Genomic DNA, 54818 nt, shown 5'->3' with positions numbered 1-54818 from the left:
GAGGATGGGGACACCGAGAACCTTGCGGGTGATTTCGCGGCCCATGAAGAAATTGGCGACGACGTCGACATTGGTGCAGAGCGACAGGTCCTGGTAGACGGTCTCGATGCCGGCAGCCTTGGCCTCGGCCGGCGTTTTCGCCAGGAATTCCTTGCCCTCGAACAGCATGCGGCCGGAGCTCGGCTCGAGGCCGCCGGCGATGATCTTGACCAGTGTCGACTTGCCGGCGCCGTTGTCGCCGAGCAGCGCCACGACTTCGCCCTTGCCGATCGAGAAGCTGATGCCCCTCAGCGCATGAATGGCGCCGTAATTCTTGGTGACGTTTTCGAGTACCAGCAGCGGTTCGGTCATGCCGCCACTCCCTTGCTGTGCATGAGGTCTGACCGGCGCTCGCGCTCGGCAATGAACATCTGGCCGAAGCGCGGCGACAGCACGCCCGAAACGGCCAATGCAGCAGCGCCCCGCAGCACCGAATGCTTGCCGCCGGTCGCCACGGTCACGCGCGGTGTCTTGCGGTCGCGCCGCGCCGAGACCGAATTGGGAAGCTGTCCCGCCGCGCCGACCAGCTTTTCCAGCAGCTCGGTGGGCGCAAGCCCGCCGAGGATGACGGTTTCGGGGTCGAACACATTCTCGATGGTGACGATGGCGTTGCGGAAGATCGGCGCGATCTCGGCCACCCAGGCGGCGTCGCTGACGTTGCGGCGGCGACGTGCTTCGAGCGAGAGATACCGTTCGAGGCAGCCGCTGTTGCCGCATGGACAAGGTTCGCCGCCGGGAACGGCAGGGATGTGTCCGATTTCGCCGGCATTGCCCCAGGCGCCGCGCATCACCGCGCCGTCATGGACGATGACGCCGCCGAGGCCGACGCCGAAATAGAGGTAGTAGTATTCGGAATAACCGGAGCCGAGACCGTAAAGCCGTTCGCCCATGGCCGCCGCCGCCATGTCGGTCTCGAAGAAGGCCGGCAGCCCGGTCGACGCCGCCAGCCGTTCCGGCAGCGCGACATCCTTCCAGCCGGCCATGGTCGTCGGGCCGACGAAGCTCATCGATTCCACGCCGAACGGCCCGGGCAGTGCCATGCCGATGCCAAGCACGCGGCCGCCGGGCCGCAGCGCGGTCAATTCCGGCACCATCGCGCCGATCAGCTCGAAGGCATGGTCGGGCGTGGCATGCGGCGCCTCGCGGTGTGTGCTCTCGATGACATCGCCGCTGAGGTTGATCAGCGCCGCGTCGATGCCCATCGGGGTGAGGTGGACCCCGACGGCATAGCCGCCCTCGGGGTTGATCCTGAGCGTCGCCGGCGGCAATCCGCGGCCGCGCGGCTCTTCGCGCAGCGACAACAGATAGCCATGCTCTTCGAGCTCGCGAACGATGGTCGATACGGTCTGGACGGTGAGGCCGACCCGGCTGGCAATGTCGCCGCGAGCTATGGGACCGTGAAGGCGGATGGACTCCAGCACGATGCGCCGGTTGTAAGGCCGCCCGAACTCCTGATTGGTTCCCCGCAGTGCCATGTCCCGCGCCCTTTAGGAAGGCTAAGACTTGCACAGGCAATTTATTCAGTCAAATGGAATTCAAAAATAATTCGGAATGGTTCCCAGACGCGGTGCAGGACCTGTCCCATGCGCCGCGCTGGCCGATTGCAGCCGGGCTGAAACCACCGCAATGGTGAATGACGTCAGGCGGGCGCGGGGCTCGCCCGACCAGTGATCCAGCAGGAAAACCGATGATCGAATTTCCTTTTGCGCGCGATGAGTACCAGCGGCGGCTCAAGAAGATCCGCGCCGAGATGGCGGCGCGTCGGCTGGAACTGCTGGTCGTCAACGATGTCGCCAACCAGCATTACATCACCGGCTATGACGGCTGGTCGTTCTACACGCCGCAGGTCGTGCTTGTCCCGATCGAAAACGAGGCCGAGCCGGTCTGGATCGGCCGCGCCATGGATGCGGCAGGCGGCTTGCTGACGGCCTGGATGAAGCCGGAGAATGTGGTCGGCTTCCCCGAGGACCACGTGCAGCGCGCTGATCGCCATCCGATGGACTGGATAGCGGCCTGCATCGTCGCCAAGGGCTGGGGCGCGAGACATATCGGCATCGAGCTCGAAGCTTATTATTTCTCGCCGAAGGCGCATGCCCGGCTGGTCGCTGGCCTGCCCAATGCGAAATGGCACGACGCCGACCTCCTGGTGAACTGGATCCGCGCCGTGAAATCCGCGCCGGAAATCGCCTACCTGCGCAAGGCGTCGACCTTGGCTGAAGCAGCTGTCGCGCGGGCCTTCGAAGTCATCGCGCCAGGCGTGCGCGAATGCGATGCGATTGCCGCGATCCAGGCGGCGCAGATTGCCGGCAGTCCAGACTTCGCCGGCGACATCACGGCACTCCCGCCGACGATCCTCGGCGGCGAGAATGCATCGGCTCCGCACATCATGTGGAGCGACCGGAGGTTCGGCAAGGACGAGACGATCGCGCTCGAACTCGCCGGCGTTTGCCGCCGATATGCCGCAGGCCTCGCCCGAACGATGCAGCTCGGCAAGACGCCGGCCCGTGTCTCCGACACCGCAAAGGCGGTGATCGAAGGCATGGATGCGGTGCTCGACGCGGTCAGGCCGGGGACCACAGCCGAAGCGGTCGAGGCCGCATGGCGCAAGGTTATCCAGCGCTACGGGCTGAAGAAGGAATCGCGCATCGGCTACTCCATCGGCGTCGCTTATCCCCCGGATTGGGGCGAGCACACGATCAGCCTGCGGCCCGGCGACAAGACCGCGCTGCAACCCGGCAACGTCCTGCACTCCATTCTTGGCATGTGGATGGATGGCTGGGGCATCGAGATCAGCGAGACCATTCTGGTGACCGAGACCGGCCATGAGACGCTGACCAAATTCCCGCGAGACATCCATGTCAAATCCTGACCGGTCGGCAGCACCGGGCGGTGCCGCGCCCCCGCATCGATGCCGGAATTCTCGATCGGATGGTCGAGATCCGCCGTCATCTGCACCGCCATCCCGAATTATCGAACCGCAAGATTGGGACGGGAGCTTATCTCAGGCCGATGCTGGCCGGGCAGGGGATATCAGACATCCGCGACGTCGCCCGCTACGGCCTGGCCGTCGATATTGTCGGCTCCGGGAGGCCGTCAATCGCAATGTGGCGATAAGGTGATGCATGCCTGCGGCCCAGCGGGCAGGGCGCGGCGAAGTTGGGCAGCAACCAGCCTGGCTTGACCTTACAAATACTGTTCGACCTTCTTGCCGACGGTCAGGAAGAGCAGCGGGTCGATGGCTTCGCCATTGTGGCGGACCTCGTAGTGCAGGTGCGGGCCGGTCGAGCGGCCGCTGCTGCCAGTCTTGCCGATGATGTCGCCGGCCGCGAGTTTTTGGCCGACGGCAACGTCGATCTCGCTCAGATGGCCGTAGCGCGTGGCAAAGCCGTTGCCGTGATCGACCTCGACCATGCGGCCATAGCCGCCGTTCCAGCCGGCCTTGGTAACGATTCCGGCCGCCGTGACCTTGGCTGCCATGCCGACCGGCGCGCGGAAATCCATGCCCGAGTGCAGGGCAGCGGTGCCGAGGATGGGGTCAGTGCGCACGCCGAACGGGCTGGTGACGGAGTGGCCCGGCGCCGGGTTGGCGAGCGGCAGCCGCCGCGCCTCTTTCTTCAACTGGTCGAGCGTATCCAGCGCCTCGTCCAGTTCCTTGACCTTGCTGTCGAACATCATCGAGCTGTCAAGCGGGATCAGCGGTCCGCCGACATCGCTTTCGTTTTTGCCGAAATCGCTGTCGACCGGCAGACCGGCCGCTTCCAGCGCCTGGGTGATGGCATCGGCGTTCTTGCAGGCGTTGTCGGCCAGGGTTTCGATGCGGGTGAGTTGCTGGCTCTCGATAGCCTTCAGTGAATCATTGATCGAGACGAACAATTTGTCGGCGCGGTCCGCAGCCGTTTCGCTGGGCAGCGGATCGGAACGTGTCGACCACAGCGAGAATGGCCTGGTGTCGCCCGAACCAAGGCTGGCGACCGAATAGGCGAGTGGCTCGCCGCCAGTCAGTTCGGCATGTTCGTCGGGTTTTGTTGTCGCTGCGGCATCAGCGGTTGGCGGCGTCCCGACTTCGTTTTCGGCCCGCTCGAGAATCGGGCCGAGGCGGCCATGGCGCTGGCTGAGCTGGCTCTGCCGCTCGATCAATTCGCTGACCTTGGTTTCCATCAGTTTTTGGTCGAGAAGCTGGCGGCTGGTGATGCGGTCGACCTGCGCGCGCAATGCGGAAATGCGATCTTCATAGGCCTGCTGCATGCGCGCCTGCCGGGCCGTGGTGGCGCCGATCAGATCGTCGCGCAGTACGAGATAGGAGGTCGCCAAGAGATAGCCGATGGCGATCGCCGCCAGTGCCGAGCCGAGAAAGGCGACGAGCCACGGCCGGATGGTGAAATGCCGTATTTCATTGCCCCGCGCAATGATGACCGTATGCGGCTCCTTGCGCCTGCCGAAGACCGCTGACTGACCGGTTAGGTTCACGGGACCAAGCTTTCGTTACGACACCAACGAAGCCCGATTACACATTATTAGGGTTAACAAAGTTTTGCCGTTCGCGGGCGCGCTAGTGGCCAACGGTGTCAGCCACCCGCATATGTCTTATGCCCCAATGCACTGCGCGGCGTTGGCCAGATCGGTGGCGCCTCAGAGCGCGCGGACCGCCTCCAGCACTGCTTCGGCATGGCCTTTCACCCGGACCTTGCGCCAGATCCCGGCGATCCGCCCGTCCTTGCCGATCAGGAACGTCGCCCGCTCGACGCCCATATAGTTGCGGCCATACATCGTCTTCTCGACCCATAGATTGTAGGCCTCGATCACCTTGCGCTCCTCGTCGGCAACCAGGTCGACGGTGAGATCGTATTTCGTTTTGAACTTGTCGTGCTTCTTCACGCTGTCCGGCGACAGGCCGATCACCACGGCGCCGGCCTTTTCGAACTCCGGCTTCAGCTGCGAAAAGCTGATCGCCTCATTGGTACAACTTGTGGTGTCGTCCTGCGGATAGAAATAAAGTACAACAGGCTTCCCCCGCATCGAGGCAAGGCTGAGTGAGCCGCCGCCGTCGCGCGGAAGATCGAATTGCGGCGCAACGTCGCCAATGTCGAGATCAGCCATATCGATGCCCTTGTTTGAGGTTACGCGGCCATAAATCAAAGAGATAGAGCATGATGTCTGGACAAACGGAAACCGTTTGTCCGAGAAAACCGCCTCACACTTTTCGGCATCATGCTCTAGCCTGCGTCGTTATAGTGTCGGGCGGGGATTCGTCCACGATCGAATTCGCACAACGGAAAATTGCGTGGATCAGGAAGAACCGCAGCACGAGAAAATCCGGTTCAGGCGTGACGAGATCACCGACCTGGGGGCTTTCCCGTCCGCTTGCCGCGTGCCGCCGCTCGGCAAGGCACGGATCGGCCGCGGCTTTCGCATCCTTGCCCGGCTGTTTGCCGGCATTGGAGCCCTTGTGCTGCTGGCAGCGGCCGCCGTCTACGTCATCGGCGCCACCGGCATCGGCAGCGAACGGCTGCGGTTGGAAGCCGAAACGGCGATCGAGAAACTGGCCGGTTTCGACGTCAAAGTCGCCGTCGGTCCTGCCAGCCTGACACTTGACGGATCGAGCTTCATTGCGCTGCAGGTCAAGGATGTCAGCGTCGAGACGGCCGACGGCAAGCCGATGGCCGATGCCGGGCGCGTCCGCTTCGGCATCCGGTTGATCCCGCTGCTTTCGGGCGAGGTTCGGCTGACCAGCGCCAGGATTTCCGACGCCCATATCGTCACCGCGGCAATGCCGTCGGGTGGTGACTGGACAGCGCGCCTGCGCAATCAAGACGGTCTCATCGATCCGGAAAAACTGGCCGCCGCCGTCTTCAGTGACGTCAATCGTGCACTCGATGCCGTGCGCGAGGATTCGATGCGCCGCATCGATCTTAGAAATGTCGCGTTCGAGCTGCCCGAGGCCGGATCGGTCAAGCTGGTAACGATCGCCAACGCGACGGTGCTGCAGTCAGGCCCCGGCAGCATGGAGTTCTCGTCCGAGGCGGATGTCGATGGCCGCGCGCTCACCGTCACGGCCACCGCCACCCGCGATACGAGCTCGATGCGCGTCACCGCCTTGAACGCCGCCATCGACATGGCGGATGTCGCGGAGACCACGCCAGCGGCCGGCGGGCGAACCGGCGCTATGGCTTTGAAGCTCACGGGATCCGAAGGCTCGGGCGAGACCGATTCGCGGCTGACGGGCTCGCTGTCGCTAACCGGCTCGGTGCTCGACCTCGGCACACGCGGGCTGTTGCCGGCCGATGTCGATGTCGACGCCGCCCTTGTCTCCGGCTCCAACAAGATCGATGTCGGCAGGCTGGTTCTAAAGACCGGGCGCTCGGCGTTCAATTTCGCCGGCTCGATCGGGCCAAAGCCGTCGACCGGCGCGGCCGGCGAGGAGCCTTCCTATCGTTACGACCTGACCAGCGACGGCTCGACGCTGGCGCCTTCGGAATCGCCCGAGCCGGCGCTGAATTTCTTCGCCCGCATCGCCGGCGTCTATCAGATCAAGAGCCGCAAGCTTGTCGCCGACCAGATCGGCATCAGGTCGGGATCGGGGAGCGAAGTGCTGGGAACCGCTGCGGTTTCCTTCATCGACAACGGACCGCCGGGTATCTCGGTGTCGCTCAACGTCCACGACATGGCGGTCTCGCACGTCAAGCAATTGTGGCCCTGGTTCTCGGCCAAGAACGCGCGGCTGTGGGTGCTGCAGAACCTGTTTGGCGGCCGCGTCGTCGATGCCAGCCTGCAGTTCCAGGTCGTGCCGGGGCGTCTCGGCAACGGCGTGCCGCTTTCGGCCGACGAGGTGTTCGGCCGCTTCCAGGTCGAGGGCTCGCGTTTCGACACCGCCGGCCGCATCCCGCCGATACGCGATGCCGTCGGCGTCGTTTCCTTCCACGGCAACGATGTCGACGTCGCGCTGTCGTCGGGCAGCGTCTATATGCCGAGCGGCCGCACCGTGGCGGCAAGCAATGGCACACTGTCGGTAAAGGCGGCAAACCACCCGCCGGTGATCGGCGCGCTCGACATCGACGTCGCCGGCGAGGCGCCGGCCATCGCCGAACTTGCCTCCTACGAACCGATCAACGCCATGCGCCATGTCGGCATCTTGCCGGACGACCTGTCGGGCACGGTGACCGGCCACGTCAAGGCCGACATTCCGTTGCAATCCGGCGTCGACACGTCGAAGCTCGATTGGCTGGTATCGCTCGACTACAAGGACCTGTCGCTCGCCAAGCCGTTCGAAGGCCAGATGGTGACCGATGCCGACGGCTCGATCGAAGTCGGGCCCGGCAAGGCGGTGATCTCTGCCAAGGCGCGGCTGAACGGCATTCCAGCCGAGCTCGATCTGGTTGAGCCGCTCAGGGATGGCGGGCCGCCGCGCAGCCGCAAGGTGGCGCTTGTGCTCGACGACAAGACGCGCGCCATCGCCATGCCTGGCCTGTCGCCGCTGATTTCCGGCACCATCAAGGTGGCAATCGACAAGAGCGGCGAAGGCGGCAGCCAGAACGTCGACGTTGACCTGACGAGCGCCAGGCTGGACATTCCCTGGGCAGGCTGGAGCAAGGGGCCGGGCATTGCCGCCAATGCCACTTTTACCATGAGCAAGTCCGGCGATACCACGACGCTGTCTGACTTCGACCTCGACGGAAAGAGCTTTTCGGTCGAAGGCGATGTCGTCCTGGTCAAGGGCGCGCTGTCTTCGGCCCGCTTCAGCAAAGTCGCCTTGAACCGGGGCGACGATGTCGCCGTGACGGTGAAGCGGTCGGGCAAGGGCTTCGCAGTCGATGTCAGCGGCAACGCGCTCGATGCCCGCTCGCTGATCAAGCAGTTCACCTCCGATGTCGATACCGCCACCAAAACCACCGGCACGGACGCGGTTTCGGTTAGCGCCGACGTCAATTCGCTAAGCGGGTTCCATGACGAGGTCCTGTCCAATTTGAAGCTCGACTACAGTGCCGCCGGCTCCAGGGTGAACAGGCTCAAGGTCAGCGCCGCGGCAAGTTCCGGCGCCGCCATCACCATCAGCAATACGGCAGGCAATGGTGCTCGCGCGCTCACCATGAAGTCGGCCGACGCAGGCGCCATATTGCGCTTCCTCAACATCTACGAGCATATGGAAGGCGGATCGATCACGCTGGCGCTCAGCGGCGCAGCCGACGGCCCGATGCGGGGACAGGTCGATTCGAGCAACTTCTTCATCGTCAATGAACCGAAGCTTGCGTCCATCGTATCGACTACGCCAGCCGGCGACAGCCGCAGCCTGAACGAAGCGGTCAAGGGCAAGATCGACACTTCGCGGGTAAAGTTCGAGCGCGGCTTTACCGAGATCGACAAGGGGTCGGGCTATTTGAAATTGGCGAATGGCGTGCTGCGCGGCCCGCGCATCGGCACCACCTTCCAAGGCACGCTCTACGACCAGAACAACAATATGGACATGACCGGAACCTTCATGCCGGCCTATGGCCTCAACCGCATCTTCGGCGAGTTGCCGTTGGTCGGCGTTCTGCTCGGCAACGGCCGCGACCGAGGCCTGATCGGCGTCACCTACCGACTTAAGGGCAACGCCAACAAGCCGGTGCTGGACATCAACCCGCTATCGGTAATCGCGCCGGGCATTTTCCGGTCGATCTTCGAGTATCGCTGAGGATCCCAGAAGATGGCTCAGGCAGGCCGCACAAGCACGTGCTTTTTCTTGCCCACTGAAAGCTTTGCGACGTTTTCCGGACTCAAATCCTGAGGCGTCACCATCCGCCGGTCGTCCGCCACCGGCTGGTCGTTGAGGCGCACGGCGCCGCCCTGGATATGCCGGCGCGCCTCGCCGTTCGACCCGGCAAGGCCCGCGGTGACCAGCAGCGACAGGATGCCGATGCCAGCTTCCAGCGCTGCGCCATCCACCTCGACGCTCGGCAGGGTTTCGGCCGTCACGCCTTCCTCGAACGTCTTGCGCGCGGTTTCCTCGGCCGCGAGCGCCGCCTCGCGGCCGTGCACGATGGCCGTGGTTTCTGTGGCCAGCACCTTCTTGGCCTCGTTGATCTCCGAGCCGCCAAGGGCGGCCAACCGCGCGATCTCCGAAAGCGGCAGCCGGGTGAAGATCTTCAGGAAGCGCTCGACGTCGGCATCCTCGGTGTTGCGCCAGTATTGCCAGAAATCATAGGGCGAGAAGAGGTCGCCGTTCAGCCACACCGCGCCCTTGGCCGATTTGCCCATCTTGGCGCCCGACGATGTCGTCAGCAGCGGCGTGGTCAGCGCATAAAGCTGCGGCGTGCCCATGCGGTGGCCGAGATCGACGCCGTTGATGATGTTGCCCCACTGGTCCGAACCGCCCATCTGCAGCCGGCAGTCGTGGCGGCGGCTGAGCTCGACGAAATCATAGCCTTGCAGGATCATGTAGTTGAATTCGAGGAAGGACAGCGACTGTTCGCGCTCGAGCCGCAGCCTGACGCTGTCGAAGGTCAGCATCCGGTTGACCGAAAAGTGGCGGCCGACATCGCGCAGGAACTCGACATAGTTGAGCTTCATCAGCCAGTCGGCATTGTTGACCATGATGGCGTCGTTGCCAGTGTCGCCGAAGCGCAGGATGCGGCCAAAAATTCGCTTGATGCCCTCGATGTTGGTGGCGATCGCCTCGGGCGTCAAAAGGCTGCGCTGGTCGTCACGGAAGGACGGGTCGCCGATCATCGAGGTGCCGCCGCCCATCAGTGCGATCGGCCGGTGGCCGGTCTCCTGCATCCAGTAGAGCATGGTCGCCGATATCAGATTGCCGATGTGCAGGCTGGTCGCCGTGGCGTCGTAGCCGACATAGGCGGTCACGGTTTCCTTCGCGAAAAGTTGATCCAGCCCGGTCTCATCCGAAATCTGGTGGATGAAGCCGCGCTCGCTCATGACGCGCAGGAAATCGGACTTGAAGGCGGGCATTGTTTCTTCCTGAAAGCGCCGGGTCCGAACGGCCCGGCATGGCCTGAACGCGGGCGTTTAGCATCCAAGCGCGTCAAGCAAAAGTGGTTTCCGATTTTGCGCCGGCATGGACAGCCTATTCTGCACTGCCGCGCATGCTTGCTTCATCCTGTCGGCTGGCGTAATGAGGCGCCGCGCCAACGGGTTCGATCCGCTGGAACGGCACCGCACGGCATCCACCGAATGCCATATCTTGTGACAGAGCCCGACGCGATATGCCGGACGCATTGATATCCATCGTCATTCCCTGCCGCAACGAGGCGGCGAACCTGCCGCTGCTGATCGACGAGATCGAGGCGGCGATGACCGGGCGCGACTTCGAAATCATCGTTGTCAATGACGGTTCGACTGACGACACCGCTTCGGTGCTTGCCGCTGAAGCCGCCAAACGTCCGTTTCCGCTTCGGCAGCTTCGGCACGAAAAATCCGCCGGCCAGTCGCTTTCGGTGCGCTCGGGCGCCTGGGCGGCGCGCGGCTCGATAATCGCCACCATCGACGGCGACGGCCAGAACGACCCGCAATATATCCCCGTGCTGGTCGATGCGCTGCGTCGGGCAGGGCCCGATTTCGGCGCCGCGCAGGGGCAGCGGTTGAAGCGCCGCGACAGCAAGATCAAGCAATTGGCATCGCGTTTCGCCAACTGGCTGCGCGGCGCGATCCTGCATGACGACACCCGCGACACCGGCTGCGGCCTGAAGGCGATCCACACCGATATCCTGCGCAAACTGCCCTTCTTCGACGGCACGCATCGTTTCGTTCCGGCCCTGGTCATCCAGGAAGGCTACCGCGTCGTCCATTGCGACGTCGTCGACCGCTCGCGCCGCCACGGCAAGTCGAATTACGGCATCTTCGATCGCGGCCTGCAGGGCGCGCTCGATCTCGCCGGCGTCTGGTGGCTTCGGCGCCGGCGCCGCAGAATGCCAAAGGTAGAGGAAATCACGCATGGCTAACGTGTTTCAGGAATTGGCGACCTGGCTGCACCAGGTTTTCGTCAAGCAGTTCGACGCCTGGGTTCTGCTCGGCTTCGTTGCCCAGTTCTTCTTCACCATGCGCTTCCTGGTGCAGTGGATCGCTTCGGAAAAGGCCAAGCGCAGCGTCGTGCCGATCGCTTTCTGGTTCTTCTCGCTGTTCGGCGGCGGGCTGCTGCTCGTCTACGCCATCCAGCGTGAGGATCCGGTGTTCATCGCCGGCCAGGCCATGGGCATGGTGATCTATGTCAGAAATTTATGGCTCATCGCCAATGAGCGCAAGGCGGCGATGACCAAGGTCGACTGAGCCACCAGTCCCGCCAAATTCAGTCTGTCCGGTGTCGAAATGAGCAGGAACTACATCTTTCTCTTCCTGTTCAGCCTGATGATGACGGCGTCGGGACTGGCCTCTTTGCCGCCGCTCGACCGCGACGAGCCGCGCTTCGTCCAGGCGACCAAGCAGATGACGGAGACCGGCGACTATGTCGACATCCGCTTCCAGGACGCGTCGCGCTACCAAAAGCCGATCGGCATCTACTGGCTGCAATCGGCGGCGGTGACGCTGAGCGGCCAGGGGGCACAGGCGCCGATCTGGATTTACCGGCTGGTCTCGGCGCTGGGCATCGCCATCGCCGTCGTCGCAATCGCCTGGACCGGGGCCAATCTGTTCGGCGCCAATGCCGGTCTTGCCGCCGGCCTGGTCATGGCGGCGATTTTCGCCACCGCCTTCGAAGGCCGCGACGCCAAGACCGACGCGATGCTGCTTGCCTGCTGCGTTCTGGCGCAAGGCGCGCTGGCGCAGATTTATCTGGCATCGCGCCGCGACGAGCCGGTCGCCGGCCATCTGCCGTGGATTTTCTGGGCGGCGCAGGGGGCGGCGATCCTCATCAAGGGGCCGATTGCACCGCTGCTGTCGGCGCTGACGGTGCTCACGCTGGTTGCCTTCGAGCGCGATTGGTGCTGGCTGGCAAAGCTGAAAGCGGCGCGAGGGCTGGCTCTGGTTCTGCTCATCGTGCTGCCCTGGCTCGCCCTTATCAGCTGGAAGAGCAACGGCGCCTTCCTGCAGCAGGCCGTCGGCAAGGATATGCTCGGCAAGGTCGCGCAAGGCGAGGAGTCGCACGGCGTTCCGCCGGGCTTCTACGTGCTGACCTATTGCCTGTTCATGTGGCCGTTCGGCCTTGTGGCGCTCGGCGCCGGACTGCAGGCGCTCAACCGATTGCGCGACGATCCGCGCCTGCGTTTCTGCCTCGCCTGGTACATTCCGTTCTGGCTGGTCTTCGAATTGATCCCGACGAAACTGCCGCATTATCTGCTGCCGGCCTATCCCGGCATGGCCCTGCTCATCGGCTGGCTTGTGACGCTGACACCGCAAGAGGCAAATGCGCCGCTCAGGCGCTGGCAGACATGGCTGTGGTGGGCGACCGCATTCGGCACCGTCCTGGTGACAGTCGGTCTCGCCGTGCTTTGCGTCGGTGCGCCGATCTATCTCATGAAGACATTTTTATGGTGGAGCGTTCCGGCCGCCGCGGCAGCATTGGGCGCCGGCTACCTCGCTGTTTCGCGCCAGAAGCTGGTGCCGCTGGTCCGCATCGGCGGGGCTGCGGTTTGCGCCGGTATAACCTACGCCCTGCTGTTCGGTGTCATCGTGCCGTCACTGAAACCGATTTGGATGAGCCGGGAAATCGAGGCTGCGGTTCGCGCCGATCGTCCCTGTGAGATGAGCGTGCTCGCCTCCGCGCAATATCACGAACCGAGCCTGGTATTTCTGGTGGGCACAAAGACGGTACTGACCGATGTCGATGGGGTTGCGCAACATCTGCTTGGCGATCCGGCCTGCGCTTTGGGCCTGGCGCCGGTCGGCGATGAAAAACGGCTGGATGACCTGCTGGCAGGGCAAGGCAAGAAGGCCAGCCGCGTCGCTGAAATCGACGGCATCAACTATTCGTCAGGTGATAAATTGTCGCTCGGCCTGTACCGTGTGGCGAACTGATATCTCTTCGATGATCGCTTCGAGCTCCGCATGTTGACGAAGTCGCCATCACCGGCGCGTGCCGCTATGCCTGCCATGCTCCGGCAGTCTGTCGATAATTTCCGCGATACTTTCGGGATTGTACGGCATCGCCTGGCGACGCGCCCGGCGCGCTACCCGAAAATCCTGTGGTCGGTCTGGGTCGTGGCCTGGCTTTTGCTGACGATCGCGGTGTCGCTCCGGTTCGACCATCTTGCGGGCACCATGGCGAGGCAGTGGGCTTCAGGCTCGACCAATGTCTTCCGCATCGCCGAGTTTTTTACCTTCTTCGGCCTAGGCGGCTGGTATCTTGTCCCGTCGGTACTGGTGCTGATTGCTGCGAATCTGACGGATTGGCGCAGCCTTTCCCGGCGCGCGCGGATGACCTTCTACAACTGGACCTGCTTTGCTTTCATGGTGCTGGGTTCGATCGCACTCTCGGCCATGGTCGTCAACGTGCTGAAATATGGCGTGGGCAGAGCCAGGCCAATGAATTTCGACAAGCTCGGCGATCTGTCGCTGCATCCTTTTTCCATGGAGGCGCGCTTTGCCAGCTTCCCATCCGGCCATGCCACGACCATGGGTGTCATTTTCGGCATTGCGCTGCTGTTGTTGCCCCAGCGCAGATGGGTGCTGCTGGCTGCAACCTTGTCGGTCGCATCGACCCGAATCTTTATCGGCGCGCACTATCCGAGCGACACTGTCGCCGGATTCGGCCTTGGCTGTGCTGTTGCCATCGTCTGCGCGATGGTGCTTGGCCGGCTGGGATGTATCTTCCGCTACACGGCGTCGGGGTTGCCGGTGGCAAAAACTACGTTCCGCCTATTCCGTCGGGCTCGCAAACCAAACCAAAACGATGCGCCGAGACAGACGAATTTCCGCATTGGAGCAGCGCCGGCAGGCAACTGAATTGCTGACGCCTTTGGAACCATCTAAGACCACCCCAGCTAGCTGTCGATGCCACCCCAGCTCCGCACCAGCCGAGCCATGTCGGGCGCGCCGGCGGCGTCCTTCTCCAGCCCTTCGGCGACACCGACGCGGTCGGCGACAGGCCGGTTCTGGCTGACTTTCCACTTGCCGCTGATTTCGGCGATCTCGATCTCAAGCCCGACAATGCCCTTGATTTGCGACTGGATGAAGGTCGGCGGCGCATCGGTCACCGCCCAGGGTGCCTCGCGGGCGCCTTCCTGCGACAGCGTCAGCTCGGTGATCTGCTGTGCGATCCAGGCGGAATCCTCGATCACTCTGACGGTTCCTCGCACCTGGACAATGGCGTAGTTCCAGGTCGGCACGACCTTGCCGGTCTCGCGCTTGGTCTCGTACCAGGACGGCGTCACATAGGCGTCGGCGCCCTGGAAGACGACCAGCACCGGCGATGTCGGATTGTCGGCCAGCTGACGCCATTGCGGGTTGGCCCTGGCCAGATGGGCGCGCAGCCGGCCATTCGGCCCAACCTCTGCATCAAGCAGGAAAGGAATGGCATTGGCGACCGGGCCATCGGTGCCGTTGGAGATCAGCAACCCCAGCGGATGCGTCCGGATCAGCCCGTGCAGGACGTCCGGCCGCGTTTCCTGGAAATGGGGAGGCTGGTACATGATCGGTCATGCCTTCTTGCGCTGGCTGAACCGGCATTGTGCACCGTTCAGCCGAGCCGCGCCACATGTCAGGCTGGCTTCACCGTTTGGATCAGCCGAAATGGCATTGTCGCGCCCATGATGGGCACGACTGTGACGGCATCGGACCGGGAGTTTTTGTTTTGACGCAATTCCGGACGGAAAACCCGTTTACACTTTTCCTGGAATTGCTCTTAGCGCAGCCGCTTCGGCCGCGGATCGGACAATTCGCCGGCCAGCCGTCGGTCGAGATAGTCGGCGCATTCCTCGAGCAGCAGATCGGCGTCGTTGGCGAAGAAGTGGTTGGCGCCTGGCAAGGTCTTCTGCGTGATGGTGATGCCCTTTTGCGTGTGCAGCTTGTCGACCAGGCCCTGCACATCCTTGGGCGGCGCCACCTTGTCGGCATCGCCATGGATGATCAGACCCGATGACGGGCAGGGCGCCAGGAACGAGAAATCATAGGTGTTGGGCTGCGGCGCGATCGAGATGAAGCCCTCGATCTCGGGCCGGCGCATCAGAAGCTGCATGCCGATCCAGGAGCCGAAGGAATAACCGGCCACCCAGCAGCTCTTGGAATCCGGATGCAGCGACTGCACCCAGTCGAGCGCTGCGGCGGCATCCGACAATTCGCCGGTGCCGTGGTCGAATTCGCCCTGGCTGCGGCCGATGCCGCGGAAGTTGAAGCGAAGCGTGGTGAAATCGCGCTTCTGGAACATGTAGAAGAGGTCATAGACGATCTTGTTGTTCATCGTGCCGCCGAATTGCGGGTGCGGATGCAACACGATGGCAATCGGCGCGCTCTTCTCCTTGGAAGGCTGGTAGCGGCCCTCCAGGCGGCCGGCCGGACCGGTGAAAATGACCTCAGGCATGAAATACTCCAAATGGCATACGAATGCGCGGCGCCCGGAACAATTCTTACTCCAGCCCCAGCCCTTCCGGGCCTTGACGCAGGGCAAGCGTCTTCTTAGAAGCTAGTTTAGAATTGTTCAAAACTGGATAGCCAGCCGTGACGGCCCGGCCATCCTCGCCGCAAGCCGCGTAAATAGGACGTCTTGCCTTGCAATTTCAAGGAAATAACGCGCTATCCTTGCGGAAAGGGTCTTGACGGGATCGATTGGGTGAAAATGGCCGCAGCACGCGCCTATCTCGACTACAATGCCAGCGCGCCGCTCATTGCCGAGGCGCGCGAGGCGATGATTGCCGCGCTCGATCTCGTCGCCAATCCGTCGTCGGTGCATGCCGAGGGGCGCGCGGCGCGGCGCCTGATCGACACTGCCCGGCGCGATGTGGCAGCACTTGTCGGCGCCAAGGCCGAGCATGTCGTCTTCACCTCGGGCGCGACGGAAGCCGCATCGACGCTGCTGACGCCGGATTGGCAGATGGGCCGTGGCACGGTGCGCATGAGCCGGCTCTATGTGTGCGAGGCCGACCACCCTTGCCTGTTGAACGGCGGCCGCTTCCCGGCAACACAGGTTTCGCGGATCGGCGTCGACGCCGATGGTATTGCCGACCTCGCTCAGCTGACAGCCGCTCTGGCCGCGCATGAGAAGGCCGAAGGCCTGCCGTTGGTCGCGATCCATGCCGCCAACAACGAGACCGGCGTCATCCAGCCGATCGAGGCAATCGCTGCAATCGTCAAGGCGGCGGGCGGCATTCTGGTGGTCGACGCGGTGCAGGCTGCGGGCCGTGGTCCCATCGATATGTCAGCGGCTTACGCCGACTATTTGATTCTGTCTTCGCACAAGATCGGCGGCCCCAAGGGTGTCGGCGCCGTCGTTGCGGCAGCCGATCTGATGATGCCGAAGCCGCTGATCAATGGCGGCGGCCAGGAAAAGGGCCATCGCGGCGGCACCGAAAACCTGGCGGCCATCGCCGGCTTTGGCGCCGCGGCGCGGCAGGCTTTGGCTGGACTGAAAGACGTCGAAGCGATCGCGCAACGCCGCGGCGAGGTCGAGAAAACACTCAAAACACTGGTGCCGGACGCAGAAATCTTCGGAACCGGCGCGCCAAGGCTTGCCAATACGACATTCTTCGCTATTCCCGGCATCAAGGCCGAGACGGCGCAGATCGCTTTCGATCTGGCTGGCGTTGCGCTGTCGGCGGGATCGGCCTGTTCGTCGGGCAAGGTCGGGCCGAGCCATGTGCTGAAAGCCATGGGTTACGGCGACAGCCTGGGCGCTTTGCGCGTGTCCATCGGCCACGCAACGAGTGCCGGGGATATCGAACTGTTCCGTGCTGCGCTGGCCGGTATTGCCCAGCGCCGGGCGGGCAGGGAACAAGCCGCCTGAGGCGGCGACAAAGAATTCAGGCCTCGCGGCCTGGTAGAGCCGTGCGTTTGCAAGTGGCCGGGTGAATTCCCGGCCGAGACGCACTATATGAAACTTACGCCGCCTTCGGCGCCTCATGGGCAGCCCTCGGCGATGCCATAGTTTGAAAACTGTCGGGCCTTGACCCCGGCGTGGATGGAGAACGCTTATGCCTGCTGTGCAGGACACGATCGATCGGGTCCGAAAGATCGACGTCGACCAGTACAAATACGGATTCCAGACAGAGATCGCGATGGACAAGGCCCCCAAGGGCCTGAGCGAAGACATTATTCGCTTCATCTCGGCCAAGAAGGATGAACCGTCCTGGATGCTGGAATGGCGTCTGGAAGCCTATCGGCGCTGGCTGACGCTGGAAGAGCCGACCTGGGCGCGCGTCCATTATCCGAAGATCGACTTTCAGGACCTCTATTACTACGCGGCGCCCAAGAGCACGCCCGGCCCGACCTCGCTGAGCGACGTCGATCCCGAGCTGTTGAAGGTCTACGAGAAGCTCGGCATTCCGCTGCGGGAACAAGAAATCCTCGCTGGCGTGCAGAAGACCGACGCGTCCGATCTCGAGGAGCCCAGCGACAACGTCTACAAATCGGGCCGTGTCGCGGTGGACGCGGTGTTCGATTCCGTTTCCGTCGTCACCACGTTCAAGAAGGAACTGGCGCAGGCCGGCGTCATCTTCTGCTCGATCTCGGAGGCCATCCGCGAGCATCCGGAGCTGGTCCAGAAATATCTCGGCTCGGTCGTGCCGACATCCGACAATTTCTACGCCACGCTGAATTCGGCTGTCTTCACCGACGGCTCGTTCGTCTTCGTGCCCAAGGGCGTGCGCTGCCCGATGGAGCTGTCGACCTATTTCCGCATGAACGAGAAGAACACCGGCCAGTTCGAGCGCACGCTGATCATCGCCGAGGAGGGGGCTTACGTCTCCTATCTCGAAGGCTGCACGGCGCCGCAGCGCGACGAGAACCAGCTGCATGCCGCCGTCGTCGAACTGGTGGCGCTCGACGATGCCGAGATCAAATATTCTACGGTGCAGAACTGGTACCCCGGCGATGCCGAGGGCAAGGGCGGCATCTACAATTTCGTCACCAAGCGCGGCGACTGCCGCGGCGACCGTTCGAAGATCTCGTGGACGCAGGTCGAGACCGGTTCGGCGATCACCTGGAAATATCCCAGCTGCATCCTGCGCGGCGACGATTCCTCCGGCGAGTTCTATTCGATCGCCGTGTCGAACGGCTACCAGCAGGTCGATAGCGGCACCAAGATGATCCATCTCGGCAAGAACACGTCGAGCCGCATCATCTCCAAGGGCATCGCCGCCGGCTTCTCGCAGAACACCTATCGCGGCCAGGTCTCGGCGCACCGCAAGGCGACCAACGCCCGCAATTTCACCAATTGCGATAGTCTCCTGATCGGCGACCAGTGCGGCGCGCACACCGTGCCCTACATGGAAGCCAAGAATTCGACGGCGCAGTTCGAGCATGAGGCGACGACGTCGAAGATTTCGGAGGACCAGAAATTCTACGTCATGCAGCGCGGCATCCCCGAGGAAGAGGCGATCGCGCTGATCGTCAACGGCTTCGTCAAGGATGTCATCCAGCAGCTGCCGATGGAGTTCGCGGTCGAAGCGCAGAAGCTTATCGGCATCAGCCTTGAGGGCTCGGTCGGCTGACCGGACAATATATATCCAGGAAAGAAAAAATGCTTGAGATCAAGAACCTGCATGCCCGCATCGTCGATGACGGCACCGAGATCATCCGCGGCCTGAACCTGACGGTGAAAAACGGCGAGGTCGCTGCCATCATGGGTCCGAACGGCTCGGGCAAATCGACGCTGTCCTACATCCTCGCCGGCCGTGAGGACTATGAGGTCACCGAAGGCGACATCCTCTATAACGGCCAGTCGATCCTCGAAATGGATCCGGCCGAGCGCGCCACCGCGGGCATCTTCCTCGCCTTCCAGTATCCGATGGAGATACCTGGCGTCGCGACCATGGAATTCCTGAAAGTGGCGATGAACGAGCAGCGCAAGGCGCGCGGCGAGGAGCCGCTGAAGATCCCGGAATTTTTGAAGCGGGTGAAAGAGGCGGCAGCCTCGCTCTCGATGGACATGGCGATGCTGAAGCGGCCGCTCAATGTCGGCTTTTCCGGCGGCGAGAAGAAGCGGGCCGAGATCCTGCAGATGAAGCTGCTGGAGCCAAAGCTCTGCGTGCTCGACGAGACCGATTCAGGCCTAGACATCGATGCGCTGAAGATCGTCTCGGACGGCGTCAACGCGCTGCGTTCGCCCGACCGTGCCATCATCGTCATCACCCACTACCAGCGCCTGCTCGAGCACATCGTGCCCGATAGCGTGCACGTCCTATACAAGGGCCAGGTGATCAAGTCCGGCGACAAGTCGCTGGCGCTCGATCTCGAAGCCAATGGCTATGCCGGCGTGATCGGCGAAGCCGCGTGAGACGCCAGAAGGCCATTTTATGCTGAAAGGCGGGGCAAAACTGATGAATATGCATACACAACCCCAGCGCACGCAGGCCGAAACGGCGTTGATCGACGCTTTCGGCGAGCGTCTGTCGTTGCTGCCGGGTGACGGCGCGGTGATGCTGAAGCGCGACGACGCCATCGAGGCGATCAAGCACGGGCTGCCGACGCGGCGCATCGAATCCTGGCATTACACTGACCTGCGCCGGCTGTTGACCGCGGTGCCGGCATTCGATCCGACGGCCGCCGCCAAAACGCTAACGCCCATCGTCGAAGGTTCCGCCGTGCTGGCGGTTCTGAACGGCGTCTCGAGTGCGAAATTCCCCGCGATCGAGGGCGTGACGATCCAGCGCCTGTCGGAAAAGCTGACCGACGGCTCGATTGCACCCGGCCTCGAGCCCTATGGCAGCGATGACGCCATCGGCGCGCTGAACACTGCTTTCGTCGCCGACGGCTATTTCGTCGACATCGCCGATGGCGCAGCACTGGAAAAGCCGATCGAATTGCAGAACCTGCAAGCCGGCGGACAGACCCATGTGCGCTTTCCCGTGCGTGTCGGCGCCGGCGCCAAGGCTGCGATCGTCGAGCGTCAGGCGGGCGAGGGCGCGGCTCTGGCCAGTTCCGTCAGCCAGCTGGTGTTGGGCGAGGGCGCCGAGGTGACCTGGCTGATCATCCAGGAACAGCCGGAAACGGCCACCCATCTGGCGCAGTTCAAGGCGCATCTCGGCAAGAATTCGAAACTGACACTGTTTTTCATGAATGCCGGCGGCAAGCTTGTGCGCCAGGAGATCGTGGTGAAGACCACGGGCGAAGGCGCCGACTTCAAATTGCGCGGCATCAACCTGCTCGCCGGCGACACCCACACCGACGTGACCATGGTGCTCGACCATGCCGTGCCGCATACGACATCGACGGAAGTGATCCGCAATGTCGTGACCGGCAAGGCGCGCGGCGTCTTCCAGGGCCGCATCAACGTCCACCAATACGCGCAGAAGACCAACGCCAAGATGGCCTGCAACACGCTGCTTTTGTCGGATGATGGCGAGTTCTCGACCAAGCCGGAGCTGGAAATCTTCGCCGACGACGTCATCTGCGGCCACGGCGCGACCGTTACCGAGATCGACCACAACCATCTGTTCTACCTGATGGCTCGCGGCATCGACGAGAAGAGCGCCCGTGGCCTGCTGGTCAAGGCGTTCGTCGCCGAAGTGATCGAGGAACTGGACGACGAAACCATCGTCGAGGCCCTGGAAACAAGGCTGGACGACTGGTTCGTGGCGCATGGGTAGCGCCTCCCCTTCTCCCCTTGTGGGTCCGAAGGACGGGCGAGGCAAGTGACACGCCCCGGGCGGTGGCCGAGCGAAGCTCGGTCGGGTGAGGGGTGCGTGACGAAGTGAGGCGGTGCCTCAAGAGAGCTTGTAATGGACCAGAAGATCGAAACAACCCCATACGACGTCGAGGCGATCCGCCGCGACTTCCCGATCCTGTCGCGCGAAGTCTACGGCAAACCGCTGGTCTATCTCGACAATGGCGCCTCGGCGCAGAAGCCGCAGGTGGTGCTGGATACGATCCAGCACGCCTATTCCCAGGAATACGCCAACGTGCATCGCGGCCTGCATTTCCTGTCGAATGCCGCAACCGACGCTTATGAGAAGGCACGCGAGACGGTGCGCCGTTTCCTCAATGCGCCAAGCACCGACAACATCGTCTTCACCTCGAACACGACCGCGGCGATCAACACCGTGGCTTACGGCTATGGCATGCCCAATATCGGCGCGGGCGACGAGATCGTGCTGTCGATCATGGAGCACCACTCCAACATCGTGCCGTGGCATTTCATCCGGGAGCGGCAGGGCGCCAAGCTGGTCTGGGTGCCGGTCGACGATCTCGGCATCTTCCACATCGAGGAATTCGAAAAGCGGCTGACCGACAAGACCAAGCTCGTCGCCATCACGCATATGTCGAACGCGCTGGGCACGGTAACCCCGATCAAGGAGATCGTGCGCATCGCGCATTCGCGTGGAATTCCCGTACTTGTCGACGGCAGCCAGAGCGCCGTGCACATGCCGATCGACGTCCAGGACCTCGATTGCGATTTCTTCGTCTTCACCGGCCACAAGGTCTACGGGCCCTCCGGCATCGGCGTGCTCTACGGCAAGAAGGACATTCTGCAGGGCATGCGCCCCTTCATGGGCGGCGGCGAAATGATCGAGGAGGTGACTGAAGACATCGTCACCTACAACGAGCCGCCGCACCGCTTCGAGGCCGGCACGCCGCCGATCGTGCAGGCGATTGGCCTGGGTGCAGCATTGGAATACATGGAAAAGGTTGGCCGCGAGCGCATTGCCGCCCATGAGGCCGATCTCAAGACCTATGCGCATGAACGGCTGCGCGCCATCAACTCGCTGCGCATCTTCGGCGACGCGCCGGACAAGGGCGCCATCATTTCCTTCGAATTGCAGGGCATTCATGCCCATGACGTGTCGATGGTGATAGACAGGCAAGGTGTTGCCGTCCGCGCGGGCACCCATTGCGCCCAGCCGCTGTTGAAACGCTTTGGCGTAACCTCCACATGCAGGGCATCGTTCGGCATGTATAATACCAGGGCCGAAGTCGACGCTTTGGCCGATGCGCTGGAAAAAGCGCGCAAGTTCTTCGGGTGACAGGTTCTTTGGATGACGACCATGGATGATGCGAGCCACACCACCGCGCCGGAAGCGGCCGTCAATCCGGTGGTTTCCGCCTCGGCAATTCCCGCCGACGAGCTGGCGCGGCTGACCGACGACATCGTCTCGGCGCTGAAGACGGTCTATGACCCGGAAATACCGGCCGACATCTATGAGCTCGGCCTCATCTACAAGATCGACATCGAGGACAACCGCGCGGTCAAGATCGACATGACGCTGACCGCGCCCGGCTGTCCGGTGGCCGGCGAAATGCCAGGCTGGGTGGAAAACGCCGTCGGCGCCGTCGAAGGCGTCTCCGGCGTCGAGGTCAACATGACCTTCGACCCGCCCTGGTCGCCCGACCGCATGTCGGAAGAGGCGCAGGTGGCGGTGGGCTGGTACTAAGGTTGACTGAGGTTGGTGCACTTGCACCAGTGGTAAAACTTCACCATTTTAGGTGAGGAATCATTCGGCAGGCCTTGAACCTGCATGGAATGGAAGAGGAAAAAGAATGGGACGCTTCGCCGTCATCACGATGACCGAAAAGGCCGCCGACCGGGTGCGCGAGATCGTCGCCACGCGCGACAATGCGCATGGCATTCGCCTCGGCATCAAGAAGGGCGGCTGCGCCGGCATGGAATACACGGTCGACCTGGTGACCGAGCCCAATACCAAGGACGACCATATCGAACGCGACGGCGCGCATGTCTATGTCGCGCCCGAGGCTGCCCTTTTCCTGTTCGGCACCGAGATGGATTTCGAGCAGACCACGCTGCGCACCGGCTTCACCTTCCACAACCCGAACCAGAGTTCGGCCTGCGGCTGCGGCGAATCCGTCGAACTGAAGCCCGCCGACCTGAAGGCGCTGGCTGAAGCGCGCGCTTCCGCCTGATCTTTCCTTCGCCCCGTTCACGGGGAGGTGAGGAATGGTCCGCGCAGCGGGCGAAAAGCCAATTGCTTGGCTTTTCGAATGACGAACGGCCCGAAGGGCCGGATGAGGGGCAGCGCTAACCATCGGAAGTCGCGCTCCGAGTCCTCACTTCACCCACATCTTCGTCCGCTTGTGCCAGTCGGCGATCGATTCCTCGGGATAGACGTCGAACGCATTGTCCTTCTTGCCGATCACCGGCTCGACCCAACTCGCCTTGTATTTCAACATCAGATGCACCTTCTCCGGCGGCTTCGGCAACTCGCTGTCGATTGCCGAGGCGAAGGGGTGGACCAGGTCCGGCCATGTCGGATCGTAGAGCCAGAGCGCCGAACCGCACTTCTTGCAGAAATTGCGCTCGCCCGTCGAAATCTCACACTTTGGATGCTCGTCGTCCGCGATCTCGGCCTGGTAGACGCCGAGATTGCGCTTGCCCTTGATTTTCAGCGTCTTGTAATCGGCGCCGAGATTGATGGCGAAGCCGCCGCCGCCCTGCTGCTTGCGGCAGATCGAGCAGTAGCACAGCATGAACGGCACCGGCGTGTTGCTCTCCACCTCGAAATGGACGGCATCGCAGCGGCAGGATCCCTTGAGCAGCAGCGGCATGACAAAACTCCGACGGATGGCTCTCAACTTGCCAGCATGGTTTTTGGTTGCAGCCATGGCAAGCCCGGTGACATGATTGCGGCATGGACAATGAACGCATCGAAGAGCTGTTCGAAGGCCTCGGCCCGGTCAGTATCCGAAAACTGTTCGGCGGCAAGGGTATCTATTTCGACGGCGTCATCGTCGCTATCGTGCTGCGCGGCGAATTGCTGCTCAAGGCTGACGAGCAAAGCGCGCCCGACTTCGAAGCCGCCGGCTGCAAGCAATGGACCTATACCGGCACCCGCCACGGCAAGCTGGTCGCGATGCCGTACTGGAGCATTCCCGACGACGCGTTTGATGATCCTGACGAGATGAGGGTGTGGGCGCGCCGGGCGTATGAGGCGGGGCGGCGGGCGGGGAAGTGAACCGGGACCGTCGCGTTTCTTCCCACCCCCCTCTGTCCTGCCGGACATCTCCCCCGCAAGGGGGGAGATCAGTTGTCACATTGGTCTTCGCCAATCACCATCGTTGAAAATGGGAGCCTGCGGCTAAGCTGTTAATCTCCCTCCTTGCGGGGGAGATGGCCGGCAGGCCAGAGGGGGGTGCTGTCCCGCCGACGTAGGCGATCCTACAGCGCCTTGGCAATCCTCGCCGCCAGCCGCGCATTGTTCTCGACCAGCGCGATGTTGGTCTTCAAGCTCCGGCCGCCGGTCAGTTCGAGGATTTTGCCCAACAGGAACGGCGTCACCGCCTTTCCGGTCACATTCTGCACTTCCGCCGCCTTCTGCGCGGCCTCGATATAGCCGGCCATCTCGTCGGCCGGGATTTCATCGTCCTGCGGCACCGGGTTGGCGATCAGCGTGCCGCCGACCAGGCCAAGTGCCGCCCTGGTCTTGTAGAAATGCGCGATCTCTTCCGGTCTGTGCAGGGTCAGCGGCGCGCGGAACGGCGAATGCCGCGACCAGAAGGCCGGCATCGTCTCGCAGCCATGGCCAATCACCGGCACGCCGCGCGTCTCCAGCACTTCCAGGGTCTTTTCGATGTCGAGGATCGCCTTGGCGCCGGCCGAGACGACGATGACCGGGGTGCGCGCCAACTCGTCGAGATCGGCCGAGATGTCGAAGCTTTTTTCCGCGCCCTTGTGGACGCCGCCAATGCCGCCGGTGGCGAACACCTTTATCCCGACCATGTCGGCCGCGATCATGGTGGCGGCGACCGTGGTGCCGCCGGTGCGGCCTTGCGCCACCGCAAAGCCGAGATCGGCGCGCGACAGCTTCATGGCGTCGCCGGTCATCGCCAGCGACTCGCGCTCGCCGTCGGAAAGCCCGATCTTGATGCGGCCGGCGACCACGGCGATCGTCGCCGGCACCGCGCCATTGTCCAGGATTATCTTTTCGACATTGGCGGCCATGGCGCCATTGTCGGGGTAAGGCATGCCATGGGTGATGATGGTGCTTTCCAGCGCCACGACGGGGCGGCCAGCGGCGAGCGCCTCGGCCACGGGCGCGTGGAGGTCGATGAAGGGGCGGGCGCTTTGCGGTGTCATGATGGTCTCCGATCCGGAGATCCGCGCGTCCGCTTGGACGTCGCGCTCCGGCAATGGCAATTGGCCGCCCTCATGCCATTTCCTGCGCGTCGGGCACAAGAGCCAGTGCCTCGGTGAAGGTCGCAATCGTGAAGGCCGGAACCGCGTCGGCGCTTTCAATGGCCAGCGTGGCGGCGGCAACGCCCTCGCGCAATGCCTGGCGCAGGGGCAGGCCGCGCAGCAGGGCAGCGATGGTGGCGCCGGCCAGCGCGTCGCCGGCGCCGGTGACGTCGGCGACTTTTCTCGGCGCCGGCGGCAGGATAGAGAAGGCGCCGGCTTCGTCGAATCCCAGCACCGGGCCGTCGCCCGCCGTCACCACGCCACTGGTGAGGCCGCTGCAGCGCAGTCCGTCGACGGTCTCGCGCTCGGTGGCATTGGCATCGACGCCGGCCAGCACCATGGCCTCGCGCCGGTTCATGAAGACCTGCGCGAGTTCCTTCAGCACCGGTATCAGCCGCACCACCTTGGCCGGCGAAATGGCGATGGCGAACACCGGCTTGCCGGCGGCGAGCCCCACCAGCCGCTCCAGCGCCGTTGATGGCAGATTGGCGTCGCAGAGCACCGCATCGGCCTCGGCGACCACCTCGCGCACCTTGGAGCGGCGGATCTGCTTGGGGAACGCCAAATCGTAGAGCGCCATATCGGCAAAGCCGGTGATCAGCTCGCCGTCGCGATCGATCAGCGCCGTGTAGCTCGGCGTGGTGCGGTCGAGGAACACCGCCGACAGATCGGCAATGCCGGCCTCAGTGATGGCGCGCGCAACCGTCTCGGCCGAGGCATCGCCGCCGCGCACCGACAAAAGCGAGGCCGAGACGCCGCGCCGCACGAGGCTGCGCAGCGCGTTGAAGACGCCGCCGCCGACATCCTCGCGCATCGTGCCGGGGTTGGACGCCGCCGGCACGTAAGCACCGGACACCTGACCGCGCCGGTCGATATGGGCGCCGCCCACCGCCAGTATTTTTGCTGATTTCACCATGTAGGCGATATGACCTTTGTTATTCGAACCAGACAAGCGCTAGGCTGTGCGACGGAGCTTCGCAAGCAAGCCAGCGATTCGGGCGGAGCCAAACCGCCGGAGCGCCTGGCCCAATGGTGGATACATCCGGAAACGAAACCATGAGACAAAAAAAGAACAAATCCGGATAAAGATTGCTTTTCAGATATTTGACCCCTCTTGCCAAACGAGAACAAAAAAGGTACAAATAGGGCAGGGATTACGGATTGTCCGGCCTTCATTGACGACCAAGGGGTGATGTATCATGGCTCAGAATACTTTGCGGCTTGTAGAGGACAAAGCGGTGGACAAATCAAAGGCTCTGGACGCGGCGCTGTCGCAAATCGAGCGCGCCTTCGGCAAGGGCTCGATCATGCGGCTGGGCGCCAACGAGCAGGTCGTCGAGATTGAAACCGTGCCGACCGGATCGCTTGGCCTCGACATCGCGCTTGGCGTCGGTGGCCTGCCGCGCGGCCGCATTGTCGAGATCTACGGGCCGGAAAGCTCGGGCAAGACGACACTGGCGCTGCACACAGTTGCCGAAGCCCAGAAGAAGGGCGGTATCTGCGCCTTCGTCGATGCCGAGCATGCGCTCGACCCGGTCTATGCCCGCAAGCTCGGCGTCGATCTGGAAAACCTCTTGATCTCGCAGCCGGACACCGGCGAGCAGGCACTGGAAATCTGCGACACGCTGGTGCGTTCCGGCGCCATCGACGTTCTGGTGGTCGATTCGGTGGCCGCCCTGACGCCGCGCGCTGAAATCGAGGGCGAGATGGGCGATTCGCTGCCCGGTCTCCAGGCTCGTCTGATGAGCCAGGCGCTGCGCAAGCTGACCGCCTCGATCTCGCGCTCCAACACCATGGTCATCTTCATCAACCAGATCCGCATGAAGATCGGCGTCATGTTCGGTTCGCCGGAAACCACGACCGGCGGCAACGCGCTGAAATTCTACGCTTCGGTGCGCCTCGACATCCGCCGCATCGGCTCGGTCAAGGACCGCGACGAGGTCGTCGGCAACCAGACCCGGGTCAAGGTGGTCAAGAACAAGCTGGCGCCGCCCTTCAAGGTGGTCGAGTTCGACATCATGTATGGCGAGGGCGTCTCCAAGACCGGCGAACTGGTCGATCTCGGCGTCAAGGCCGGCGTGGTCGAGAAGTCCGGCGCCTGGTTCTCCTACAATTCGCAGCGTCTCGGCCAAGGTCGCGAAAACGCCAAACTGTTCCTGCGCGACAATCCCGACACGGCGCGTGAGATCGAACTTGCGCTGCGGCAGAATGCCGGGCTGATCGCCGAGAAATTTCTTGAAAATGGTGGCCCCGAGCGCGGCGAAAGCGACGACGGCTTCGAGGAAGAATCCGGCGCCATGTAGGGCACGGCCAGAGTTCGGCCATAAATCCAGTCTATTATCCGATGCTTAAGTAACCGAGTTCTTTAGTATTGCGTTTCAAACCGCCGGCCTTCGCGCCGGCGGTTTTCGTTTTTGGGCAGCGTGAAGCCGGCTTGGCAGTTGCCGGATTGGCCCAATTCCGTGTTTCTGGACAGGGTGGGGCGTGCCCGCTAAAAGGCCAAGTCAATCTTCTAAAAAGCAGAGACCAGTGTCCGCCGGCCGTGCCGGCGGTTTTCGCGAAAAGGCAGCACTCATGAGTGGCGTGAACGAGATCCGGTCGACATTCCTCGACTATTTCCGCAAGGAGGGCCACGAGGTCGTGGCCTCGAGCCCGCTGGTGCCGCGCAACGACCCGACGCTGATGTTCACCAATGCCGGCATGGTGCAGTTCAAGAACGTCTTCACCGGCCTGGAGAAGCGGTCCTATTCGCGCGCCACCACTGCGCAGAAAAGCGTGCGCGCCGGCGGCAAGCACAACGACCTCGACAATGTCGGCTACACCGCGCGCCATCTGACCTTCTTCGAAATGCTCGGCAATTTCTCCTTCGGCGACTATTTCAAGGAGCGCGCCATCGAACTGGCCTGGAACCTGATCACCAAGGAGTTCGGGCTGAACAAGGACAAGCTGCTGGTCACCGTCTATCACACCGATGACGAGGCGGCCGGCTTCTGGAAGAAGATCGCCGGTTTCTCCGATGACCGCATCATCCGCATCCCGACCTCCGACAATTTCTGGGCTATGGGCGACACCGGACCGTGCGGGCCGTGCTCGGAAATCTTCATCGACCGTGGCGAGCACATCTGGGGCGGCCCTCCCGGCAGCCCGGAGGAGGATGGCGACCGCTTCCTTGAATTCTGGAACCTGGTGTTCATGCAATATGAGCAGGTCACCAAGGATGAGCGCATCGACCTGCCGCGGCCGTCGATCGACACCGGCATGGGCCTGGAGCGCATGGCCTCCATCCTGCAAGGGGTGGAGAGCGTCTTCGAGACCGACCTGTTCCGTCATCTGATCGATGCGGCCTCGTCAGCGCTCGGGCAGGGCCCGGACAAGGAGACGGTCGCCTCCTTCCGCGTCATTGCCGATCATCTGCGCTCGTCCTCCTTCCTGGTTGCCGACGGCGTGCTGCCGTCGAACGAAGGCCGCGGCTATGTGCTGCGCCGCATCATGCGCCGCGCCATGCGCCATGCGCAGTTGCTCGGCGCCAAGGAGCCGTTGATGTGGAAGCTGGTGCCGGCGCTAGTGCGTGAGATGGGCCAGGCCTATCCCGAACTGCTGCGCGGCGAACAGCTGATTGCCGAGACGCTGAAGCTCGAGGAGACCAGGTTCCGCAAGACGCTGGTGCGCGGCCTCGGCCTGCTCTCGGAGGCGACAGATACGCTGCACGCCGGCGATATGCTGGATGGCGAGACGGCGTTCAAGCTCTATGACACGTACGGCTTCCCGCTCGATCTGACGCAGGACGCACTGCGCCAGCGCAACATCTCGGTCGACCTTGCCGGCTTCACCCATGCGATGGAGCAGCAGAAGGCCGAAGCGCGCAAGCATTGGGCTGGCTCCGGCGACGCGGCCACCGAGACCATCTGGTTTTCTGTACGCGAGAAGGCCGGCGCCACCGAATTCCTCGGCTACGAGACCGAACAGGCGGAAGGCCTCATCCAGGCCCTGGTCAAGGACGGCAAGACAGTCGATAGCGCCGGCAAGGGCGACGCGGTGGCGGTGGTCGTCAACCAGACGCCGTTCTATGGCGAGTCGGGCGGCCAGATGGGCGACACCGGCATCATCTCCGGCGAAGGTTTCTCGATCGAGGTTTCCGACACGCAGAAAAAGGCCGACGGCCTGTTCGTGCATCTGGGCAAGGTGACGAACGGCACGGTCAAGCCAGGTGCAGCCGTCGAGCTGAAGGTTGACCATGCGCGCCGCACCCGGCTGCGTGCCAACCATTCGGCAACGCATCTGATCCATGAGGCGCTGCGCGAGGTGCTGGGCACCCATGTCGCGCAGAAAGGTTCGCTGGTCGCGCCCGAGCGCCTGCGCTTCGACATCTCGCACAACAAGCCGATCTCGGCCGAAGATCTCGAAGAGGTCGAGCGCATGGCCAACGAAATCGTCGTCCAGAACAGCCCGGTGACGACGCGCCTGATGTCGGTCGATGACGCCATTGCCGAGGGCGCCATGGCGCTGTTCGGCGAGAAATATGGTGACGAGGTGCGTGTCGTCTCGATGGGCACCGGCGTGCATGGCGCCAAGGCCAATAGACCCTATTCCGTCGAACTTTGTGGCGGCACCCATGTCCGGGCGACCGGCGATATCGGCCTGGTCCGTGTCGTCTCCGACAGCGCGGTCGCCGCCGGCGTGCGCCGCATCGAGGCGCTGACCGGCGAAGCCGCGCGCAAACATCTCGATGAGCAGGACAGGCGCCTGAAGGCAACTGCGGCCGTGCTGAAGATCTCGCCGGCCGACGTGCCGGCGCGTGTCGAGACGCTGCTCGAGGAGCGCAAGAAGCTCGAGAAGGAGCTGAGCGAAGCGCGCAAGAAACTCGCGCTGGGCGGTGGTGCCGCGGCCGATGCTCCGGCCACCACCGAAACCGTCGCCGGTATCGGCTTCCTCGGCAAAGCGGTTTCCGGCGTGTCGCCGAAGGATTTGAAGCCGCTGGCCGATGCCGGCAAGACATCGCTCGGCTCCGGCGTCGTCGTCTTCGTCGGTGCGGGCGAAGACAACAAGGCAAGCGTCGTGGTCGCCGTGACGGACGATCTCGTCGGCCGCTTCAGCGCTGTCGATCTGGTGCGCGTTGCCTCGGCCGCATTGGGCGGGCAGGGCGGCGGCGGACGGCCCGACATGGCGCAAGCCGGCGGTCCGGACGCCTCGAAGGCCAATGATGCGATCGCCGCGGTGAGGGCGGCGCTGGAGGCAGCCTGAAAGCCACCCTATGTCGTATCTGGTTCGTGTGCGGCTTTCCGGCCTTCGCCGCCGTGCTTGCCATTCTGTGGCTGATAGTGGCAAGCCGGCAATCAGCTCTTAGACGGTCCGTCTAGCTAGTCTAGTTCTTTTCGCCGCCTTCAGGGCGCGCGTCATTCTGCTGGAATCGCCCCAGGTGGACAGCCAGATCAGCACGTCCGTGGCGATCGAAATCAGCGACCGTAAAAAGTTCAGCGCCGGGCCGGGCGATTTCAGCTGCTCTTCGGCGTGATGGAGATGGGCGAGCTCTTCCTCGCGGATCGCCAGGATGATGCCTTGCAAGTCGTGGTCGCGATTGGCGAGGAAAAACAGCTGATCGTCCAGATGGCGATGCACCGCCGCTTCAACCGCCGCCGTGCAGGCCCAGATGCCTTGCGGACCGAGCAGGGCGGTGACAGAACCCAGCAGCCAGCCACCCCAGCTCCAGAATTGCATCACCCGGCACGGTCGCGCCTTCCGCGCCGGCATGGCGGCACGGAAGGCGGCGCAATGCGTGCGCTCGTGCCCGAGCATCTCCGACAAGGATGGCACGCAATCCGGCCAGAAGCGCCTGGCGACAAGAATCTGCGCCGAATAGATCCTGATCGCACCGAACTCACCGGCGTGGTTGACCCTGACAATTCTGGCGATGGTGAGCGCGTCCTGGCGAGATGGGTCAGCCATGGCCCGAACCCATATCAGCCCGCCGCCAGGCTCGGACGTTTTGCGATGCCGTCCCACCAGGCCTGGATGTCGGCGAACGCCGCAAGCAGCTTTTGCCCGTCGGCGACCTTGACGAAATAGGCGATGATGGATGCCGCATGCAGGTCGGCCAGCGTCAGCTGGTCGCCGAGCAGCCACGGCCCGGGAGGCTTGAGTGCGGTGAGCACCCGCAGCACCGTTTCCGCCTGGCGCAGCCCGTTGGCGACCAGTGCCTCGTCTGGCGCTTCCTTCTCAAGCCGCTCGACGGCGACGTCCCAGACCATCGATCTGTAGGCATAGGCGTCGAGCATGCCGATGATCTGGTTCATCGTTGCGCGGGTGCGGGCGTCTTTTGGCTGCAGTGCCGGGCCGTCGAACGCCTCGTCGACATAGCGGGCGATTGCGCTGGTTTCGAACAGGCGAAACCCGTCATGCTCGACGGCCGGAATGCGGCCGAAAGGGTGATGCTCGAAGTACCAGGCGGGAGTGCCCTCGGCGGCAAAGACATCGACCGGCACAAGGTCGTAGTCGATGCCTTTTTCCGCCAGCACGAGGCGGACGATGCGCACATAGACGCTGTAGTCCGCCCCGTAGACGACCGGCTTGGCCATGGCTGCCGGCTTACGCCATCGCCTTCTGCAAATTCTCGTCGATCTTGTCGAGGAAGCCGGTGGTCGACAGCCATGGTTGGTCGGGACCGATCAAGAGCGACAGGTCCTTGGTCATGAAGCCGCTCTCAACCGTCTGGATGCAGACCTTCTCCAGCGTGTCGGCAAATCGCTTCAACTCGGCATTATCGTCGAGCTTGGCGCGGTGGGCGAGGCCGCGCGTCCAGGCGAAGATCGAGGCGATCGAATTGGTCGAGGTTTCCTCGCCCTTCTGGTGCTGGCGATAGTGGCGCGTCACTGTGCCGTGCGCGGCCTCCGCTTCCACCGTCTTGCCGTCCGGCGTCATCAGCACGGAGGTCATCAGGCCGAGCGAGCCAAAACCTTGCGCCACCGTGTCGGACTGGACGTCGCCGTCATAATTCTTGCAGGCCCAGACATAGCCGCCAGACCATTTCAGGGCGGAGGCCACCATGTCGTCGATCAGCCGGTGCTCGTACCACAGCTTCTTAGCCTTGAACTCGGCCTCGAATTCAGCCTCGTAGACCTCCTGGAAAATGTCCTTGAAGCGGCCGTCGTAGGCTTTGAGGATGGTGTTCTTGGTCGAGAGATAAACCGGATAGTTGCGCAGCAGGCCGTAATTCAGCGAGGCGCGGGCGAATTCCCGGATGGAGTCGTCGAGATTGTACATCGCCATGGCAACGCCGGCGCCGGGTGCGTCGTACACGTCATGCTCGATCACCTTGCCGTCCTCGCCGACGAACTTGATGGTCAGCTTGCCCTTGCCGGGGAAGCGGAAATCGGTGGCGCGATACTGGTCGCCGAAGGCATGACGGCCGACGATGATCGGCTTGGTCCATCCCGGCACCAAACGCGGCACGTTCTTCATGATGATCGGTTCGCGAAAAATGGTGCCGCCGAGAATGTTGCGGATGGTGCCGTTGGGCGACTTCCACATCTTCTTCAGCTTGAATTCCTCGACGCGCTGCTCGTCGGGCGTGATCGTCGCGCATTTCACGCCGACGCCCCATTTCTTGATGGCATTGGCCGAATCGATGGTCACCTGGTCGTTGGTGGCGTCGCGGTGCTCGACGCCGAGGTCGTAATATTCGAGCTTCAGGTCGAGATAAGGGTGGATCAGCTTGTCCTTGATGAACTGCCAGATGATGCGGGTCATCTCGTCGCCGTCGAGCTCGACGACCGGGTTCGCCACCTTGATCTTCGCCATGAAAAGAATGCCTCGCTTTTGGGGAACAAAACGGCCTCGCCCGCATGGCTTCGGCCGGGTATGCGGAGCGTATATCAAAGCCTATTTGGCCGCGCAAACGACCATCCGTGCAGAATGGGTCGTCTGTGCCGCGACCGGTGTTTGCAAAAGCTTCATTTTGCCGAGCGGATGTGGCAGGGAACGCTGAAATGCCGCAAACAGCAGTTCATTGAGATCATGTCCGCCGTCGATCATCCTGAAAACGCATCCGCTGCCGGGCCGGCGATCATCCTGGTCGAGCCGCAGCTCGGCGAGAATATCGGCATGGTCGCGCGCGCCATGGCCAATTTCGGCCTTGCCGAACTGAGACTGGTCAACCCGCGTGACGGCTGGCCGAGCGAGAAGGCGCGCGCCGCCGCCAGCCGCGCCGACCATGTCATCGATGCCGTAACAGTGTTCGGCGACCTGGCGTCCGCCGTCGCCGACCTCAACTTCGTCTTCGCCACCACGGCGCGGGAGCGCGACGGCTTCAAACCCGTGCGTGGTCCGGTCGAGGCGGGCAGGGCGCTCAGGGCGCGTCAGATAGCCGGCCTGCGCACCGGCATCTTGTTCGGCCGCGAGCGTTTTGGGCTCTACAATGACGAGGTCGGGCTGGCCGACGAGATCGTCACCTTTCCGGTCGATCCCGGCTTTTCGTCGCTCAACATCGCCCAGGCCGTGCTGTTGATGTCCTATGAATGGATGAAATCCGGCCTGGAGGACGAGACGGCGACCAATTTCTCCAGTCCTGAAATGAAGCCGGCGAGCAAGGAAGAGTTGCACGGCCTGTTTGCCTATCTCGAAGGCGCGCTCGAAGCGCGCGGTTATTTCCGCCCGGCGCCCAAGAAACCCAAGATGGTCGACAATCTGCGCGCCGTCTTGACGCGCGCCGGTTTCGCCGAGCCGGAACTGAAAGTGCTGCGTGGCATCATCTCGTCGCTCGACCGGTTTTCGCCGGCCATGCCGCGCGGTGACGGCTCGCCGGGAGACGATCCAAGGCGTTTGCCGGCCGCTGCGCGAAAACGCCACGCAGACAAAGAAGATTAGAAATCGCTAAGCTTCGAACGGCTGAAGTAACCGAATTTTATTTGCCTCTCGTCCATTGTTGTCAAAACGGTGGGGTGGCAAATGTTCACGTCCAAAATCGGCCGTATGCGCTTCTTCTTCTATTCGCTCGGCGTAGCCCTGCTCGAGGCCGTTCTTGCCGTGCTGTGCATCGTTGGCACGATCGGCTTTGAGGGGCTGGTCAACTCGGCGCCCGGTCCATCGCGGCAAGGGATGGCAGGCGCGGTTCTGGTCGTTTCCCTCCTGGCCGTGGTCATGCGTGCCAACATCGCCTGGCGACGCAGCCGCGACGCCAACGGCAAAGCGTGGATCCTGTGGTCCTACATCGTGTTCTGCGCCATCTACGCCTTTCTGCAGGCAGGCACGCTGCTGGTCATCGATTTCAACAATCCGGAAAGCACGTCCAGCGGTCTCAACCTGCTTGCGCTGTCGATCTTTGGCCTTTGGTGCACGATCCTGGTGGCTAAGCCGGTGGCGGGCATCAATATCGACGAACTGACATCGGTTTTCGATTTCGATGGCGATACGCCCATGCCTGCGGGATCCGGCCGGATGGCCAGCAGCACGGCACAGTCTTCCATGCGCAACGCCACACCGGCCACGCGCTCGGTGCCGTCCGCCCAGCCTATGGGCCGCCCGCGGCCCGCCGGCTTCGGCAAGCGCGGGCTCTAGACCGAGGCAAGGTCGTCTTCGCCGGCTTTGCATAGAACTTGCTGACATTCGCCACTTCAAGACCATGATGGTTGCAGATAGAAGAACGGCATTGGCCAATGACCGCCAAGCCTTCTGATCCAGCCTCTTTCATGGTCCGATATCAATGAGCCACCGTCCGATACTGATGTTCGATTCCGGCGTTGGCGGATTGACCGTGCTGCGCGAAGCGCGCGTGCTGATGCCCGACCGGCGCTTCGTCTACGTCGCCGATGACAAGGCCTTTCCCTACGGCGCCTGGGAAGAGCCGGCGCTGCAGGCCCATATAGTCGAGCTCTTCGCCAAGCTGCTCGACCGTTTTGATCCGGAAATTTCGGTCGTCGCCTGCAATACCGCTTCGACGCTGGTGATCGATGCGTTGCGGGAAGAATTCCCTGGCCATCCCTTTGTCGGCACGGTGCCGGCAATCAAGCCGGCTGCCGAGCGCACCCGGTCCGGGCTGGTCTCGGTGCTGGCGACGCCGGGCACGGTGAAGCGCCAGTACACGCGCGACCTGATCGGCAAATGGGCGCAGAAATGCCATGTCCGGCTGGTCGGCAGCAACAATCTCGCCGGACTGGCCGAGGCCTACATGCGCGAGGGCTTTGTCGACGAGGAGGCCGTGCGTGCCGAGATCGCACCGTGTTTCGTCCAGCATGACGATTTGCGCACGGACATCGTCGTGCTCGCCTGCACGCACTATCCGTTCCTGGCCAATCGCATGCGCAAGACCGCGCCCTGGCCGGTCGACTGGATCGACCCGGCCGAAGCGATTGCGCGGCGTGCTCTGTCGCTGCTTCCGGCTGTCGACGGGCCATTGCCGCAAAGCGAGCCCGACATCGCCGTCTTTACCTCGGGAAAGGCGGATTTCGCCATCAGCCGGCTGATGCAGGGTTTTGGATTGAGCGCGCGCTAATGCATGTAGCCCAAAAGTGCGCAGCGGTTTTGGGACAACGACATTCATAAAAACAAAAAAACTAAAGCGCGTCGCCGACGCGCTTTAGGCAGGCTCGAAGACAATGACGCGCCGATCCGGATCGGCCGAAACAAGCCTTAGCGTCAGGCCATCGCCCTGCCTGAACCCTGAGGCCTTCACATTCGTAACGACAGGCATGTCCGAGAGCTGAACGCGCACACGCTGATCACCGACGTCGGTGACGACGGCCTTGAATGTTTCACCCATGCGCCCCCTCAGCATCACAGCCTCGGCAAGGTCGATGGCCGCGTGGTTGATCTGCGAGGCGCGGGCGCCTGCGCGGCCCATCACCTTCGGCAGTTTGGAAAACGCCTCGGTAACGGCTTGCGGCACCGGCTGGCCGTTGGCGATGGCCAGCACGCAGCGCACGACGTAGCGATCGGCCAGCCGCCTCAGGGGCGCGGTGGCGTGGGCATAGGTCGCGGCCATCGCCTCGTGCCAGGGGACAACGCCTTCCTCATAGGGTTGGTAGGACGCACCGGAGCCGGCGCGGCGGATTTCCAGCATCAGCGCTGCCTGTTGCATGTTGGTCGGATCGAGGGTTCGCTGATAGTCGGACAGGCTGGTCGAAGGAGGCCAGGACAGGCCTAAGGCCCGTGCCGCGTTGCGCAGTCTTTGTACTTTGGAAGCATCGGGCGGCGCCATCACCCGGAACAAGCCGGTCCGGTGTGCCAGCATGGCGTCGGCAATCGCCATGTTGGCGGCCAGCGAAAGTGCTGCGTTGTCTTGCTCGGATTGCAGCAGCGGTCTGAACGCAAGCTGGAACGTGCCATCGGCAAGCTGTTCCACCTCCTGCTCGGGCGGGTCGACGCGCGAAGCGCCGCGACGGTCTTCGGCCGCCGCCATGCGCCGCGCGATTTCGGCGAAGCCGACTGGGACGTCGGCGGCCTGCACGCTGTCATAGGCGAGCTTGGCGCGGCTTTGAATGATTGCCCGTTCGGCGCCATCCAGCCTTACCGCTCCGTCGTCGGCGATCCGGACCGTGAAGATGACAGCCGGACGCGGATCGCCGGGCAGCAAGCTCGCGGCGCCCTCGGCAATGACCCGGGGATAGAGCCCGGCCTTCCCGTCCGGCAAATACAGGGTTTCGCCCCGCGCCCAGGCTTCGCGATCCACCGCGTCGCCGTCCGCGACGAACCAGGCTATGTCGGCAATGGCATAGTGCAACAGAAGGTCGCTACCGCTCGCTTCGATCGAAAACGCTTGGTCAAGATCGGTGGAAGCCGCGGGGTCGAGCGTCACGAAGGGCATCGCCGTGCGGTCGGCATGCTGGTCGGGCACGCGCCTGGCCGCCGTCTGTGCCATGGCCATTACATCAGGGGGAAATCCCTCCGGCACATGGAACTCGGTGCGGATTTTGGCGAGGCCGGTAGCGAGTGCCTGCGAGGGATCGTTCAACGATTTCATGGCGCCGTCCTACACCGGCGTTGCGGGCACGGGAAGGTGGTTTGCCGGCAGTGCCGGCCGACCATGGGCTGGCATGAGCGCGGAACGGAAGTTGACCGCCAGCGCTGGAACCGTCGCCGGAGCGCAACGTTTCTTCTCCTGGCAGCAAAGGAGGAGCCGATATGCCTGCAACCTCAAAAGCACAGCAAAAGGCCGCTGGCGCAGCCCTGTCGGCCAAGCGCGGCGAGACCAGGAAGAGCGAGCTTCAAGGCGCGTCGAAGTCGATGTACAATTCGATGAACGAAAAGCAGCTCGAGGAATTCGCAGAGACCAAGCGCAAAGGACTGCCGGAGAAGAAATCGGCAGACTGAAACCTTGAACCGAGTCGATAAACAAAGCCCGTGGCCGAAACCACGGGCTTCTTCGATTCAGGCCAAGCCCGAAACTCCTGACGTCACCAGCAGCACTTCACCTTGTAGCGGATGACCTTCTTGTGGCCATGCCGCCAGATGACCTTCTTCTTCACCACGACATGGCAGGTCTGACGATGCTTGTGGCCCTGCCAGTGCTTGGCCATCGCTGGCTCGGGCACGGCGATCGACATCGTCCCGGCCAGGACGGCTGCACCGACCAACGAGAGGAAAAACTTCTTCATGCGACTTCGGCTCCTTTGGCTCCAGTCCCTTCCTAAATGCCGTCGGCGCAATAACCTCCCGCCGCTCCGGCACGGCACTCAACGCCAAAGACGTGATATGGTTGCCGGGACCAGCGCCAGCGACGCGCTTGACTCTGCTCAAATCTCCGTTTAACGAGCGCACCAACACCGGGCCGCAATGCCCGGTTGTTTCTTTTACATGGCAAGCCCCAGGAAAGCAGGTTTATCGTTTCCTGGTTTTGTCTAGACTGACGTGTCCCGTGGGTTTTCCGCCGCGTTGCGTGGGAAAACCCTGTCAGGCCTCGAAAACGGAGGCCAGAGGAGGGCGCGTTTCCTTCACCTGGACCATGAGGCTCCGGGTGGTTTGTTTTGAAAGGGAATGCGATGAGCAAGCGCGAATCCGCGAAGTACAAGATCGACCGCCGTCTCGGCGAAAACATCTGGGGCCGCCCGAAGTCCCCGGTCAACAAGCGTGAATACGGCCCCGGCCAGCACGGCCAGCGCCGCAAGGGCAAGCTTTCCGATTTCGGCCTGCAGCTGCGCGCCAAGCAGAAGCTGAAGGGTCACTATGGTGATGTCTCCGAAAAGCAGTTCCGCAAGGTCTATGAAGAGGCTGATCGCCGCAAGGGCGACACCTCCGAGAACCTGATCGGCCTGCTCGAGTCGCGTCTCGACGCGGTCGTCTACCGCTCCAAGTTCGTGCCGACCATTTTCGCGGCTCGCCAGTTCGTCAACCACGGCCACGTCAACGTCAACGGCAAGCGCGTCAACATCGGCTCGTACCGTTGCAAGCCGGGCGACGTCGTCGAAGTGCGCGAAAAGTCGAAGCAGCTGGTCATCGTGCTGGAGGCGGTTGGCCTCGCCGAGCGCGACGTGCCGGACTATATCGAAGTCGATCACAACAAGATGGTCGCGACCTTCTCGCGCATCCCCGGCCTGGCCGACGTTCCCTTCGCCGTGCAGATGGAGCCGAACCTGGTCGTCGAATTCTATTCGCGCTGATCGATCGCTTTTCTGCGATACCGGAAAGGGCCGCCCGTCGAGGCGGCCTTTTCTTTGTCGGCCATGTCCGCTAATCCGGCACTCTCGGCTATGGAAAGCGACAAGCCATGAACATGCTGGCAGACATCGAAACAGTTGAACCGATTGCTGAAGGCGGCTTCCATCCGCTGTTTGCCGACGTGCCGTCATCGGTCGAGTTCAACAAACTGCGTAAGCGGCTGTTGCGGTTGACCCGTCAGGCGGTCGATGATTTCGCCATGGCGAGGCCCGGCGACCGCTGGCTGGTGGCCTTGTCCGGCGGCAAGGATTCCTACGGGCTGCTGGCCGTGCTGCTCGATCTCAAATGGCGCGGGCTGCTGCCGGTCGAGCTGCTGGCCTGCAATCTCGACCAGGGCCAGCCGAATTTTCCGAAGCACATTTTGCCCGACTACCTCGATGCGCATGGCATTGCCCATCGCATCGAGTATCAGGACACCTATTCGGTGGTCACCGACAAGCTGCCTCAGGGTAGCACCTATTGTTCGCTGTGCTCGCGGCTGCGGCGCGGCCATCTCTATCGCATCGCGCGCGAGGAGGGCTGTTCGGCGCTGGTGCTCGGCCACCACCGCGAGGACATTCTCGAAACCTTCTTCATGAATCTAATCCATGGCGGCCGCCTTGCCGCCATGCCGCCAAAGCTGCTCAATGACGACGGCGACGTCATGGTGCTGCGGCCGCTGAGCTACTGCGCCGAGGTCGATCTGGAAAAATTCGCCGCCGCTATGAAATTCCCGATCATTCCCTGCGATCTCTGCGGCAGCCAGGAAGGCCTGCAGCGCAACGCCATGAAGGCGATGCTGGACGACATGGAAAAGCGCATGCCGGGCCGCAAGGACACGATGCTGCGCGCGCTGTCCAACACCAGGCCGTCGCATCTGCTTGACAGAAAGCTGTTCGACTTTGCCGCCCTCAATGGCAGCCTCAGCACAGGACAAGACGTTTCCGATGATATTTGACGACCAAGCGATCGACTGGCTGGCCGAGCTTCTCGCCGATGCAGCCAGGGCCGAAATCATGCCGCGCTTCCGCCGGCTGGGCGAGGGCGACATCAGGCAGAAAACCTCGGCCGCCGACCTGGTGACCGAGGCCGACATCAACGCTGAGCGGCTGATCACGGCCAGGCTGCGCGAGCGCTATCCCACGGCGATGATCGTCGGCGAGGAAGCCTGTTCCGACAATCCGGCGCTGCTTCAGGGGCTCGGCGATGCCGACCTCGCCTTCGTCGTCGACCCGGTCGACGGCACCTTCAACTTCGCCTCCGGCGTGCCGCTCTTCGGCGTCATGCTGAGCGTCGTCGTCAAGGGCGAAACCGTCGCCGGTATCATCCATGACCCCGTAGGCCGGGACTGGCTGATCGGCGCCAAGGGCGCCGGCAGCCATATCCGCCATGCGCATGGCGCGCTGGAGACGGTGCACGTGGCCGATGCCGTGCCGATCTCGCAGATGACCGGCTCCGTCTCCTGGCAATATCTGGCGGAACCGCAACGCTCGCTCCTGGCGCGCAACCAGACCAAGACCCTATCGCAGTTCGGCTATCGCTGCGCGGCACATGAATACCGTCTTCTGGCCAGCGGCCATGCCCATTTCGTCGTCTACAACAAACTGATGCCGTGGGACCATCTGGTCGGTGTGCTGATCCACGCCGAGGCCGGCGGCTACACCGCGCGGATCGACGGCAGCGCCTATCTGCCCTCGCATGTCGACGGCGGCATTCTTGTCGCCCCGGACAAGGAAAGCTGGCAGGAGTTGCGCAGGGAACTCTGGGCGCAATAATCGGTCCAACTGCTGGTAGAGGCTTTCGTCAAGTATATTGGCTCTGTTATGTCCAATCTCTCGCGAAGTCGGAAGCTGCGAAATGAAACATCGGTCCGCAATTGTTGCAACGGCGCTTGCACTTGCCTTGGCCGCCGCTGGCGCCACTGAGGCAAGATCGCAGGAACGCGCGTGCGGCAGTCGCGATCCCGTCGATACCATAGACGAGATGTTTTCCGCGATCTTTGCCTGTTGGCAGCCGCCGCCTGGAAGTGCTGGCATGACCCTGACGCTGAGTTTCTCAATTCGCAAAAACGGCACGCTGATGGGCAAACCGCGCGCCACTTTCTCCCATATGGGAGATGATGCCTCGCTCAACCGGGTCTTTGTGTCATCCGTGCTCGAAGCTCTCGACAAGGCTCTGCCGATGCCTCTTTCGGACAGCATGGGTGGCGCCATCGCAGGGCGCCCGCTGTTCCCTCGTTTCACGGCAGTGATTGGCGGCGCATCCTGAAACGCGTCGCTTGAAGGTGGCTGCGGTCTGAGACAAATAAAACTCGTAGCGCAGAACAGTTGCTCAATGCAGGTCGGTGACGTGCCCTGAAATGGGTGGGTTGTGCGGCTGGAACATCTTGCCGCGCTCGGCGATCAGGATCATCAGCAGGGCCGCGACCGAGACGCTGCAGAAGCCGGCGGCAAGCGGCGTCACCGTGCCGTTGAAGGCCTGGCCGATCAGCGTGCCGAGGATGCCGCCGAGAAAAGTCTGCATGAAGCCCAGGATGGACGACGCGGTGCCCGCCAGTTGGCCGAGCGGCTCCATCGCGAGCGCGTTGAAATTGGCGCCGAGCGCGCCGAACGGGAGCATCGCGCTGGCGAAGAAGGTGATGAACAGCCAGAGTGGCATCTTCATTTGAAGCGAAACGGTGAGCCAGGCAAGGCTGATCACCAGGAACAACAGCAGTGCGCTCTGCGACAGGCGGCGCATGCCGATGCGGCCGACCAGGCGCGAGTTGAGGTAGTTCGAAAAAGCGAGAACGCCGGCGACACCCGCGAAGATGACAGGAAACAATTCGCCGACATGAAAAATGTCGACATAGATCTGCTGTGCGGAGGCGATGAAGCCGAACATGGCGGCGAAAATGAAGGTGCTGGCAAAGGCGTAGCAAAGCGCCATGCGGTTGGTGAGCACGATGCGGAAACCACCGACGACGGATGAGACTGTCAGCGGCCGGCGGTACTCCGGATGCAGCGTCTCCGGCAGCCGCAGCAGCGACCACGCCGACACGATCAGCGCTCCGACGGCCATGGTGACGAAGATCCAGTGCCATGTTGCGAACAGCATGATGAACTGGCCGATCCCAGGCGCGATCACCGGGATGGCCATGAACACCATGAAGATCAGAGACATCACCTCGGCCATGCGCCGACCGTCGAACGTGTCGCGCACGATCGAGACGGCGATGACGCGGGTCGCCGCCGCACCGATGCCTTGCACCAGCCGGCACAGCAGTAGGACGGCGAATGACGGGGCGATGGCGGCAGCTGCCGCCGCCACGACATAAATCGCCAGCCCGGCAACGAGCGGCGCGCGGCGCCCGAACCGGTCCGAGATCGGTCCGAAGAAAAGCTGTCCGCCACCGAAGCCCAATATATAGGCGGTGATCACATACTGGCGGTGGTTTTCATTCTCAACGCCAAGCGTGGCGCCGATTTGCTGCAGTGCCGGCAGCATGATGTCGATGGCCAGCGAGTTCAACGCCATCAGTGCCGCGCACAGCGCGATGAATTCCCAGCGCGGAATAGGCAATTTGCGTGCCTGTTGCGGCGCTTTTGCTGGCTGGTCCACGGCGGGTCCGATCTTCAAAACGAATATGCGCCGGCATGCCGGCGCATAACTTCGTCCTCACTCCGATAGGGGGAGGTAACATTTTGCCGGGGCGGGGCTGCCCCGTCTCAACTCAGAATCAGGCTGTCGCTTTGACGCTGACGCCCTTGTCGACGAGCAACGTCTGCAGCTCGCCCGCCTGGAACATTTCGCGGATGATGTCGCAGCCGCCGACGAATTCGCCCTTGACGTAAAGCTGCGGGATCGTCGGCCAGTTCGAATATTCCTTGATGCCTTGGCGCAGTTCGGCCGAGGTCAGCACGTCGACGCCCTTATAGTCGGCTCCGATGTAATCGAGGATCTGGACGACCTGGCCGGAAAAGCCGCACTGCGGAAAACCGGGCGTGCCCTTCATGAAAAGGACGACGTCGTTGCCCTTCACTTCGCTGTCGATGTAGTCGTTGATGCCGCTCATGAGATATCCTTTCACGCCTGTGGGAGTCAGGCTCGAAGCATAGCCATCAAATAAACCCATAGATGGGCCGAAACAAGATGTTTGCGCCGCCGTCGCGGAAATGGCGCAAAGGATCGCCTGTCTTGGGCCAAGCATCCGAGCCGATTGCAACCTTCGGAACATGATGAAAAGACGATATGGCGCCGCCCTTCCGATCGCCATCCTGCTGGCGGCGATTGCCGTTGTCTGGTGGCCGAGACGCCCCGAGCCGCCGCCGCTGGTCATTGGCGGTGACCTGCCCGCGCCTTGCCGGAATGTCGCCTTCGAGGCGGTGACCTATGTCGTCTGCGAGACCGATCTTCGCGCCGACAGCATCGGTGTTTTCCACGCCGGCGCCGATGGCAAGCCTTTTGGTTCGCTCGAAGCCTTCGACAAGGCGGTTGCGGGCGAGGGGAGGCCGGTGCTGCTCGCCATGAATGGCGGCATGTATCACGAGGATTTGTCGCCGGTCGGCCTGCTGGTCGAGGACGGCAGCGAAAAGTCACGGCTCAATCTTGCCGACGGCGAAGGCAATTTCTTCCTGAAACCGAACGGCGTCTTTCTGGTGGGCAATGACGGCAAGGCGGCTGTCATGGAAAGCAACGCCTATGCGGTCACCAAACGCGATGTTGCCTTCGCCACGCAGTCCGGCCCGATGCTGGTGATCGATGGCAAGATTCACCCACGCTTCGAGCCGAACGGAACCTCGCGCTTCATCCGCAACGGCGTCGGCGTGCGCGATGAAAACACCGTTTTGCTGGCGATCTCGCGGTCTGAGGTCAGTTTCGGCAGCTTTGCGCGGCTGTTTCGCGACGCGCTACAATGCCGCAACGCGCTGTTCCTCGACGGCGCGGTTTCCGCGCTGTCGGATGGGAAAAGAATGATCGTCGGCGGAAAATACCCGGCGGGCCCGATCATCTCAGTGTCGGCGAAGCCGATCACGTCAGTGTCGGCGAAGCAGCCGCAGAAACAGTAGGCCAGTCTGGCTTCAGTCCGGCACGCTGGTCTGCAGGGCCAGCGCGTGCAGCACGCCGCCCATATTGCCCTTCAGCGCATCATAGACCATCTGGTGCTGCTGGACGCGGCTCTTTCCGCGGAAGCTTTCGGCCACCACTTCGGCTGCATAGTGATCGCCGTCACCGGCGAGGTCGCGGATCGTCACCTTGGCGTCCGGAATGCCGTCCTTGATCAGTTTTTCGATGTCGTGGGCATCCATTGCCATGGCAAAATCCTGTTCTGGGCGGCTAGGCACGAGTGACTCGCACGGCAGCCTAAAGCCTTTCTGGTCCGGGTTGAAGCCGTTCTGTCGGCGACGCAGTGTCTAAGGGCCATCCTGCCGCGGGTGAACCACACCATCTTCGGTAATGTCGTCGCGGGTCGAGAACCCCCGGCCAAGGCTGAACACCAGGACATAGAGCGGGATGTTGAGCGCCAGGTTGATAATCGGGAGATAGCTGGTCATCTGCCACAAGGGCGAAAAGAATGGTTGGCCATAGCCGTCGCAGATCAGCGATGACCCGTATTCCCACAGCGCGCCGGTAATGACCGCAATGGCAAAGAGCTTGATGCAGGTGGCGACATGCCTTGCGCGCGCCGGGTTCGGCAAAAGGCGGCTCCACAGCACCAGGCAGACGATGGGGATCGCATAGATCAGACTTTGCAAGGCCAGCATCTGCAGTGTGCCATTGGCCGCCTCAATGAACTGGTCACGCCTTTCCAGCAGCGGACAGACCTCGCTCGAGGTCGTCGACAGCAGGAAAAAGACGAACGGCCCGAGGAACCAGAAGAAGAACAGCGACGGCCAGAAGACGACTGCGATCAGCGTCCGGGCTGCCAGGCTGGTCAAATGGACTTGTCCATGAAGTTCGGGAACCAGCCTTCGTGGGCGGCGGTCAATTCGCTGACCGGGATCGCCCTGGCATCGCCGAGCTTCAGTTCGTTTCCACCGGTCGAGCCGATCCATGGCGCAAAGATGCCGAGCTTGCTCTGTTCCTCGCGGATGGCGTCCCATTCCTTGCTCTGCGGATCGACGGACAGCGTCAGCAGGTAGCGGCCCTGGTCTTCGCCGAACCAGACCGGGATCGGGTCGGTGCCGGCGAGCCCCGGAATGGTGGCGCCGATGCCGGACGCCATCGCCATTTCGGCCAGGGCTATCGCCAAGCCGCCATCGGAAAGGTCATGCGCCGCGGTCACGACGCCCGACGCGATCAGCGCGCGCACATGGTCGCCGACGCGCTTTTCATGGGCGAGGTCGACGGATGGCGGCGGCCCGTCGGTGCGGCCATGGATGTCCCTGAAATAGGCGGACTGGCCGAGATGGCTGCCCCAGCTTGCGGGCGCGCCGACCAGCAGGATCATCTGGCCCTCGGCGGCAAAGCCGATACGGGTCATCTTCGACCAGTCGGCAATCAGCCCCACGCCGCCGATGGTCGGCGTCGGCAGGATACCTTGGCCATTGGTTTCGTTGTAGAGCGAGACATTGCCCGACACGATCGGGAAGCCGAGCGCCCGGCAGGCATCGCCAATGCCTTTCACCGCGCCGACCAGTTGGCCCATGATCTCAGGCCGTTCCGGATTGCCGAAATTGAGGTTGTCGGTGGCCGCCAGCGGCAGCGCGCCGGTGGCGGTGAGGTTGCGCCAGCATTCGGCCACCGCCTGCTTGCCGCCTTCGTACGGGTCGGCCTCGCAATAGCGCGGCGTGACGTCGGAGGAGAAGGCGAGCGCCTTGGTCGGATGGCCTTCGACGCGCACCACGCCGGCGTCGCCGCCGGGAAGCTGCAGCGAATTGCCCTGGATCAGCGTGTCGTACTGCTCCCACACCCAGCGGCGCGACGACAGGTTCGGCCCGCCGAGCAGTTTCAACAGCGCATCGGCAACGTCGGCCTTCGGCGCATCGCCGGCTGCGAGCGCCGCCGGCTTCTTCGGCTCGACCCAGGGGCGGTCATATTCCGGCGCCTTGTCGCCAAGGTCCTTGATCGGCAGATTGGCGACCTCGTCGCCCTGATGGATGACGCGGAAACGCAGATCGTCGGTGGTCTTGCCGACGATAGCGAAGTCGAGGCCCCATTTGTGGAAGATCGCCTCGGCTTCCTTTTCCTTCTCGGGGCGCAGCACCATCAGCATGCGCTCCTGACTCTCCGACAGCATCATCTCATAGGCGCTCATGCGCTCTTCGCGCACCGGCACCTGGTCGAGGTGAAGCTCGATGCCGAGGTCGCCCTTGGCGCCCATCTCGACCGCCGAACAGGTGAGGCCGGCCGCACCCATGTCCTGGATGGCGATGACGGCGCCGGACGCCATCAGCTCAAGACAGGCTTCGAGCAGGCATTTTTCGGTGAAGGGATCGCCGACCTGCACGGTCGGGCGCTTCTCGTCGATCTTGTCGTCGAACTCGGCCGAGGCCATCGTGGCGCCGCCGACGCCGTCGCGCCCGGTCTTGGCGCCGAGATAGACGACCGGCAGGCCGACGCCCTTGGCTTCCGACAGGAAGATCGCATCGGTCTTGGCGAGGCCCGCGGCAAAGGCGTTGACCAGGATGTTGCCGTTGTAGCGGGCGTCGAAATTGACCTCGCCGCCGACGGTCGGCACGCCAAAGGCGTTGCCGTATCCTCCGACGCCGGAAACCACGCCGCTGACCAGGTGCCTGGTCTTGGGATGGTCCGGTGCCCCGAAGCGCAAAGCGTTCATCGCCGCAATCGGCCGCGCGCCCATGGTGAAGACGTCGCGCAATATGCCGCCGACGCCGGTCGCCGCACCCTGGTAGGGCTCGATGTAGGAGGGATGGTTGTGGCTCTCCATCTTGAAGACGACGCAGTCGCCGTCGCCGATATCGACCACGCCGGCGTTCTCGCCCGGACCCTGGATGACCTGCGGCCCGGTGGTCGGCAGCGTGCGCAGCCATTTCTTCGAGGATTTGTAGGAGCAGTGCTCATTCCACATCGCCGAGAAGATGCCGAGTTCGGTAAAGCTCGGTTCGCGCCCGACCAGATCGAGGATGCGCTGGTATTCGTCGGGCTTCAGCCCATGCGCGGCTATGAGTTCCGGGGTGATCGGCACGGAATTGGAAATGGTCATGGGCGGCGATTGATGTCCATGGGAGAGGGGAATTTGAGTCCCCTCATATCGCAAGCTTTGGCGTGATACACCCCATTGGATGACGAAAAACGCCGGAAAACCACAGGGCGACGATGGTAGCGGGGAGCCGCTGGGGAACGCTATGGCATCCCGGCCGTTAGGCCTCAAACCAATCAGGAGATTTCGACATGGCCACCAAGCAAGGCAAGAAAGACAATCGCCTCTCCGACAAGGAGGCCATGCATATTGCCGAGACCACCGACGTTTCGCCCAAGCAGGCCAAGGACCTGGCCGAGAAGCACGGCAAGGACAAGGGCGCAAAGGAAGCCAAAAACTTCAAGGCAGAGGGCTGAACCTGAGATCGGTACACAGGCGCACGGTTTAGCGCCAACGATTCAGGACGAACTGTCGTAGCCGGCGCGGCCTTCCTCCAGCAGCCGCCGGATCACCGCGACGCCGCCGGTGATGTCCTCGCGCCGCCTTGGCTGCGAGACGCCGAAACGCACGCCGTGAAAAACCTGCTCGGAACGCCCCGCCTTGAACTCGTCCTCGTCGTCGAGGAGCACGCCATTTTCGAGGCATGCGCTCCTGAACGTGCCGGACAGCCAGGGATCGGGCAGCGTCAGCCAGACGAAGGGCACGCTGCCGTGTGACTTGAAGGCGAAACCCGCCAGTGTCTCGCGCACGATGGCGATGCGGGCGGCAATTTCGGCAATGCTGCGTTTGCGGATATCGCCAGCCTGCCCTGACAGCACCAGCCGCGCATTCACCTCCGCCAGCAGGAACGGCATCCCGCCGGTCATCATCTTGTGGGCGACGCGGATGCGATGGCGATAGGCGGGCGGGCAGGAGAGCCAGCCGCCGCGAACACCTGCCGCGACCGATTTCGACAGACCGCCGGCGACAATGGTGCGCTCGGGTGCATATTCGGCGATGAGCGGCGTCGGATCTTCGGTCAGGCCGCCATAGAGATCGTCCTCGATGACGATGACATTGTACGCGCGCGCGACACGAGCGATCGCCTCGCGGCGCGAAACCGACAGGATCGCCAGCGTCGGGTTCTGCACCGTCGGCATCAGGAAGATTATCTTCGGGTGCTTTTGCGCGCAGACGCGTTCGAAATCCTCGGGATCGAGGCCTTCTTCGTCCGATGCCACCAGTGCTATGCGCCGCCCGATCAGCCCGGCGCTGCGGGCGATCTGCGAATAGGTGAGGTGCTCGAAGGCGACATAGTCGCCCGGCGTGGTCAGTGCCGCAATCGCCGCCATCACCGCGGCATGTGTGCCAAGCGTGGGAACGATGGTGTCGGCCGCCGGACGGAACGAATTGCGCGACAGCCAGCGGGCGCCGGCCTCGAACCAGCGCTCCGGAAAATCCCTGGTGTAGCTCGAAATCTCGTGCGGGTGTTCCTGCACCGTGCGCGAGAGCATGTCAGCGACAATGGCGCCCTGGCCGATGTCGGGCGCGGCAGTGCTGTCGAAACGCAGTTTGCCGGGCGGCGCATCGACATAGCGCGTGCCTTGCACGGCAGGCTCGGCGAATTCGGGTGACGCTTCCGATTGCTGCGCCAGCACATAGGTCCCGCGACCGACTTCGCCGCTCACCAGGCCGCGCTCGCGCAGCAGCTGATAGGCTCGGCCGATCGTGCCGACCGTCGTGCCGATATCATAGGCGAGATCGCGCTGCGGCGGCAATTTTGCCCCGGCATCGATGACGCCCTTGTCGATGTCCGACTCGATGCTGTCGGCAAGGCGCTGGTAAAGCGGGCCGGAACCGATGGTGAGGTCAGGGAGCCAATTTGTCATGGTGACAATTCTGTATATTGCACCAGATCGGGTGTCAATGCATATCAGAACCGTACCAAGATGGGTACAATTTGCAAGGTTGGCAGAAAGACAATGGATACAATCGAGACAATCCGCTGCGCGGGCATTGAATTGGTCGGGCCGCGCCCGTCCAGCCGGCGAGGCTTTGTCGGCCGGATCGTGCATGTAGTCAGATCGCTGGCGCGATGGATCGACGTGCTGATCGAGCGCCGTCGCGGCCGCCTGGCTTTGCTCGAAATGACCGACGAGCAGCTCAGGGACATCGGTGTGTCGCGTGACGACGCTCACCGCGAAGGCATCAGGCGATTCTGGGACTAACTTGTAGTCTGGTCAGCGGCGTGTGCCCGGAGCCCTGAGGCGTGAGACGCCCTTATCGGCAAGCACGGCGAGGATGCACAGCACCAGGAAAACACCGGTGACGGCCAGCGCCGCAAGGGCGACGTTGGCCGCGCCGTTTTTCGCAACGTCGAGGAACGGGTAGGGTACTTCGCCTGCGATCGGTGCGCGCGCCAGCGCATAGGCGAGATAGGCGATCGGATAGGCCATCCACCACGAAATGTCGCTCCAGCGTGTCCTGCCGTCAGCGCCTGCAACAAGCCACCACAGCACGAACAGCACCGGCGTCACATAGTGCAGCAGCACGTCACAGAGCAGGAACAGCCCCTGCGGCTGCCAGAGCTGCGCCAGAACCGTCGCGTAGACGATGAAGACCAGGGCGATGGAAGCCGCCACGCCCGCCCGCATCCGCGGCCCGGCAAAGGCCGGCAGCCAGGCGTAGCCCGAAGGCGACAGCAGCGAGACATGGACCAGCACTGCACCGATGTTGGTCAGGATGGTGAAGAAGCTGAACAGAAAGACGATGGAGCCGAGAAAACTGCGGCCGGCTTCCATCGATGCCGGGATGGTGATGCACGCTTGCAGGACAAGCCCGGCCAGACCGATGATCAATCCCGCAAACTGCAGGAAGCGGCCCATGGCGTCAGGCGGCCGCGTTGCAGGAGGGGTTGCCCGTTTGCCAGCGCGCAATGTCGGATCCGATGCGCGCGCCGAGCGGATCGTCCATCAGCGGACCGAACACGTCGACGCGGCTGGAATTGCCTTGCGCCTGGACGACCAGCAGCGGCTTGCCGCCATAATGCTTGGCCGGCACCAGCAGGAAGCGGGGCGTGCCGCTGAACGAATTCAGCTCATTGGCCATCTGATAGGATTTGAAGGCGGGATCCTTGCTGGCGATCCAGCATTTGTGGGCCGATATCGCTACCTGTTCCATGGCCAGCAGCGAAGCGCTCTTGCCCGTGGGGACCGGCGCGCTCTTCGGGCTGGACTGGCAGGACGCCAACGCCAAGCCGGCAGCAGCCAGGGGACCTAGGCGAACAATCGTCAGTCTCATGGTCAACCGCCCCCGCGTTTTGAAAGGAATTCGAAGAGATATCAGGCGGCGATGCCGAGTGCGCCTTCGAACAGCGCCCGGCCGTCACTGCCGCCATGCGCGGCCTCGATCAGGTTTTCCGGATGCGGCATCAGGCCGAGCACATTGCCCTTCTCGCTGATGATGCCGGCAATGTCGTTGATCGAGCCATTGGGATTGGTGCCTTCGGCATAGCGGAACACAACCTGTCCTTCGCCCTCGAGGCGCGCAAGCGTGTCGGCATCGGCGAAATAATTGCCGTCATGATGCGCAACCGGCGTGCGGATGATTTGGCCCGGCTGATAGCGGCGGGTGAACATGGTGTTGGCGTTGGCGATCTGCAGCTTCACCTCACGGCAAACGAATTTCAGCGAAGCATTGCGCATCAGCGCGCCGGGCAGCAGGCCGGCCTCGACCAGAATCTGGAACCCGTTGCAGACGCCAATGACCATGACGCCCTTGGCGGCCTTTTCAGCGACTGCCCGCATCACCGGCATCCGCGCGGCAATGGCGCCGCAGCGCAGATAATCGCCGAAGGAGAAGCCGCCGGGAATGGCGATCAGGTCGACATCGGGGATTTCAGTGTCGGTCTGCCAGACGGTCGCCGGCGCCTGCCCGGAAATCTTGGTCAGCGCCGCAATCATGTCGCGGTCGCGGTTGAGGCCGGGGAGAAGAACGACAGCTGATTTCATATCAAGCGATCTCCACCGCGTAATTCTCGATCACCGTATTCGCCAGCAGCTTGTCGCACATGGCTTTCAGATCGGCTTCAGCCTTGGCCTTGTCGGTCTCCGAGAGCTCGAGGTCGAAGACCTTGCCCTGCCGCACCTGGCCGACGCCGCCGAACCCCAGTCCGGACAGAGCGTGCTCTATGGCTTTTCCCTGCGGGTCGAGCACGCCGTTCTTGAGGGTGACGGTGATGCGGGCCTTGATCATGCTGGACAGGTTCCTGTTCGAAGACTTAGCAATTCCAGGAAAAGTGTGAAGCGGTTTTCCGTCCGGAATTGCGTCAAGAAATGAAGACTTAATGCGGCTTGCCTTTGAGGCCATCGGTCGAGGCGACGAGCACCGGGCCGGTCGGGCGCGGCGGCTCGTTCTCGTTCATGATGCCAAGGCGGCGGGCAACTTCCTGATAGGCTTCGACGAGGCCGCCCATATCGCGGCGGAAACGGTCCTTGTCGAGCTTGTCCTGCGTTGCCACGTCCCACAGCCGGCACGAATCCGGCGAGATCTCGTCGGCAACGACGATGCGCATCATGTCGCCCTCGAACAGGCGGCCGCATTCGATCTTGAAATCCACGAGCTGGATGCCGACACCCATGAACAGGCCGGAGAGGAAGTCGTTGACGCGGATGGCCAGCGCCATGACGTCGTCGATCTCCTGCGGGCTTGCCCAGCCGAAAGCGGTGATGTGCTCTTCCGACACCATCGGATCGTCGAGCGCATCGGCCTTGTAATAGAATTCGATGATCGAACGCGGCAGAACGGTGCCTTCCTCGATGCCGAGGCGCTTGGACAGCGAGCCGGCGGCGACATTGCGCACCACCACTTCGAGCGGAATGATCTCGACTTCCTTGATCAGCTGCTCGCGCATGTTGAGCCGGCGGATGAAGTGGGTCGGAATGCCCATGCGGTTCAGATGGTTGAAGATGTACTCGGAAATGCGGTTGTTGAGCACACCCTTGCCGTCGATGACCTCATGTTTCTTCTTGTTGAATGCGGTCGCATCATCTTTGAAGAACTGGATAAGCGTGCCCGGTTCCGGTCCCTCATAGAGGATCTTGGCCTTGCCTTCATAAATGCGGCGGCGATTTTTCATCTGATTTTTCTCTGGATTTGCGGGCAGGCGGCAAGCGACCAGTTCCTGTCCGTCTGCCTAAATTGGTGCGGCGACGGGTGGGGTTCAATGCCGGGTCTATCCCAATCACAGCGTTTGCTCAATCGGCAAATCCTTTCCATCGACCGCTTTCAGGAATGAAATGCCGCAGCGCAGCAAGTGATGTAGCATATTGACCGGCCCGCGCCCTTTTGGTTTGTGCTGCGGCAACACACATATCCATCGCCAACGCGAATCGATTTCATCGGAGGGAAGCCATGAGCAGCATGAAAGACCGCGAAGAGGGTTTTGAGCGCAAATTCGCCTTCGACGAAGAACTTCGCTTCAAGGCTTCCGCACGCCGCAACAAGGCGCTCGGTCTGTGGGCCGCCGAAAAGCTGGGCAAATCCGGCACTGACGCCGACGCCTATGCCAAGGAAGTTGTGGTTTCCGATATCGAGGAAGCCGGCGATCACGACGTATTCCGCAAGATCCGCAAGGATTTCGACGCCGCCGGCGTCGACCAGTCGGATCACCAGATCCGCCGCACCATGGACGAACTGATGGCGCAGGCGATCGAGCAGATCAAGAACACCTAGAGCGAGTAGCGCTGGACCAATCGACCGCCCGGTCCAGCCGGGCGGTTTTTCTTTGCCTTTTCAGCCTTTTCCGGCTGAAACTGTGCGTAGGCCTGTTACAAGGCTCTACCCAACGAGGAAAGCACCCATGTCCCTGAAGTCACGCCTGGCGGCGGATGAAACGCTGTTCACCGCCTGGTCCGGCGTTCCGGACGCTTTGACGGTCGAAATCATCGCCAAGCAGGGTTTTGACGCCGTCACCCTCGATATGCAGCATGGCGGACACCACGAAGACTCGGTCTTGCGCGGCCTGGTGCCGGTGCTGGCCGCCAACAAGCCGGCGCTGGTGCGCATTCCGGTCGGCCGCTTCGACATGGCCAGCCGCGCCCTCGATTTCGGTGCCGAGGCGGTGATTGCACCGATGGTGAATTCGGTGGCCGATGCAAAACTCTTTGCCGCGGCGATGAAATATCCGCCGATGGGCGAGCGCTCCTGGGGCCCGACCTATGCTTTTCCGCGCCATGGCAAAGGCGACCACGCCGAATGGCTGCGCGACACCAATCAACGCACCATGGCCTTTGCCATGGTCGAAACGCGCGCCGCACTCGATGCGCTGGACGGCATCCTCGACACGCCGGGCATTGACGGCATCTTCCTCGGCCCATCGGATTTCTCCATCGCCTGGTCGAATGGCGCCACCGTCAATTCGACGCTGGAAAGCATGATGGAAACCGTCGCCTCCATCGCCGAGCGGACGCGCAAGGCGGGCAAGCATGCGGCAATCTACGTCGTTGAGCCGGCGATTGCCGGCCGCGTCGTGGCGATGGGCTACCGGCTGCTGGCGATGGGCTCGGACCATGCGCTGATTTCGCTCGGCGCAAAGATACTCATCAAAAGCATGAACGATTCGATCAAGGGCTGAGGCGTGGTGCCTTGCCCGGTCAGGCCTTGAGGTCGGTCAGGAACTTGGCGAAGGTCATCGACCCTTCCGGCCACGGGCCGAAGCCGGCATCCTCATTGAGGTGACCGGTTTCGCCGGCATCGATGAACAGCGAACCCCAGGCGCCGGCAATGTCCTCGGCAACCTCGAAGGCGCAGAACGGATCGTTGCGGCTGGCGATGACGATGGACGGGAAGGGCAGCGGTTCGCGTGCATAGGGGCCAAAGGTCATCAGGTGACGCGGCCTTATCTCCGGGTTGGCGACGTCGGGCGGCGCGACAAAGAACGCACCGGCGACCGGCTTCCTGAACTGCGGAATGGCCTGCACCGCGGCCGCCACGCCCAGGGAATGGGCAACGATCACCACCGGCCGCTCGGCCTCGTTGACAGCGTTCGCCACGCTCGCCGTCCAGTCCTCGCGCACCGGCTTCGACCACTCCGCCTGCTCGACCCGGCGCGCCGTCGACAGTTTCGACTGCCAGCGTGTCTGCCAGTGTTGGGGGCCGGAATTGGTGTAGCCCGGCACGATCAGAATATCTGCGTCTTTGACTTTCATGGCGCTGAGATAGCGAGCGGCCGTGTCTCGTGCAACCCGCGCTGACGCATGCGGTGCATCACAATCGTGAACAACCTGTTCGATTCTTTCCATCTTGTGTGAACGATCAGGATCGACGATTTGAGGCAGGAAGAGATGGACAACAGAATAGACTGGTGGCGCGGCCTGGGATAACGCGCTGAACGGAGAGTTTTATGAGCGAACTGCCTTTTGCCGCGACGACCCCCGTCAGCGTGTCACGCGTGGGCCTGAAGGCGCGCGACGCCGAAGGACTTGCCGATTACTACCGGGCTGTTGTCGGCCTGCAGGAATTGAGCCGCGCCGATGGCGCCATCACGCTGGGCGCTGCCGAGCGCCCGCTGCTGGTCATCGAGCCTGACGCAGCGGCCAAGCCCGACGATCCGCGCAGCGCCGGCCTTTTCCACACCGCTTTCCTTCTGCCCAGCCGCGCCGATCTCGGCCGTTGGATAAACCATGCCGCCGCCAACAAGATCCGCATCGAGGGCGCCTCCGACCATCTGGTCAGCGAGGCTTTCTACCTGACCGACCCCGAAGGCAACGGCATTGAAGTCTATAGGGACCGTCTGCCGCAGGAGTGGAAGTGGAACGGCGACAAGATCGCCATGGCGACCGAGCGGCTGAATCTGGCCGCCGTGGTTGGCAGCGTGCCGGCCGGTGACGCCGGCTGGCA

At 62.9% G+C, this 54818-nt stretch carries 59 protein-coding genes (2 of these 59 running past the window's edge); 31 read left to right on the top strand and 28 right to left on the bottom strand.

What is annotated here, in order from left to right; all coding sequences use genetic code 11:
* Nucleotides 1–351 carry the 5' portion of an ATP-binding cassette domain-containing protein gene (locus NKL04_RS10310; protein ID WP_023669142.1) on the bottom strand. Its footprint begins 414 nt before the window's first position, so the window shows 351 of its 765 coding nt (coding positions 1–351); its start codon is at nt 349–351; its stop codon lies beyond the left edge, outside the window.
* Nucleotides 348–1514, bottom strand: coding sequence for an ROK family transcriptional regulator (locus NKL04_RS10305; protein ID WP_023690224.1), 1167 nt, complete (start codon nt 1512–1514; stop codon nt 348–350). Before NKL04_RS10305 ends, NKL04_RS10310 begins: the two co-directional genes overlap by 4 nt.
* 212 nt (nt 1515–1726) lie before the next feature.
* Between NKL04_RS10305 and NKL04_RS10300 the strand changes: the two genes are divergently transcribed.
* Together NKL04_RS10300 and NKL04_RS10295 are read left to right on the top strand one after the other, a co-directional pair.
* Nucleotides 1727–2908: a M24 family metallopeptidase gene (locus tag NKL04_RS10300; RefSeq protein ID WP_023700871.1), complete on the top strand. Its 1182-nt coding sequence runs from the start codon at nt 1727–1729 to the stop codon at nt 2906–2908.
* 59 nt (nt 2909–2967) lie between these two features.
* Nucleotides 2968–3153: a hypothetical protein gene (locus NKL04_RS10295; protein WP_031251405.1), complete on the top strand. Its 186-nt coding sequence runs from the start codon at nt 2968–2970 to the stop codon at nt 3151–3153.
* 69 nt (nt 3154–3222) lie between these two features.
* On the opposite strand, the gene NKL04_RS10290 is transcribed toward NKL04_RS10295, so the two are convergent.
* Together NKL04_RS10290 and NKL04_RS10285 are read right to left on the bottom strand one after the other, a co-directional pair.
* Nucleotides 3223–4506, bottom strand: coding sequence for a M23 family metallopeptidase (locus NKL04_RS10290; RefSeq protein ID WP_023700869.1), 1284 nt, complete (start codon nt 4504–4506; stop codon nt 3223–3225).
* 162 nt (nt 4507–4668) lie between these two features.
* Complete coding sequence (locus NKL04_RS10285) at nt 4669–5136, bottom strand: peroxiredoxin (RefSeq protein ID WP_023684851.1); 468 nt, start codon at nt 5134–5136, stop codon at nt 4669–4671.
* Between the two features lie 184 nt (nt 5137–5320).
* Here NKL04_RS10285 and NKL04_RS10280 point away from each other — a divergent pair, with 184 nt between their 5' ends.
* On the top strand, nt 5321–8707 hold the full coding sequence (locus NKL04_RS10280) for a DUF3971 domain-containing protein (RefSeq protein WP_023700868.1): 3387 nt from the start codon (nt 5321–5323) through the stop codon (nt 8705–8707).
* 17 nt (nt 8708–8724) lie between these two features.
* Here the strand turns inward: NKL04_RS10280 and tyrS are convergent, their stop codons facing one another.
* Nucleotides 8725–9978, bottom strand: coding sequence for a tyrosine--tRNA ligase (tyrS, locus tag NKL04_RS10275; protein WP_023669134.1), 1254 nt, complete (start codon nt 9976–9978; stop codon nt 8725–8727).
* A 254-nt stretch (nt 9979–10232) separates the two neighbouring features.
* Between tyrS and NKL04_RS10270 the strand changes: the two genes are divergently transcribed.
* Genes NKL04_RS10270 through NKL04_RS10255 form a run of 4 tightly spaced genes read left to right on the top strand, consistent with a single transcriptional unit; the run spans nt 10233 to nt 13902 of the window.
* Nucleotides 10233–10967 carry a glycosyltransferase family 2 protein gene (locus tag NKL04_RS10270; protein WP_023690217.1) on the top strand — a complete coding sequence of 245 codons (735 nt, stop codon included), beginning with the start codon at nt 10233–10235 and terminating at the stop codon, nt 10965–10967.
* Complete coding sequence (locus tag NKL04_RS10265; protein WP_023669132.1) at nt 10960–11292, top strand: lipid-A-disaccharide synthase N-terminal domain-containing protein; 333 nt, start codon at nt 10960–10962, stop codon at nt 11290–11292. The genes NKL04_RS10270 and NKL04_RS10265 overlap by 8 nt, the downstream gene beginning before the upstream one ends.
* A gap of 39 nt (nt 11293–11331) precedes the next feature.
* A complete protein-coding gene (locus NKL04_RS10260) occupies nt 11332–12975 on the top strand; it encodes an ArnT family glycosyltransferase (protein ID WP_023700867.1) in 1644 nt (547 codons plus the stop codon).
* Nucleotides 12976–13005: 30 nt separating this feature from the next.
* On the top strand, nt 13006–13902 hold the full coding sequence (locus NKL04_RS10255; RefSeq protein ID WP_023700866.1) for a phosphatase PAP2 family protein: 897 nt from the start codon (nt 13006–13008) through the stop codon (nt 13900–13902).
* A gap of 38 nt (nt 13903–13940) precedes the next feature.
* Here the strand turns inward: NKL04_RS10255 and NKL04_RS10250 are convergent, their stop codons facing one another.
* Nucleotides 13941–14588: an FMN-binding negative transcriptional regulator gene (locus tag NKL04_RS10250; protein WP_023700865.1), complete on the bottom strand. Its 648-nt coding sequence runs from the start codon at nt 14586–14588 to the stop codon at nt 13941–13943.
* Between the two features lie 212 nt (nt 14589–14800).
* Nucleotides 14801–15475, bottom strand: a complete 675-nt coding sequence (locus tag NKL04_RS10245) for an alpha/beta hydrolase (RefSeq protein ID WP_023669128.1) — start codon at nt 15473–15475, stop codon at nt 14801–14803.
* Between the two features lie 255 nt (nt 15476–15730).
* Between NKL04_RS10245 and NKL04_RS10240 the strand changes: the two genes are divergently transcribed.
* The 7 genes from NKL04_RS10240 to sufA all read left to right on the top strand — a co-directional run bounded on the left by NKL04_RS10240 (nt 15731) and on the right by sufA (nt 22965).
* On the top strand, nt 15731–16894 hold the full coding sequence (locus tag NKL04_RS10240; protein ID WP_023700864.1) for a cysteine desulfurase family protein: 1164 nt from the start codon (nt 15731–15733) through the stop codon (nt 16892–16894).
* Between the two features lie 187 nt (nt 16895–17081).
* A complete protein-coding gene (gene sufB / locus NKL04_RS10235) occupies nt 17082–18599 on the top strand; it encodes a Fe-S cluster assembly protein SufB (protein WP_023700863.1) in 1518 nt (505 codons plus the stop codon).
* 29 nt (nt 18600–18628) lie between these two features.
* The gene (sufC, locus tag NKL04_RS10230) at nt 18629–19384 is read left to right on the top strand and encodes a Fe-S cluster assembly ATPase SufC (RefSeq protein ID WP_023684862.1); all 756 of its coding nucleotides are present in this window, start codon (nt 18629–18631) and stop codon (nt 19382–19384) included.
* Nucleotides 19385–19427: 43 nt separating this feature from the next.
* Complete coding sequence (gene sufD / locus NKL04_RS10225) at nt 19428–20696, top strand: Fe-S cluster assembly protein SufD (protein WP_023700862.1); 1269 nt, start codon at nt 19428–19430, stop codon at nt 20694–20696.
* A gap of 132 nt (nt 20697–20828) precedes the next feature.
* Nucleotides 20829–22070, top strand: a complete 1242-nt coding sequence (locus NKL04_RS10220; protein WP_023684864.1) for a cysteine desulfurase — start codon at nt 20829–20831, stop codon at nt 22068–22070.
* A gap of 21 nt (nt 22071–22091) precedes the next feature.
* A complete protein-coding gene (locus tag NKL04_RS10215) occupies nt 22092–22478 on the top strand; it encodes an SUF system Fe-S cluster assembly protein (RefSeq protein ID WP_023684865.1) in 387 nt (128 codons plus the stop codon).
* 106 nt (nt 22479–22584) lie between these two features.
* Entirely contained in the window at nt 22585–22965 is a 381-nt protein-coding gene (sufA, locus tag NKL04_RS10210) for a Fe-S cluster assembly scaffold SufA (protein ID WP_013532156.1), read from the top strand.
* Between the two features lie 144 nt (nt 22966–23109).
* Here sufA and NKL04_RS10205 read toward each other — a convergent pair whose 3' ends face one another.
* A complete protein-coding gene (locus tag NKL04_RS10205) occupies nt 23110–23607 on the bottom strand; it encodes a GFA family protein (protein WP_023669121.1) in 498 nt (165 codons plus the stop codon).
* 83 nt (nt 23608–23690) lie between these two features.
* On the opposite strand from NKL04_RS10205, the gene NKL04_RS10200 reads away from it, so the two are divergent.
* Nucleotides 23691–24014, top strand: coding sequence for a TfoX/Sxy family protein (locus tag NKL04_RS10200; RefSeq protein WP_023669120.1), 324 nt, complete (start codon nt 23691–23693; stop codon nt 24012–24014).
* Nucleotides 24015–24217: 203 nt separating this feature from the next.
* Here NKL04_RS10200 and NKL04_RS10195 read toward each other — a convergent pair whose 3' ends face one another.
* Nucleotides 24218–25135: a pseudouridine-5'-phosphate glycosidase gene (locus NKL04_RS10195; protein ID WP_023684866.1), complete on the bottom strand. Its 918-nt coding sequence runs from the start codon at nt 25133–25135 to the stop codon at nt 24218–24220.
* A gap of 70 nt (nt 25136–25205) precedes the next feature.
* On the bottom strand, nt 25206–26150 hold the full coding sequence (locus tag NKL04_RS10190) for a carbohydrate kinase family protein (RefSeq protein ID WP_023684867.1): 945 nt from the start codon (nt 26148–26150) through the stop codon (nt 25206–25208).
* Between the two features lie 283 nt (nt 26151–26433).
* Between NKL04_RS10190 and recA the strand changes: the two genes are divergently transcribed.
* Entirely contained in the window at nt 26434–27537 is a 1104-nt protein-coding gene (gene recA / locus NKL04_RS10185; protein WP_023684868.1) for a recombinase RecA, read from the top strand.
* A 271-nt stretch (nt 27538–27808) separates the two neighbouring features.
* Nucleotides 27809–30475: an alanine--tRNA ligase gene (gene alaS, locus NKL04_RS10180; RefSeq protein ID WP_352724054.1), complete on the top strand. Its 2667-nt coding sequence runs from the start codon at nt 27809–27811 to the stop codon at nt 30473–30475.
* Nucleotides 30476–30574: 99 nt separating this feature from the next.
* On the opposite strand, the gene NKL04_RS10175 is transcribed toward alaS, so the two are convergent.
* The 3 genes from NKL04_RS10175 to NKL04_RS10165 are packed head-to-tail and all read right to left on the bottom strand — an operon-like array spanning nt 30575 to nt 33028.
* Entirely contained in the window at nt 30575–31177 is a 603-nt protein-coding gene (locus NKL04_RS10175) for a demethoxyubiquinone hydroxylase family protein (RefSeq protein ID WP_023684870.1), read from the bottom strand.
* Between the two features lie 14 nt (nt 31178–31191).
* Nucleotides 31192–31806: a glutathione S-transferase family protein gene (locus tag NKL04_RS10170; RefSeq protein ID WP_023684871.1), complete on the bottom strand. Its 615-nt coding sequence runs from the start codon at nt 31804–31806 to the stop codon at nt 31192–31194.
* A 10-nt stretch (nt 31807–31816) separates the two neighbouring features.
* Nucleotides 31817–33028, bottom strand: coding sequence for an NADP-dependent isocitrate dehydrogenase (locus NKL04_RS10165; protein ID WP_023669114.1), 1212 nt, complete (start codon nt 33026–33028; stop codon nt 31817–31819).
* 216 nt (nt 33029–33244) lie between these two features.
* Between NKL04_RS10165 and NKL04_RS10160 the strand changes: the two genes are divergently transcribed.
* The 3 genes from NKL04_RS10160 to murI all read left to right on the top strand — a co-directional run bounded on the left by NKL04_RS10160 (nt 33245) and on the right by murI (nt 35717).
* Nucleotides 33245–34093 (top strand): RNA methyltransferase, encoded by an 849-nt coding sequence (locus tag NKL04_RS10160; protein ID WP_023700861.1) that lies wholly within the window; start codon nt 33245–33247, stop codon nt 34091–34093.
* Between the two features lie 81 nt (nt 34094–34174).
* The gene (locus tag NKL04_RS10155; protein ID WP_023700860.1) at nt 34175–34783 is read left to right on the top strand and encodes a DUF805 domain-containing protein; all 609 of its coding nucleotides are present in this window, start codon (nt 34175–34177) and stop codon (nt 34781–34783) included.
* A gap of 145 nt (nt 34784–34928) precedes the next feature.
* Nucleotides 34929–35717: a glutamate racemase gene (gene murI / locus NKL04_RS10150; protein WP_023700859.1), complete on the top strand. Its 789-nt coding sequence runs from the start codon at nt 34929–34931 to the stop codon at nt 35715–35717.
* Nucleotides 35718–35801: 84 nt separating this feature from the next.
* On the opposite strand, the gene NKL04_RS10145 is transcribed toward murI, so the two are convergent.
* Complete coding sequence (locus NKL04_RS10145) at nt 35802–37184, bottom strand: RNB domain-containing ribonuclease (RefSeq protein ID WP_023700858.1); 1383 nt, start codon at nt 37182–37184, stop codon at nt 35802–35804.
* 161 nt (nt 37185–37345) lie between these two features.
* On the opposite strand from NKL04_RS10145, the gene NKL04_RS10140 reads away from it, so the two are divergent.
* Nucleotides 37346–37534, top strand: coding sequence for a DUF3008 family protein (locus tag NKL04_RS10140; RefSeq protein ID WP_023700857.1), 189 nt, complete (start codon nt 37346–37348; stop codon nt 37532–37534).
* A gap of 83 nt (nt 37535–37617) precedes the next feature.
* Here NKL04_RS10140 and NKL04_RS10135 read toward each other — a convergent pair whose 3' ends face one another.
* Nucleotides 37618–37818, bottom strand: coding sequence for a hypothetical protein (locus NKL04_RS10135; RefSeq protein ID WP_023700856.1), 201 nt, complete (start codon nt 37816–37818; stop codon nt 37618–37620).
* Between the two features lie 384 nt (nt 37819–38202).
* On the opposite strand from NKL04_RS10135, the gene rpsD reads away from it, so the two are divergent.
* From rpsD to NKL04_RS10115, 4 genes are all read left to right on the top strand, one after another.
* On the top strand, nt 38203–38820 hold the full coding sequence (rpsD, locus tag NKL04_RS10130) for a 30S ribosomal protein S4 (RefSeq protein WP_023669107.1): 618 nt from the start codon (nt 38203–38205) through the stop codon (nt 38818–38820).
* A gap of 107 nt (nt 38821–38927) precedes the next feature.
* Nucleotides 38928–39815: a tRNA 2-thiocytidine(32) synthetase TtcA gene (ttcA, locus tag NKL04_RS10125; RefSeq protein ID WP_023700855.1), complete on the top strand. Its 888-nt coding sequence runs from the start codon at nt 38928–38930 to the stop codon at nt 39813–39815.
* Nucleotides 39805–40632 (top strand): inositol monophosphatase family protein, encoded by an 828-nt coding sequence (locus NKL04_RS10120; protein WP_023700854.1) that lies wholly within the window; start codon nt 39805–39807, stop codon nt 40630–40632. Before ttcA ends, NKL04_RS10120 begins: the two co-directional genes overlap by 11 nt.
* Nucleotides 40633–40714: 82 nt before the next feature.
* A complete protein-coding gene (locus NKL04_RS10115) occupies nt 40715–41125 on the top strand; it encodes a UCP034077 family protein (protein WP_023669104.1) in 411 nt (136 codons plus the stop codon).
* A gap of 63 nt (nt 41126–41188) precedes the next feature.
* Here the strand turns inward: NKL04_RS10115 and NKL04_RS10110 are convergent, their stop codons facing one another.
* Both NKL04_RS10110 and grxD read right to left on the bottom strand, forming a co-directional pair.
* Nucleotides 41189–42457: a multidrug effflux MFS transporter gene (locus NKL04_RS10110; RefSeq protein WP_023684881.1), complete on the bottom strand. Its 1269-nt coding sequence runs from the start codon at nt 42455–42457 to the stop codon at nt 41189–41191.
* 118 nt (nt 42458–42575) lie between these two features.
* A complete protein-coding gene (gene grxD / locus NKL04_RS10105) occupies nt 42576–42911 on the bottom strand; it encodes a Grx4 family monothiol glutaredoxin (protein WP_023669102.1) in 336 nt (111 codons plus the stop codon).
* A 160-nt stretch (nt 42912–43071) separates the two neighbouring features.
* Between grxD and NKL04_RS10100 the strand changes: the two genes are divergently transcribed.
* Nucleotides 43072–43905, top strand: coding sequence for a phosphodiester glycosidase family protein (locus NKL04_RS10100; protein WP_023700853.1), 834 nt, complete (start codon nt 43072–43074; stop codon nt 43903–43905).
* Nucleotides 43906–43917: 12 nt separating this feature from the next.
* Here NKL04_RS10100 and NKL04_RS10095 read toward each other — a convergent pair whose 3' ends face one another.
* From NKL04_RS10095 to purL, 3 genes are all read right to left on the bottom strand, one after another.
* Nucleotides 43918–44151 (bottom strand): BolA/IbaG family iron-sulfur metabolism protein, encoded by a 234-nt coding sequence (locus NKL04_RS10095; protein ID WP_010909092.1) that lies wholly within the window; start codon nt 44149–44151, stop codon nt 43918–43920.
* 99 nt (nt 44152–44250) lie between these two features.
* A complete protein-coding gene (locus tag NKL04_RS10090) occupies nt 44251–44775 on the bottom strand; it encodes a hypothetical protein (protein WP_023669100.1) in 525 nt (174 codons plus the stop codon).
* A complete protein-coding gene (gene purL, locus NKL04_RS10085) occupies nt 44772–47003 on the bottom strand; it encodes a phosphoribosylformylglycinamidine synthase subunit PurL (protein ID WP_023669099.1) in 2232 nt (743 codons plus the stop codon). The genes NKL04_RS10090 and purL overlap by 4 nt, the downstream gene beginning before the upstream one ends.
* A gap of 188 nt (nt 47004–47191) precedes the next feature.
* Here purL and NKL04_RS10080 point away from each other — a divergent pair, with 188 nt between their 5' ends.
* Nucleotides 47192–47356 (top strand): hypothetical protein, encoded by a 165-nt coding sequence (locus tag NKL04_RS10080; RefSeq protein WP_023669098.1) that lies wholly within the window; start codon nt 47192–47194, stop codon nt 47354–47356.
* 42 nt (nt 47357–47398) lie between these two features.
* Here the strand turns inward: NKL04_RS10080 and NKL04_RS10075 are convergent, their stop codons facing one another.
* Entirely contained in the window at nt 47399–48808 is a 1410-nt protein-coding gene (locus NKL04_RS10075; RefSeq protein ID WP_023694130.1) for an aminotransferase-like domain-containing protein, read from the bottom strand.
* 93 nt (nt 48809–48901) lie between these two features.
* Between NKL04_RS10075 and NKL04_RS10070 the strand changes: the two genes are divergently transcribed.
* Complete coding sequence (locus NKL04_RS10070) at nt 48902–49147, top strand: DUF1127 domain-containing protein (RefSeq protein ID WP_023700852.1); 246 nt, start codon at nt 48902–48904, stop codon at nt 49145–49147.
* A 12-nt stretch (nt 49148–49159) separates the two neighbouring features.
* On the opposite strand, the gene NKL04_RS10065 is transcribed toward NKL04_RS10070, so the two are convergent.
* From NKL04_RS10065 to NKL04_RS10040, 6 genes are all read right to left on the bottom strand, one after another.
* Nucleotides 49160–49804 (bottom strand): Pr6Pr family membrane protein, encoded by a 645-nt coding sequence (locus NKL04_RS10065; RefSeq protein ID WP_023684887.1) that lies wholly within the window; start codon nt 49802–49804, stop codon nt 49160–49162.
* 4 nt (nt 49805–49808) lie between these two features.
* The gene (locus tag NKL04_RS10060) at nt 49809–50219 is read right to left on the bottom strand and encodes a hypothetical protein (RefSeq protein WP_023669094.1); all 411 of its coding nucleotides are present in this window, start codon (nt 50217–50219) and stop codon (nt 49809–49811) included.
* A 41-nt stretch (nt 50220–50260) separates the two neighbouring features.
* Nucleotides 50261–50929, bottom strand: a complete 669-nt coding sequence (gene purQ, locus NKL04_RS10055; RefSeq protein ID WP_023684888.1) for a phosphoribosylformylglycinamidine synthase subunit PurQ — start codon at nt 50927–50929, stop codon at nt 50261–50263.
* 1 nt (nt 50930) lies between these two features.
* Nucleotides 50931–51173 (bottom strand): phosphoribosylformylglycinamidine synthase subunit PurS, encoded by a 243-nt coding sequence (purS, locus tag NKL04_RS10050; RefSeq protein WP_023669092.1) that lies wholly within the window; start codon nt 51171–51173, stop codon nt 50931–50933.
* Between the two features lie 88 nt (nt 51174–51261).
* The gene (purC, locus tag NKL04_RS10045) at nt 51262–52056 is read right to left on the bottom strand and encodes a phosphoribosylaminoimidazolesuccinocarboxamide synthase (RefSeq protein ID WP_013532127.1); all 795 of its coding nucleotides are present in this window, start codon (nt 52054–52056) and stop codon (nt 51262–51264) included.
* 105 nt (nt 52057–52161) lie between these two features.
* Complete coding sequence (locus tag NKL04_RS10040; protein WP_280790911.1) at nt 52162–52284, bottom strand: hypothetical protein; 123 nt, start codon at nt 52282–52284, stop codon at nt 52162–52164.
* Nucleotides 52285–52331: 47 nt separating this feature from the next.
* Here NKL04_RS10040 and NKL04_RS10035 point away from each other — a divergent pair, with 47 nt between their 5' ends.
* Both NKL04_RS10035 and NKL04_RS10030 read left to right on the top strand, forming a co-directional pair.
* Nucleotides 52332–52652, top strand: coding sequence for a DUF1476 domain-containing protein (locus NKL04_RS10035; protein WP_023669091.1), 321 nt, complete (start codon nt 52332–52334; stop codon nt 52650–52652).
* 127 nt (nt 52653–52779) lie between these two features.
* Entirely contained in the window at nt 52780–53553 is a 774-nt protein-coding gene (locus tag NKL04_RS10030) for an HpcH/HpaI aldolase family protein (protein WP_023669090.1), read from the top strand.
* 19 nt (nt 53554–53572) lie between these two features.
* On the opposite strand, the gene NKL04_RS10025 is transcribed toward NKL04_RS10030, so the two are convergent.
* Nucleotides 53573–54127, bottom strand: a complete 555-nt coding sequence (locus NKL04_RS10025; RefSeq protein WP_023694132.1) for an RBBP9/YdeN family alpha/beta hydrolase — start codon at nt 54125–54127, stop codon at nt 53573–53575.
* A 194-nt stretch (nt 54128–54321) separates the two neighbouring features.
* Between NKL04_RS10025 and NKL04_RS10020 the strand changes: the two genes are divergently transcribed.
* Nucleotides 54322–54818, top strand: the 5' portion of a protein-coding gene (locus NKL04_RS10020; RefSeq protein ID WP_023700851.1) for a VOC family protein. Its footprint extends 319 nt past the window's final position; the window shows 497 of its 816 coding nt (coding positions 1–497); it begins with the start codon at nt 54322–54324; its stop codon lies off the right edge, out of view.

The sequence above is a fragment of the Mesorhizobium sp. C264A genome (assembly GCF_040324515.1).
Classification (GTDB): Bacteria; Pseudomonadota; Alphaproteobacteria; order Rhizobiales; family Rhizobiaceae; genus Mesorhizobium.
Note: the sequence above shows the minus strand (reverse complement) of the source record. Positions and strands in the feature narration are given on the sequence as shown.

Excerpts from the sequence above, each read along its gene's own strand:
- NKL04_RS10070 (WP_023700852.1), top strand. The coding sequence starts at position 48,902 with ATGGATACAATCGAGACAATCCGCTGCGCGGGCATTGAATTGGTCGGG.
- NKL04_RS10065 (WP_023684887.1), bottom strand. The coding sequence starts at position 49,804 with ATGGGCCGCTTCCTGCAGTTTGCGGGATTGATCATCGGTCTGGCCGGG.
- NKL04_RS10030 (WP_023669090.1), top strand. The coding sequence starts at position 52,780 with ATGTCCCTGAAGTCACGCCTGGCGGCGGATGAAACGCTGTTCACCGCC.
- sufC (WP_023684862.1), top strand. The coding sequence starts at position 18,629 with ATGCTTGAGATCAAGAACCTGCATGCCCGCATCGTCGATGACGGCACC.
- NKL04_RS10140 (WP_023700857.1), top strand. The coding sequence starts at position 37,346 with ATGCCTGCAACCTCAAAAGCACAGCAAAAGGCCGCTGGCGCAGCCCTG.
- NKL04_RS10195 (WP_023684866.1), bottom strand. The coding sequence starts at position 25,135 with ATGACACCGCAAAGCGCCCGCCCCTTCATCGACCTCCACGCGCCCGTG.
- NKL04_RS10250 (WP_023700865.1), bottom strand. The coding sequence starts at position 14,588 with ATGTACCAGCCTCCCCATTTCCAGGAAACGCGGCCGGACGTCCTGCAC.
- NKL04_RS10165 (WP_023669114.1), bottom strand. The coding sequence starts at position 33,028 with ATGGCGAAGATCAAGGTGGCGAACCCGGTCGTCGAGCTCGACGGCGAC.
- grxD (WP_023669102.1), bottom strand. The coding sequence starts at position 42,911 with ATGAGCGGCATCAACGACTACATCGACAGCGAAGTGAAGGGCAACGAC.
- sufD (WP_023700862.1), top strand. The coding sequence starts at position 19,428 with ATGAATATGCATACACAACCCCAGCGCACGCAGGCCGAAACGGCGTTG.
- sufA (WP_013532156.1), top strand. The coding sequence starts at position 22,585 with ATGGGACGCTTCGCCGTCATCACGATGACCGAAAAGGCCGCCGACCGG.
- NKL04_RS10115 (WP_023669104.1), top strand. The coding sequence starts at position 40,715 with ATGAAACATCGGTCCGCAATTGTTGCAACGGCGCTTGCACTTGCCTTG.
- NKL04_RS10075 (WP_023694130.1), bottom strand. The coding sequence starts at position 48,808 with ATGACAAATTGGCTCCCTGACCTCACCATCGGTTCCGGCCCGCTTTAC.
- NKL04_RS10170 (WP_023684871.1), bottom strand. The coding sequence starts at position 31,806 with ATGGCCAAGCCGGTCGTCTACGGGGCGGACTACAGCGTCTATGTGCGC.
- purQ (WP_023684888.1), bottom strand. The coding sequence starts at position 50,929 with ATGAAATCAGCTGTCGTTCTTCTCCCCGGCCTCAACCGCGACCGCGAC.
- NKL04_RS10260 (WP_023700867.1), top strand. The coding sequence starts at position 11,332 with ATGAGCAGGAACTACATCTTTCTCTTCCTGTTCAGCCTGATGATGACG.
- rpsD (WP_023669107.1), top strand. The coding sequence starts at position 38,203 with ATGAGCAAGCGCGAATCCGCGAAGTACAAGATCGACCGCCGTCTCGGC.
- sufB (WP_023700863.1), top strand. The coding sequence starts at position 17,082 with ATGCCTGCTGTGCAGGACACGATCGATCGGGTCCGAAAGATCGACGTC.
- NKL04_RS10060 (WP_023669094.1), bottom strand. The coding sequence starts at position 50,219 with ATGAGACTGACGATTGTTCGCCTAGGTCCCCTGGCTGCTGCCGGCTTG.
- NKL04_RS10215 (WP_023684865.1), top strand. The coding sequence starts at position 22,092 with ATGGATGATGCGAGCCACACCACCGCGCCGGAAGCGGCCGTCAATCCG.
- NKL04_RS10270 (WP_023690217.1), top strand. The coding sequence starts at position 10,233 with ATGCCGGACGCATTGATATCCATCGTCATTCCCTGCCGCAACGAGGCG.
- NKL04_RS10155 (WP_023700860.1), top strand. The coding sequence starts at position 34,175 with ATGTTCACGTCCAAAATCGGCCGTATGCGCTTCTTCTTCTATTCGCTC.
- alaS (WP_352724054.1), top strand. The coding sequence starts at position 27,809 with ATGAGTGGCGTGAACGAGATCCGGTCGACATTCCTCGACTATTTCCGC.
- NKL04_RS10175 (WP_023684870.1), bottom strand. The coding sequence starts at position 31,177 with ATGGCTGACCCATCTCGCCAGGACGCGCTCACCATCGCCAGAATTGTC.
- NKL04_RS10265 (WP_023669132.1), top strand. The coding sequence starts at position 10,960 with ATGGCTAACGTGTTTCAGGAATTGGCGACCTGGCTGCACCAGGTTTTC.
- NKL04_RS10305 (WP_023690224.1), bottom strand. The coding sequence starts at position 1,514 with ATGGCACTGCGGGGAACCAATCAGGAGTTCGGGCGGCCTTACAACCGG.
- NKL04_RS10025 (WP_023694132.1), bottom strand. The coding sequence starts at position 54,127 with ATGAAAGTCAAAGACGCAGATATTCTGATCGTGCCGGGCTACACCAAT.
- NKL04_RS10295 (WP_031251405.1), top strand. The coding sequence starts at position 2,968 with ATGGTCGAGATCCGCCGTCATCTGCACCGCCATCCCGAATTATCGAAC.
- NKL04_RS10240 (WP_023700864.1), top strand. The coding sequence starts at position 15,731 with ATGGCCGCAGCACGCGCCTATCTCGACTACAATGCCAGCGCGCCGCTC.
- purC (WP_013532127.1), bottom strand. The coding sequence starts at position 52,056 with ATGAAAAATCGCCGCCGCATTTATGAAGGCAAGGCCAAGATCCTCTAT.
- murI (WP_023700859.1), top strand. The coding sequence starts at position 34,929 with ATGAGCCACCGTCCGATACTGATGTTCGATTCCGGCGTTGGCGGATTG.
- NKL04_RS10095 (WP_010909092.1), bottom strand. The coding sequence starts at position 44,151 with ATGGCAATGGATGCCCACGACATCGAAAAACTGATCAAGGACGGCATT.
- NKL04_RS10145 (WP_023700858.1), bottom strand. The coding sequence starts at position 37,184 with ATGAAATCGTTGAACGATCCCTCGCAGGCACTCGCTACCGGCCTCGCC.
- purS (WP_023669092.1), bottom strand. The coding sequence starts at position 51,173 with ATGATCAAGGCCCGCATCACCGTCACCCTCAAGAACGGCGTGCTCGAC.
- NKL04_RS10035 (WP_023669091.1), top strand. The coding sequence starts at position 52,332 with ATGAGCAGCATGAAAGACCGCGAAGAGGGTTTTGAGCGCAAATTCGCC.
- NKL04_RS10160 (WP_023700861.1), top strand. The coding sequence starts at position 33,245 with ATGTCCGCCGTCGATCATCCTGAAAACGCATCCGCTGCCGGGCCGGCG.
- NKL04_RS10255 (WP_023700866.1), top strand. The coding sequence starts at position 13,006 with ATGTTGACGAAGTCGCCATCACCGGCGCGTGCCGCTATGCCTGCCATG.
- NKL04_RS10245 (WP_023669128.1), bottom strand. The coding sequence starts at position 15,475 with ATGCCTGAGGTCATTTTCACCGGTCCGGCCGGCCGCCTGGAGGGCCGC.
- NKL04_RS10300 (WP_023700871.1), top strand. The coding sequence starts at position 1,727 with ATGATCGAATTTCCTTTTGCGCGCGATGAGTACCAGCGGCGGCTCAAG.
- NKL04_RS10200 (WP_023669120.1), top strand. The coding sequence starts at position 23,691 with ATGGACAATGAACGCATCGAAGAGCTGTTCGAAGGCCTCGGCCCGGTC.
- recA (WP_023684868.1), top strand. The coding sequence starts at position 26,434 with ATGGCTCAGAATACTTTGCGGCTTGTAGAGGACAAAGCGGTGGACAAA.
- NKL04_RS10190 (WP_023684867.1), bottom strand. The coding sequence starts at position 26,150 with ATGGTGAAATCAGCAAAAATACTGGCGGTGGGCGGCGCCCATATCGAC.
- tyrS (WP_023669134.1), bottom strand. The coding sequence starts at position 9,978 with ATGCCCGCCTTCAAGTCCGATTTCCTGCGCGTCATGAGCGAGCGCGGC.
- NKL04_RS10120 (WP_023700854.1), top strand. The coding sequence starts at position 39,805 with ATGATATTTGACGACCAAGCGATCGACTGGCTGGCCGAGCTTCTCGCC.
- purL (WP_023669099.1), bottom strand. The coding sequence starts at position 47,003 with ATGACCATTTCCAATTCCGTGCCGATCACCCCGGAACTCATAGCCGCG.
- NKL04_RS10220 (WP_023684864.1), top strand. The coding sequence starts at position 20,829 with ATGGACCAGAAGATCGAAACAACCCCATACGACGTCGAGGCGATCCGC.
- ttcA (WP_023700855.1), top strand. The coding sequence starts at position 38,928 with ATGAACATGCTGGCAGACATCGAAACAGTTGAACCGATTGCTGAAGGC.
- NKL04_RS10100 (WP_023700853.1), top strand. The coding sequence starts at position 43,072 with ATGATGAAAAGACGATATGGCGCCGCCCTTCCGATCGCCATCCTGCTG.
- NKL04_RS10205 (WP_023669121.1), bottom strand. The coding sequence starts at position 23,607 with ATGCCGCTGCTGCTCAAGGGATCCTGCCGCTGCGATGCCGTCCATTTC.
- NKL04_RS10135 (WP_023700856.1), bottom strand. The coding sequence starts at position 37,818 with ATGAAGAAGTTTTTCCTCTCGTTGGTCGGTGCAGCCGTCCTGGCCGGG.
- NKL04_RS10080 (WP_023669098.1), top strand. The coding sequence starts at position 47,192 with ATGGCCACCAAGCAAGGCAAGAAAGACAATCGCCTCTCCGACAAGGAG.
- NKL04_RS10285 (WP_023684851.1), bottom strand. The coding sequence starts at position 5,136 with ATGGCTGATCTCGACATTGGCGACGTTGCGCCGCAATTCGATCTTCCG.